This window comes from Nitrospira sp. KM1 (assembly GCF_011405515.1).
Lineage (GTDB): Bacteria > Nitrospirota > Nitrospiria > Nitrospirales > Nitrospiraceae > Nitrospira_C.
In genome coordinates, this window is sequence record NZ_AP022671.1 from 2535143 (window position 1) to 2592163 (window position 57021).

The window sequence follows — 57021 nt, forward strand, 5'->3', positions numbered from 1 at the left end:
AGGATTTTCAAGATGACCGGGATACCATTCTTTATTGTGCCTGCCCGGGCGATGCGGCAAGCCTGTATGCGGCCTGGAAGCTCCGCGGTCAGGGGGTGACGCGCGTGTGGCCCTTGGCGGGCGGTCTGGGGGCCTGGCAAGCACTGCACAATCAACCGATGGCCGCGCACGGAATGCGAGATATTCATACGGTTGCGGCCTGACGGACGATCAGCCGGTACGACATAGCCAAAGGAGCCGATCACATGGAATTGCGATTACCTACACCGGAGCAAGCGTACTGGGGTTTGCGAGCCATGAAGACCGTGGCCCTTGCCGATGGCGTGCTGGATGAATCCGAGGCGCATATGCTGACTTCCATACAACGAATTCTGGGGACAGATCACCCGATCGATCAGCTCCCGTGTATCGATCCCGGGAAACTCGCACGCGAGCTTCAAGACCGCCAAATCCGGCAGCAGCTTGTCCAGGGCCTGATTATTGTGTCTTTGATCGATGGCAAAGCCGACGAACAGGAAACGGCATTGGTCGAACAATTCGCCCAGGCGTTAGAAGTGAAGGCCATAGAGGTTGAGGATCTCCGACACCTGCTGAAGGGGGAGATTCTCGCGCTCCGTCTTGACCTGGCGCGGAGGTTTTGGCTTCGGGACAAAATCAAGGAGATATGGAACGAGGAAGGAATTCGCGGTCTCTACAAATTTGTTCGAGGGATGATCGGGCAATACGAAGACCCGACGCTCGCAACACGGTATCAGGCCTTGGAACACTATCCCGAGGGATCCTTAGGGCGGACGTATTGGGAGTATTGCCGGCGCAACGGTTTTGCCCTTCCCGGAGAAAAGGGCGGAGCGGCGGAGCCGATTCTATTCCACGACTGCGCTCATATCCTGTCCGGATACGGAACTGATCCAGCGGGGGAAGTTCAGGTGGCATGTTTCAGCGCGGGATTTCAACGCCGCGATCCTTGGCTCTTCGTCTTCTTCGTCCTCCTGCAGTTTCACGTCGGGATCAGGATGACACCCATCACGCAGGCTCGCACGGGATTCTTTGATCCGCAAAAGGCGTTGATCGCGATCCGGCGCGGAGCAGCAATGAACGTGGACTTGAATTCGGGATGGGATTATTGGCCTGTGATGCGCGAGCAAGTCGAGGAATTGCGCCGACGGTACAATATTCCGTCGTTGGAAAGTTTCACACCCGCGAGCCACCATGTGTCCGCATCCTAATATTTCAAGAGGTTGTGGTGGAGGGGCGGCGATCCCCGGGTCTTTAGCGAAATCTATAAACACAGACCGTCCAGACGGTTGACAACAGACCGTCCGGACGGTTAGTCTTTGGCACGATGAAACGCGTCGATACAAAACTTCAGCAGCTTCTGCTCAACGCCGCCGAGGCCGTGGTCGCCCGTCAAGGCATTGCAAACCTGACACTCGACGCCGTGGCCGCCGAGGCCGGCATGAGCAAAGGGGGGCTCCTGCATCACTTTCCATCGAAAGATCGGTTGGTCGTCGCGCTCGTCACGCGTTGCGCGGAGGGTTGGCGGTCCTGCTATACGGAAGCGTACGCACGAACATCGGAAGGGCCTGGGCGCATGGCGCGCGCATTGTTGAGTCATTGTCTTTCGGATGCCAAGTGCTGGACTGAGGAATTGCGCCGCAGTTCCTCCGCCGTGTTCGCGGCATTGGCCCAGAATCCCGCCCTGATCGAACCGATGCGCGCCGTGTACGCGGATCTTCACCGCCGTCTAGCAGACGACGGGTTGCCGCCCGGTGTATCGGAGGCGGTCGCCGCGGCCATCGACGGTTTATGGTTAGACTGGGTGCTGGGATTCGTTCCGCTGGAACAAACCCGCGTCGTCCGTGTGCGCAAAGCCTTGGAGGATATGCTCGCACGAGCGAAGCCTGTTCACCGCTTGCCAAAACTCGTTCCTGCCCCCGCAAAACGTGTAGGAGGGCGTCGCGCATGACGGCACATCATTGGATGAAATCGTTGCTGCTTCTCCTGACGGTCGTGGTGCTCGGTATCGGCTTGGCGGCATGGAAATATACGTCTATCCAGGAAAATGCCGCGGCCTCGGCAAATCAGCCGGAACCGATGGAATCGGTCACCGCGGCTCCGGCTCGCGCGCTCGAACATCGGATGAGCGCGACCTCGATCGGGACGGTGCTCGCATTGCGTTCCATCAGTTTGCGTAACGAACTTCCGGGGACCGTGAAGGAAGTCACGTTGACGCCCGGACAGATCGTTGAAAAGGGAACGGTGCTGGTGGCGCTCGATGTGTCGGTCGAAGAGGCCGATCTGAAGGCGCAGCAGGCGCAAGCTGCTCTCGCGCAGGCCGTGCTCAAACGACGACAACATCTGCGACAGGATCTCGCGACGGCGCAGGAAGAAGTGGATCGGGCGCGTGCCGATCTCGACGTGGCCTTGGCCCAGATTGCGCGCACGAAGGCGATCATCGCCCGAAAAACGATCAGAGCACCCTTTCGCGCGAGGATCGGGTTGGCCGATGTGCATCCGGGGCAATATCTGAATGAAGGGAGTCAGCTCACGACGTTGCAGGGCGTTGACGACGCCGTACACATCGACTTCATGGTGGCGCAGCAGGTGGCGGCGGGACTGCGTGTGGGTGACAGCGTGGAGGTATTCTCCGCCGAGCAATCGGCGCCGGTAACCGCAAAGCTCGTTGCGATCGACGCACGGGTCGATCCGGCGACCCGCAATGCCATGATTCGCGCCAGAATTGAAGGTGCCAGTGGGACACCATCACCCGGATCGTCCGTCCGCGTCAGAGTCCCGGTCGGTCCGTCGAGGAAAGGTGTCGCCATTCCGGCTAGTGCGCTGCGAAAGGGGCCGGGAGGCGATCAGGTCTTCGTGATTACTCCGGACAAGGACGGCAATCCCCGGGCGTACGGACGGCAGGTGGAGACCGGCACCATGCTCGGTGAAGAAGTCGTCATTCTCGATGGTTTGCCGGCCGGCCAACTCGTCGCGACCTCCGGATCGTTCAAGCTCCGCGATGCCGTGCGCGTCATCATCGCCGATGCGGATGCGAAGAACGGACAGGACCACGGACCGGACGGACAATAACTGCGGATGCACCTGTAGACAAGCGAAGAAGAGACGAGAACATGCGTAGGTTCACCGACATCTTTATCAAGCATCCTGTCCTGGCGGTGGTCGTCAACCTCGTCATCGTGCTCGTGGGCTGGCGGGCGCTGACCGTCCTCCCTCTGCAGCAATATCCGAAAATCGAAAGTTCCTCGATCATTATCACCACGGTCTATTACGGAGCCGCGGCCGAGACGGTGCGCGGTTTTCTCACAACCCCGATCGAGCGGGTGGTGTCTGCGATCAGCGGGGTGGATTATCTGGAATCGACAAGCCGCGCCGGCGTCAGCACGGTCACCGTCCACCTGAAATTGAACCACAACAGCACGGCGGCACTCGCCGAAGTCACCGCGCGCCTGCAGCAGGTCCGCTCGGAACTGCCGCCGGAAGCGGAGCCCCCCGTCGTCGAAGTTCAACGGGCCGACCGGCCGTATGCATCGTTCTATCTCAGTTTCACGTCGTCGGAACGGAGCGTCCCGGCGGTGACCGATTGGCTTGTCCGAACTCTGCAGCCGCAACTGGCCACGCTTGCCGGCGTGCAACGGGTCACCATCGAAGGCGGGCGGCAGATTGCCATGCGCATCTGGATCGATCCCGACCGCCTCGCCATGTTCAATCTTTCGCCGGGAGACGTGCAGGCGGCCTTGCGGCGCAACAATTACCTGGCCGCCGTCGGACGCACGAAGGGCAATCAGGTCCAGGTGAATCTGCTGGCGAACACCGACCTGCGTTCCACCGAGGAATTCGAACATCTGATCGTCGCTGATCGCGGAGGCGCGATCGTTCGGTTGAGCGATGTGGCGCGAGTCGAGTTGGGGGCCGAAGAGGCCGAGATGGTCGCCAAGTACGGCAAGACCGAGGGTGTCTATCTGGGGGTATGGCCGTTGGTCGGTTCGAACGAGATCGAGGTCGCGCACCGCCTGCGTGATGAAATGGAGCGCATCAGACCGACCCTGCCCAAAGACATCGACATGCGGTTGGTCTGGGACGGAACGATGTTCATGGAAAACGCGTTGAAGGAGATTACCAAAACACTCGGTGAGACGATTTTAATCGTCGCCGTCGTCGTCTTCCTCTTCATGGGTTCGGTGCGCACGGCGCTCGTCCCATTGGTGGCCATGCCCATTTCGCTGGTTGGCGCGGCCATCTTCATGTACACGTTCGGCTTCAGTTTGAATCTTCTGACCATTCTGGCCATCGTCCTGTCGGTTGGGCTGGTGGTCGACGACGCGATCGTCGTCGTCGAAAACGTCGAGCGCCATGTCCGACTGGGCAAATCCAGAATCGAGGCCGCATTGGTCGGCGCCCGCGAACTGGTCGGCCCAATTATCGCCATGACGATCACGCTGGCTGCGGTCTACGCGCCGATCGGCTTTCAGGGCGGATTGACGGGTTCGCTCTTCTTGGAATTTGCGATCACACTGGCCGCCGCCGTGGTGCTTTCCGGCATCGTGGCGGTGACGCTGTCTCCTGTGATGAGTTCGCGTTTCGTCCATGCTCAGGGAGAGGAAGGCCGCTTTACCAAATTCGTCAATGGTGCGTTCGAGCTGGTGCGTCGGCTGTACGCCCGGATGCTCGATGCGGCGCTTGAAATGCGCTGGGCGATCGTCGCAGCCTCGTTGCTGGTCATGGTGGCGGCTTGGCCGCTCTACATGTTTTCCAAGCAGGAACTCGCGCCAGTCGAGGATCAGAGCCACATCAGTCTGTTTCTCGAAGCCTCGCCGGATTCGACCTTGGAGGCGAGCAACCGGGACACGATGAAGGTCGTGGATGCGGTCACGGCATTTCCGGAAGCGCGATTCATGTGGTCGTTGACGACGGCTTGGGGCGGGTTTGGCGGCATGGTGGCCAAGGACTGGCACGAGCGGACCCGTTCGACGGAGGAACTGTTCGGACAGGTCTTCGGCGCGGTGTCGCAGGTCCCGGGGCTGCGGGTCTTTCCCCGACTCGATCCCCCGCTGCCGACGCCCGGTCAATACGATGTCGAACTGGTGCTGCAGAGCGATGCCCCGGTAGGACAGATGATGGAAACGGCCGGGGCGGTTCTCGGAGCCGGTTGGCAAAGCGGCAAATTCTTGTATGTCGATACCGATCTGAAAATCGACTTGCCGGAAGCCCGAGTGGTTCTGGATCGGGAGCGGCTCGCGGATCTTGGATTCGATCTGGCCGGTGTCGGGCGTGAACTCGGCACGCTGCTCGGCGGTGCGTACGTCAATCGGTTCAATTTCTTCGATCGCAGCTATAAAGTGATTCCGCAGATCGGTGATCGAGACCGGGCAACGGTCGGACCGCTGCTCGATCTCAAAATCAAGACGCCGGGCGGGCAACTCGTTCCCGTATCGACCTTTACGCACATAGAGTCGAGTACGGCGCCGCGCACCTTGAACCGGTTTCAGCAGCGCAACGCCGTGAGAATTTTCGGCGGAGTCAAGCCGGGCGTGACGAAGGACGAAGGGTTGCGGGTGCTCGAACAGGCAGTCGGTTCGACGGGGGGCTCGCGCGTGGTGCTCGATTATGCCGGCGAATCACGGCAGATCCGTCATGAAGGATCCGCTCTCACGGTCACACTCGGCTTCGCCATCGTCCTGATTTATCTGGTCCTGGCTGCGCAATTTCAGAGTTTTCGCGATCCGCTGATCGTCCTGCTCGGCTCAGTACCGCTGGCGATCTCGGGAGCGTTGGTCTTCAGTTTTCTCGATCTCACCACCATCAACATTTATTCACAGGTCGGGTTGATCACTCTTGTGGGATTAATCGCTAAAAACGGCATTCTCATCGTAGAGTTTGCCAACACGCTCCAGGCCCGTGGCCTGCCCAAGATCGATGCGTTGCGTGAAGCGTCGGTGACCCGGCTACGACCTGTACTGATGACCTCCGCGGCCACCGTCTTTGGCCATCTTCCTTTGGTGCTCGCCACCGGGCCCGGAGCGGCGGCGCGCAATAGCATCGGAGCCGTACTCGTCACCGGCATGACGGTGGGAACGCTGTTTACGCTGTTCGTCGTACCGGTGTTCTACTCGCTGATCGCCGCACAGCATCAACCGGACCGCCCGAATGTCGCCACGGGCGACGTTCGGCCGAGATCAACCGGCCATCCGGTTCCCACACCCTCCTTTGTAGAAACGTAACGCGGTCGCTGCCGACGTCTCGGCTCGTGCCGAGATATCGGCAGTCCCGATTCGTCACATTAAGCATGGCTTAGATATAAGTCTTGATTCATGATAATTTTCAATATTTTAGGAGAAGGCTCTTTATTCATGGCAAGGAACGGGCTTTGCCATGGCCAGGTATTAGATAAGGAGCTGACGATGCTAAAAATAAGTGAACGACAGGAGAAGGACGAAGGTCCCATTTCTCTGATTCTTGAAGGGCGCCTCGCCGGTCCATGGGTGGGAGAAGCCGACCTCTATTGGGGCCGTATCGCTGCTGCCCAGCGAAGTCACGCAGCGGTCGATTTGAGCGGTTTGACTTTCGTCGATGCGGACGGCAAGGCGCTCCTCACTCGAATGTGGCAAGACGGAGCCCGGTTATCCGCGACCGGATGTTTAATGAGATGTCTTGTCGAGGAAATTACCGGAAAAGGTCAGAAACGGTCAGACCTAACCAAGCAGTGTTCGGATTAACTTCTCGGAGGTGATCATGGAATCGATCACAGCAATCACCCTGACAATTGCTTTACAGGTGTCGATCATTTTCATTGCGGGTCTTTCATGGTGCTATGCGGCGTTCAAAGTGGCCCGTGCAGCACACAATAGGAAACTGCGACGGGACCTCGAATGATGAACACACGCGTGAAGATGATAGGTCCCGGCGTTCAGCCGCGCATGCTGATGCTCGCGGTGGCCGTGGTTCTTGGACTGAGCGGTTGCAGGCAGGAGGCCGGCTCTGCCCCCCCGCAGCAGCTGCCTCAGGTTGAGGTGGTCACCGTGACGACACAGACGGTGCCCGATGAGCCGGAATTTATCGGCCAGGCGGAAGCCTCGCGCCCCGTGGAGATCCGATCGCAGGTCACAGGCATTTTGAAGGCCGTGCTCTATCCCGAGGGGCGCGATGTGAAAAAGGGAGACCGGCTGTATCAAATCGATCCGGTTCCATTTCAAGCGGCCGCGGCCGGCGCCAAGGCCAAGATCGCGCAAGCCGAGGCAAAGGTCGTTCAGGCAAAGCAGGATCTTGCGCGAGTCAAGCCCCTCTTGGCCGATCAGGCCGTGAGTCAGAAAGATGTCGACGATGCCATTGCCGCGGATCTCTCAGCCAAGGCTGCGGTTCAAGGTGCCAAGGCCGATCTGATCAAAGCTCAATTCGATTTGGACAATACGCTGATCATCGCGCCGATCGCCGGGTTGATCGAGCGAAGCCGCTACTACGAAGGCCGTCTGGTCTCGGCTCAGACCGATTTGCTGACCACCATTCATCGTGTCGATCCGATGTACGTTGTCGTGAGCGTTCCGGAGACGTTCCTTTTGAAACGTCAGCGCGATATCGAGCAAAAGAAGATCGAACATCCCGGCGTCTATCAACTGCGGGGCGTCCTGAAGCTGATGGACGGGACTCTTTATCCGCAGGAAGGTGTGCTGGATTTGATGGAACCAGGCTTGCGGACGGAGACCGGATCGCGCCAGGTGCGCATGACATTCGCCAATCCGAAACGAGCGTTGCTGCCCGGTCAGTTCGTCAACGTGAAATTCAAGGGAGATGCAAAGCCCAACGCGGTCCTCATCCCGCAGCGCTCGGTCCAACAAGGTCCCCAGGGGCCGTTCGTCTATGTGGTCGGTCCGGAGGACAAGATCGAAATCCGAAATGTCCAGGCTTCGGCCTGGCAGGGTGACCAGTGGCTCATCGATTCGGGGTTACAAACAGGCGAACGCGTGGTCGTCAACGGGTTGATGAAGATTGGACCTGGCGCTCTCGTCAATGCCGTGCCTCTTGGAGCGGTGCCATCGACTGAAACGGCCCCTCCCACCGAACCGAAACAGGGATGAGCCGTGACTTCACACGTCTTCATTGATCGGCCGATTCTGGCCTCCGTCGTATCCATCATCATCGTCGTCATGGGACTGCTTGCCGTGCAGTTTTTGCCGATTGCGCAGTTTCCTGAAATCACCCCACCGGTGGTGCAGATCGATGCGGACTATCCCGGCGCCAGCGCGGAGGTCGTCGCAGAATCTGTCGCGCGGGCGATCGAGGTCCAGTTGCCGGGGATCGACAACCTCGTCTACTTTGACAGCACGAGCAGCAACGACGGCCATGTGACCATCAAGTTGACGTTCGAAATCGGGACCGATCCGGACATCGCGCAAGTCCAAACCCAGAATAGAGAAAAATTGGCGGAGCCCCAGCTGCCTCCAGAGGTGATCCGGCAGGGCGTCAGTGTCAAGAAGATGTCTCCTGATCTGGTGGCCGTGATCGCGCTCAAGTCCACCGATCCGAATCACGACGCGGTCTTCCTGTCCAACTACGCCATCTTGCGTTTGGTCGACAACGTGCGTCGCGTCAAGGGAGTCGGAGATGCGATGGTGTTTGGACAGCAGAACTACAGCATGCGCATCATCCTGAATCCGCTGCACATGGCCAAACTGGGACTGACGCCGACGGATATCGCTGCCACCATCCGCGAGCAAAACAGGGACTATCCGGCCGGCACCATCGGACGCGAGCCAGCTCCAAAGGGTACCGAGATGACCATTCCGGTGATCACGAAGGGCCGGCTGACCGAGGTCCAGGACTTTGAAGAGCTGATCGTCCGCGCGATGCCGGACGGCTCGCTCGTGCGTTTGAAAGACGTGGCACGCATCGAGCTCGGCGCACAATCGTATGCGCTCGAGGGGCGATGGAACAGTAGCCCGACGACCTTCATTGTCACGTTTCTCGCCCCCGGGGCGAACGCCCTGGATACCGTGCGGCGCACGCGTGCGGAGATGGACTCGATGGCGAAGAGCTTCCCTCCCGGCGTCTCCTACGATATTCCTTACGACACCACGCGGTTCATCGAGGTCTCGATCAAGGAGGTCGTCAAAACGCTTCTGGAGGCCATGGTGCTGGTCGTACTGGTGGTCTATGTGTTTTTGCAGAGCTGGCGGGCCACGATTATTCCCACCGTGGCAGTCCCTGTGTCGCTGATCGGCACGTTTCTTGGTCTTTATGTCCTGGGCTTCTCGATCAACACCATTACCCTTTTTGGCATGGTCCTCGCCATCGGGATCGTCGTCGACGATGCCATTGTGGTTGTCGAAAACGTCGAACGTCATATGCGGGAAGACCGTGTGTCCCCCAAAGAAGCGGCAAAACGGGCGATGAGTGAGGTGACCGCCCCGGTCATTGCCATCGTGCTGGTGCTGGTGTCCGTGTTCGTTCCGGTGGGATTCGTAGGCGGCATCACCGGTCAGCTTTACAAGCAATTTGCCGCTACGATCGCAATTTCAGTGACATTTTCAGGGTTCGTCGCCTTGACGCTCAGCCCGGCCCTATGCGCCATGGTCCTCGTGCCGCAGCATGGCGAACGGGGAAGATTTTGGGTCTGGTTCGACCGAGTATTCGGCAAAACGCAACATGGCTACACGAGCATTGTCGGAAGCCTGGTGCGAAGGCCTTTCCGTGTAATGCTGGTATTCGGCGTATTGCTCCTGTTCACGTTTGGAATGTTTAACACCCTGCCGCGCAGCTTTTTGCCCGAAGAGGACCAGGGATATTTCATCGTCGTGGCTCAATTGCCGGATGGTGCGTCCAAGCAGAGGACGGATGCGGTGTTGGATCGGATCGAGCGGTTTCTGCAGGCTAATCCTGCCGTGCATTCGACCGACGCCATGTCGGGGCAAAACTTTGTATTCGGAACGAGGGGACCGAATTCGGCCACCATGTTCGTGCCGCTGCATTTGTGGGATGAGCGGAAGGAGCCGCAATTTCATGTGAAGTCGCTGATCGGCCAGGCGTTCGGGGAATTCGCCAAGATCCCGGAAGCGCTGCTCTTGGCCTTCAATGCGCCGTCGCTCCGCGGAGTTGGAACGGTCGGCGGTTTCTCGGCACAGCTCCAAGACCCCGGAGGCGGAGATTTCAAAAAGTTTGCGGTGGTCGCTCAACAATTCATCGAGCGGGCGAAGAAGGAACCGGCCATCGGTCAGGTCGGAACCAATTTCCGCGTTTCGGCTCCACGGCTCTATGCCCATGTGAACCGGGAACGTGCCAAGTCTCTTGGTGTGCCGATCTCGGATATCTTCGATACGTTGCAGGCCTACTTCGGCACATACTACATCAACGACTTTCTCAAATTCGGCCGCATCTATCATGTACAGACCGAAGCCGACGCGGAGTTCCGTTCGACGCCGCAGGATATCGCGAAGATCTACGTGCGGGCCCAGAATACACAAGGTATGCACATGATTCCGCTCAATACGGTCGTGACAACGGAATATCAGAGCGGACCGGATCCCGTGAATCACTTCAACGGCTATAACACCGCGCTGGTGCTCGGGTCTGCCGCTCCCGGCTACAGCTCCGGCCAGGCTCTTGAGGCCCTCGACCACGTCGCGAAAGAAGTGTTGGAACCCCAAGGGTATGCGATCGATTGGAGCAATATCTCCTTTCAGGAACGTCGCGTCGGCGGGCAATCAAATGTCGTGTTCATCATCGGCCTCTTGATGGTGTTTCTGGTCCTGGCCGCCCAATTTGAGAGCTGGGTGGTCCCCTTCGCCGTGATTTTGGCCGTACCGTTCGCCATTTTCGGCGCCCTCGCCGCCGTCTGGGTCAGAGGGTTTACCAACGACATCTACTTTCAGATCGGGCTGGTCACGTTGATCGGTCTGTCAGCCAAGAACGCCATCCTGATCGTCGAATTCGCCAACACCCGCTACGAAGCCGGACGTCCGCTGCTCGATGCCGCCATCGAAGCGGCGCGCCTCCGGTTCCGGCCCATCATCATGACGTCCATGGCCTTCATCTTCGGGATGTTCCCGTTGGTCGTGGCTACGGGAGCAGGCGCCGCCAGCCGGCAGTCGATCGGAACGGGCGTACTGGGCGGCATGTTGGCGGCCACGTTCCTTGCCATCTTTTTCGTGCCGCTATTCTATGTTGTCGCCCGCCGATTGACTGCCCGGAAGCCGGTGAGGGCAGTGAATGAGCAGGTATTGCCGATGCTTCCGGAAGGAAAGGGCTAACATGAGAGCTTCAATTATCGCGTGTGTATCGGTGCTCCTGGTGTCCTGTGCGGTGGGCCCGGACTATGAGCGCCCCAAAGGCGATACCACCACTACGGATCATTTCCGCATGGCCGAAGGACCGGAGGCGGCTTCTCTCGCCAATCTACCCTGGTGGCAGCTTTTGAAGGACGAGCAGCTTCAGACGCTGGTCCGCACGGCTATTGAAGAAAACAAAGACCTGCGGCGTGCGGTCGCGACCGTTGAGGAATATCAAGCCCGTGCGTTCATCGCCCGGTCTGATTGGCTTCCTCAGATGAATGTGTCTGCCAGTGCGCCCTCGTTCGGACGCAAAACCGTCTTCTTGTTTCCCGGTTTCGCCAGTCCATTCAACTACTATATTCAGGGCAGTCTGAACTGGGAACTCGACCTCTGGGGTCGAATCAGACGGTCGAACGAGGCGTCGCGGGCAGATCTGCTTTCCAGAGAGGAAAATCGGCGCGCAGTCATCTTGCAGCTTGTGAGCGGGGTGGCCGAGAGTTACTTCAATCTGTTGCAATTCGACACGCAGCTCGAGATCGCCAAGCGCACGCTCCAGTCCTGGGAAGAGTCGGTCCGGATTGCCCAGGCCCGTCTGCGCCAAGGCATGACCTCCAAACTGGATGCTGATCAATTCGAGTCGGAGCGGGCCAATGCCGCAGCTAGAATAGCTGAATTGGAACGTCAGATGGTCCAGACCGAAAATCAGTTGAGCATTCTCTTGGGACGCAGGCCCCATGCCGTGCCCCGCGGGAAATCGCTCGCCGAACAGGTCATGCCGCCGGAAGTTCCGCCCGGCCTTCCGTCTGAATTGTTGCAGCGGCGACCGGACATCTTACAGTCGGAACAGCTCTTGGCCGCCGCAACGGCCCGCATCGGCGCGACGAAGGCGGAACGGTTTCCGAAGATTTCTCTCACCGGCTTACTGGGCGTCGCGGATCCGGGCCTGAAAAATCTCTTTACCGATCCCTCATCATTTGCAGTCGCAGGAGCCGGGCTCACCGCACCGCTGTTCAACGCTCAGATCCTGGGTTTTCAACAGGACGCCGCGGAAGCACAAACGAAGGAGGCCATCGCCCAATACGAGCAATCGGTCCTCATCGCGTTCAGGGAAGTCGAGGATGCATTAATTGCCGTGCGAACATCCCGTGTCCAAAATGAAGCGCAACAGCAGCAAGTCAATGCGCTCCAGTCTGCGCTCCGGCTGGCGGAATTGCGATATAAAGGCGGGCTGGCCAACTACCTCGATGTGTTGGTGGCGAGACGAAATCTGTTTGAAGCCGAGTTGGCCATGACGAGTTCTCGGCGTCTGCAACTGGTGTCGGTTGTTCAGCTGTACAAGGCGCTGGGCGGCGGGTGGTCCCCGGAGGTGGCTGCGACTAAGGAGAGGAAAGATCCTGGGGAGAAGAAGGAAGGGTAATTCCTTGAATGGAAAAACCGGCAGACACGCACCACCCCATCCATGATTTGCTGCGGCGACGTTGGAGCCCGCGCGCCTTTGCGGACCGACCGCTGGAACCAGACAAGCTCAAGAGCCTGTTCGAAGCCGCACGCTGGGCCCCTTCCTCAAACAACGAGCAGCCATGGCGGTTTATTGTGACCGATCGCAAAGAGAATCGGGACGATTTCGACCGGCTGTTCGCCTGTCTCAGCGAAGGAAACAAAAAATGGGTTCATCTGGCCCCTGTGCTGATGCTTTCCGTAGCCAGTTTGAATTTCGAGGACGATGGCAAGCCGAATCGGCATGCGATGCACGACACCGGTCTGGCGGTTGAAAATCTCGTGTTGCAGGCAACGGCGCTTGGGCTTCAAGCTCATCAGATGGCCGGCTTCGATGTCGAACGGGCGCGAACAGATTGCGGGATCCCTCCTGGGTTCGAACCGGTCGCGATGATCGCGGTGGGTTACCCCGGTGATCCGGCTGTGCTGCCCGAGTATTTGCAGGAGCGGGAACGCAAGCCTCGCGAGCGAAGACCGATCGGAGAGTCCGTGGTCTCCGGCCAATGGGGCCGGCGTTTCGATTGATCCTTTCACCGTGATCATCCATCTTCCTGCCGTCCAGCATCTCGCCGCTGTCGATCCGATCATGGGGCGATTGATCGGTGAGGTCGGCCCGTGCACGCTCATGCCCAAGTCCAGGCGGTCGCCCTTCGAATCTCTGGTCCGGGCGATCGCGTATCAACAATTACATGCCAAGGCAGCGGAAAGTATTCTCCGACGGTTCATCGCGCTTTTCCCAACCCGCCGGTTTCCACACCCTGCCGACCTGCTGGCCGTGAAGACCCGATCGGTCAGGCTGTCGGGATTTTCTCGGCCAAAGATAAAGGCGCTGCGGGACTTGGCCGCCAAGACCTTGGACGGGACTGTTCCGACCAGTCGGATCATCAAGGCGTTGGAAGATGAGGTGATCGTCGAACGGTTGACCGGTGTGCATGGGATCGGGCGATGGACGGTTGAAATGCTCTTGATCTTTCAACTCGGCCGTCCTGATGTTCTTCCGGCCGACGATTTCGGCATCCGCAACGGATTTCGGATCGTGTTCAACCGACGCACCATGCCGACACCAAAGGACGTATTGCGGTATGGTGTACGATGGAAGCCGTATCGTACCGTCGCCTCATGGTATCTGTGGCGGGCAGCGGAACGTGGAAGCCTTAGGATCGTGCAGTCACGTTGAACGTGCAAGGATCTTCGATGGCGAACGCGAATAAGAGGTTGGATTCCAACGTGCAGGGCAATTTCTATGTGGATGCGACCTGCATTGATTGTGACACCTGCCGGCAACTGGCACCCGATAGTTTCGAAGAGGTGGGCGACTATTCCGCCGTCACGCGCCAGCCGCAGGGTGAAGAGCAGACTCACCGGGCATATCAGGCGCTACTGGCCTGCCCTGTTGGTTCCATCGGGACCGAACAAAGCGAGAAAGGACTGTTGCATAGGGCCATGGACAGCTTTCCCCTGCCGATCGAGGCGGGGGTTTCCTACTGCGGGTTCAATTCGGAAAAGTCTTTCGGCGCGAACAGTTTTTTCGTAGAACATCCCGACGGCAACTGGTTGATCGACTCCCCGCGCTACCTCAAGCATTTGGTCGAATCCTTCGAACAACGAGGCGGGATTGCCAACGTCTTTCTGACGCATCGAGACGATGTCGCGGATGCCGAGAGATATGCCAGACATTTCGGTGCGCGGCGCATCATCCATCGTGCGGATTCGTCGGCTGTCCCGGATGCCGAATGGGTCATCGATGCCGCCGATCCGGTCATGCTGGCGACGGGATTCGAGCTGATACCGGTCCCCGGACATACGCCGGGCAGTTGCGCGCTGCTGTATGACGAGCGGTTTTTGTTCACCGGCGATCACCTCTGGTGGGAGCCTTCTTCTCGGCGCCTCGGAGCGCCACACAATCTGGTCTGGAATCGCCACGAACTGTATGAATCTATCGAGAAGCTCTTGGACCATCGATTCGAATGGGTGTTGGCCGGGCATGGCGACCGGGTTCGGCTGATTCCAGAAGACATGAAGGCAAAACTTCGGGAACTCCTCCAAAGTCGGAGGCCCGGTCCAAGAGCATGAACCGGTATCTGTTCGAAGACCATGCAGGAGGCAGGGTTCATGGTTGAACAAACCAGGGCTGTCGTCCATTTGGCGACGGGAATGTCACCGACCGCAAACGTGATGGCAGAATCCTCCGTTGTGTTACGTGCGAAGTATACGGGCGCGCCGGGCGAAAACATTGACGGATACGTCGGTATCGCTCGGAACCGGCTGCGCTGGATGGTCTACGACTCGACCGTCTCGGTCCTCGCATGAGTGCAATGAGAAAAGGAGATCCATGCCATCATTGAGCGGCAAAGTGGCCATTGTCACGGGCGCCTCGAGCGGCATCGGGCGCGCCATTGCGGAACGATTCGCCGAGGACGGAGCCATTGTCGTGATCAACTACTCACGGCATGCAGAACAGGCCCAGCAAGTGGTCACCGGCATACAGGCCAAAGGCGGGAAGGCTGTGGCCGTGCAAGCCGACATGAGTATGGTCACGGAAGCGAGGCGCCTTGTGCGGGATACGGCGGCTCAATTCGGCCGCCTCGATATTCTTGTCAACAATGCTGGAAAGTTCACTCCAAAATCGTTGGAGGAGACCACGGAGGCCGACTTCGATCAGGTCGTAGCGCTTCATGCCAAAGGTCCATACTTTGCCATCCAGGAAGCGGCGAGCGTCCTACGGGAGGGAGGGCGCATCGTAAATATTTCCACGGCATTGACCCATTTTGCCTTTCCGGGTGCGACGGCGTACCTTGGAAGTAAAAGTGCTCTCGAGCAGTACGCCAAGGGGATGGCGATTGAACTGGCGCCCCGCGGAATCACGGTCAACACGATCTTGCCCGGATTCACCGACACCGGAGCGCTTACGGATGAGGTTCGTGAGCGTGGAATTCGCATGTCTCCATTCAAACGGGTGGGTCAGCCCAAGGATATCGCTGATGTCGTCGCGTTTGTGGTGAGCGAAGAAGCCAGATGGCTGACGGGGCAGAATCTGCATGCGGGGGGTGGGATCACAAGGTAGGAGGGCTCGATGCATCAGACAAAGATCGTCGCGATAGTCGGAGCGACCGGAGCTCAGGGCGGCGGGCTAGTCCGCGCCATCGTCAATAGTCTGGATAAGGAATTTAAGGCCCGTGCGTTGACGAGGAATGAGGATTCCGACAAGGCACAAGCGTTGAAGACCCTCGGCGTCGACGTCGTGGCGGCTGATTTGGATGACATGCGGAGCCTCACACGCGCATTCACGGATACGTATGCGGCTTTTTGCCTCACGAACTACTGGGAACACTTTTCTCCTGAAAAGGAAATAACTCAGGCGCGACATATGGCTGAGGCTGCCCGGCAGGCTGGAGTCCAGCACGTGATCTGGTCCACGTTGGAGGACACGCGCCGATGGATGCCGTTGTCGGATGAGCGCATGCCGACGCTCATGGGAAAATACAAGGTTCCTCATTTTGACGCCAAGGGGGAAGCGGATCGAGAATTCCAAGCGCTGAATGTGCCCACCACATTTCTGCTCACGTCATTTTATTGGGACAATATGATTTATTTCGGGATGGCTCCCAAGAAAGGACCGGACGGTACGCTGTTGTTTACGCTGCCGATGGGTGATAAGAAGCTCCCCGGGATCGCTGCCGAAGATATCGGAGGATGCGTGCTTGGCGTGCTGCAAAAGGGGCGTGAGATGATCGGGAAGACGGTGGGAATCGCCGGCGAGCATTTGACCGGTACGGAAATGGCCGCCACGATGAGCAAGGTATTTGGCCAGCCTGTTCGCTATAACGAAGTCTCTCCCGAGACGTATCGCGGATTCGGATTCCCCGGCGCCGACGATGTGGGGAATATGTTTCAGTTCAAAAGGGACTTCAATGCCGACTTCCGAAAACCAAGAGATCCTGCCATCGCCCGGGCGTTGAATCCTGCTCTGCAAGACTTTGAAACATGGCTTCAGAAGAACAAACAACGCATCCCTCTTGAATGACGAAACAAGGAGAGCACATCGAACGACGCCATATTTCCACCGGCGGCCATTGGGAAGGCAGAATCGGCTATTTGCGAGCGCCGCGGGCCGTTCTTTCGTTCGTATCCGCTGATTCCACCGCCATGTCGCCATCCGGGACGTGGGCGAGATCCCTTTGCTCAGCCGTGGAGGCGTTGAAGACAATTGAATCGGTCTTCCAGCAGGCGAGAGCTTCTCTCGTTGACGCAGTCAGAACGCGTATTTCTCTGGCCTATCTGGATCAATGGCGGAGGTCTGCCGCGCCCATGGCGAGGTGTTCGGCGACATCCGGCCGGCCACGACGATGGTGGAAGTCTCGCGCCTGATCGATCCGGACATGTTGGTAGAAATTGAAGCGGATGCCGTCAGTCCGGTGTGAGCCAATGGACAAGTTCAATAGCCTGCTCACCTGGATCGATCAGAATATTCTGTCTCTCGGTCGAGAACTTCGACTCTCATACCTGCCTCCCCTCATGGTGTATGCCGCCTATGGAATCTCGGGGCTCACCGGCATCGTCGGGACGTTCTTCGTCAAAGATTACCTGGGTCTGTCCGCGTCATTCTTGGCGGCTTTGGGATTCTGGGCCGGGATTCCCTGGGCCCTCAAGGTCCCAATCGGACATACCGTCGACTTGATGTGGCGCTGGAAGAGCTCGCTTGTCGGTGTCGGCGCGCTGCTTCTTGCCATGAGCCTTGCCATTATGGCCGCTCTGATCGGCCATCGGGAGCCGATGACCGCAATCATGCCGGCGGAGGTCTGGTTCGTGCTGAGTTCGTTGCTCGCGCCCATCGGCTACGTCATTCAGGATGCCGTGGCGGATGCGATGACAGTCGAAGCCGTACCCCGGTTTGACGAAAATGGCGAACCGTTTAGAGAATCAGACCGTAAGCTCATGCATACCACGATGCAGACGCTCGGGCGGGTCGCCATTATCGGCGGGGGGGTTCTGGTAGCGTTGATCAATGTCTATGTCTTCAGCGACGCCGAGGGGCTGTCCCAGGCGGCGATGATCCGGTTGTACGAACGAGTCTATCTGACGGCGCTGGTCGTTCCCTTCGTTTCGGTCCTCGGCGTAGTGATGGCCTGGCTGCTGCGTCATCGCCAGCGGGCGAAACTGATCGGCAGAGGGTTCACCGATAGGCAAGCCCGTCAGATGACCGATATACATGATGAATTCATTGAACCGGCGAAACCCAATTGGTGGATCTTACTGGGGAGCCTGGCATTCGTCGTGTGTACGTTGACGGTCGGCCTTGGAGGATTTCAATACAGCGAGGAAATCGTATTTGGAGGCTCGATGGCGATCGTTCTCTTCCTGATGGCGCGCTTAGTGCGCGAACTGGACCCCGACAAACGGTTGACGCTGGTCGGGACCGCCGTCGTGGTGTTCATGTTTCGAGCCATACCAGGTTCCGGCCCGGGCACAACCTGGTGGATGATCGATGAACTCAAGTTCGACCAACAATTTCTCTCCGTGCTGTCCTTGATTGGAAGCGCGCTGACGCTGGCGGGGTTGTTCCTGTTTCGACGGTTCATGGCCGAGCGGTCCATCGCCCATGTCGTCGGCTTTCTCACCATTGTGGGCACGCTGCTCAGCCTTCCGGTGGTCAGCATGTTTTATGGTCTGCATGAATGGACCGCGAAGATGACCGGCGGAGTCGTCGATGCCCGGTTCATCGCGTTGATCGATACAGCGTTGGAATCGCCGCTCGGACAGATCTCTATGATTCCGATGCTGACGTGGATTGCGAATTCCGCACCGGTCCAACTGAAGGCGACATTCTTTGCCGTGATGGCGTCCTTTACGAACCTGGCCCTCTCATTGAGTCAGCTCGGGACCAAATACCTCAACGATCTGTTCGTCGTTACCCGCGAGGTCCGTGATCCGGTTTCAGGAGTCGTTCAGACGACGGCCGACTATACTCAACTGGGGCCGCTGCTCATCATACAGCTCGTCATAGGCCTGACCCTGCCGCTCCTCGCAATCGCCTTCGCAAAGGTCACCCGCTTCAAGAGCGCTTGAGAGGAATCGGTGAGAACGTGAATGCCCTGCAATTCCTCGTCGACCACGGTGCCTCGGTCCTCTTCTGGGTCGTGTTTATCGAACAGGTGGGACTGCCTCTTCCTGCGCTCCCGTTGCTCATTGCGGCCGGCGCATTGGTCGGTGCCGCGCTGAGCGTCGACGTCCGCTTCCCCATTTCGTTGGAACTGGATCCTGAAACGATTCCCGGAGCCCTCAACATGCTCATGGAGGAAATCGAGCATCCCTCCAAGGTTGACCGAAATCTTCTACTGGACTATAAAAGAGGCCCTACCCTCCTTCTCATCCGTGAGGTCCAGTGGACTTATTTTCACATGTTTCTTCCCTCCGAGAACTGAACATCCTTCCTCCTCCTGATTTCGATGGTGACTCGAAATCCTCTCTCGAGGCCGACCCACAACATGAAACGTCATCACCGTCTGTTGTTTGTTACCCCGCAACCTCTGCCGCCGCAAACGAAACGCTTGTGAAGCTTGTTTCAGGGATTTTCAATGAGAGCTTCGGCTTTCGACCGGATGGCAAACCCTATAGAATGGGCCCGAAATCGGTCACAGATCGTTTGCTGGAAACGGAATATCTTCTTGTAGCAGGAGATGAACATTCCGGAATTGGCTACCTCTTTGGCAAAGAGATTCCTTCCTCCCAGGGAAGGATTGCTTGGATCGAATCAATGGCGGTTCTTCCCTTGTATCGTCGAAATGGGGTAGCAACAGCGCTTGTAAGATACTTCTATAGATTGACAAAAATGGCTCCCCGATTTGGGTTCGCCACACCAAATCCTATTGCGGCTCTGATTGCGACCAGGGAAATTCCGGGCAAGATGTATCTCGGATCGTGCTACCCCCCTTATACCCTCAAGCTCCTCTTGAAGGAGATCCGGCAAAACTGTTTTGACCTACGGGGATGTCATATCGATGAAGACCACTTCAGAATTAGAACAGGCTTTAGCCCTCTATCCCGCTCGGACCAACGGGAATGGAGTCCGAGAGAAGATTTCCCAGAACCAGCTTGGTGGGGAGAAATTCAGCACCTGCCTAATGAATTTGAAGCCCTTCTTGTGATCGAGAGGTAACATTATCGTTAACGTAGTATCCCTTCCAACTTCCCAGTCGTGACATTTGAAAGATCTCTCCTCCTATCGATTCAAATCGTATCTCGGTTCTGAAGCATCAGCGATAGATCATCTCGTGAAAGGAGTGTCGTCGGTATTTAGTCACAGCTTCGGGGAGAATCCAAAAACAGGGAGACCGTATCGGCTCGGTCCAAAGACGACACGTGAGCGCCTGTCTAGCACCAACTATCTGTTCGTGGGTCAGAGCTTGGAAGAGATGATCGCTTACCTTTATGCACGAGTCATAAACTCGGCATATGGGGCAGTCGGATGGATAGATTCTTTAGCGGTGCTTCCGTCTCACCGGAGAAAAGGAATTGCCACACAACTTGCTGGCGAATTCGTCGCTAAAGTAGCGACATGCCGATGGGTAGGTTGTGCCACACCAAACCCAATTGCTGCGCTCGTCATCACCAGGTCAGTTCAAGGAACAACGTATATTGGAGAATGTCGTCCCCCACAAGAGGTTACATCAATGGTCGAAGAAATTCGCCCGAAATGCCCAGACCTGCGAGGAACAGACTTCAATCCCGCTCGCCTGTTGGTGAAAACCCGATTCACTCCAGTTATGAGCGAAGACTCAACAGAATGGAAGCCTCCACAACCTGGAGAGCCTCCGCCGTGGTGGGCATCATTAGAAAATCTTCCGGATGATTATGAAGCATTGCTCATCATTGATCGTAGAAGCTAGAAAAAGTGAAATTATATCTCAGAGAAGAGCAATCCTTTCTCGGTCGGAGGTGGCATTGAGGCTCAGCCTGGACTGAAATTTTCAATGTAGCATCAAGCCAAGTGCAGTCGATTGGCCGGAGCACCTTCCTGATCACGCGCATATGGAGAAGGAATATAAATAAATGGAGAGACCAAAAATCCCGACAGACCTCGAAATACTTCGGGAAATCTACGATCGACACTATCAAACATACGTAAGCTTCTCGAAGGAATCCCCCAGCCGAAGCGCAAAGATTATGGTACCGATTGATATAGTGGAAATTGCAAAACACTTTAAGGTCGACGTCGACATAATTTTTGGAAGACTCTATTATCACCTTGAGGAGAAGTTCGGATTTACACGGTCTGATGGATCAAAAGTACATTTCTTTGCATTGAAAGCGGGGTCGGATATTGAATGCGTGAACTTCCCTCTAATGGCTTCGGTCCTGGCCGGATTGCACGAAGAACGTAAGAAACATCTTTGGGCAATTTTGATAGCCGTTGGATCCCTGATCATAGCCATCGTGTCTCTAATTGTGTCGGCACTGTCAAAATAGCCGAGCGTGGACCGCTACATTCCGGGAGTGCCAGGAGGGATTCTCACGGTTCTATCTCCTTCTTCTGTTTCTTTGTGCCTCTCTCTAGCATACTTTTTCCCGGTGCAGTATCATGAGCATCAGGAAATATGGCCAAGTCGGAGATCCTTGAAGTATGAAAAGCTCTCTGGAACCACAAGTATGATCAAAATGACTGTCCAGCAAGGCACAAGCCGAAGATCTTTGGGGATGTTCAAAAAGGTCTTCGGGCAAGGCCGCAACGAGCGAAGGGGCGAGGCGTACTGTTAGTATGTACGTTGAGCCTCGGAGCGAAGTGAGAACGCAGCCAGAAGCCTTTTTCAACATCCGACAGAAAGGGGGCGACCGGTTTCGACGGGGATACAGATACCGCCGTGGCATGTCGAGCTCTCGGGGACTCGTAAAACTCCGGGAAAATGCAACTGCCAATCAAGAACTGGCACTCGCAGCTTAATTAAGCTGGGACGTCGTTCCATCTGAGGCCCGCGGGGGTGGAATGGCGCGATGCAGCGGGCTGGTCCCACGCCGGTGCTCAGCGGCCGAGGACGAGACAATACTGGGCTAGCGACCATTCTAAGCCGGCCGATGGGCGTGGATAGTCGCGAAACTTAAACTGTCGGCTACACATGTAGAAACGGTGTGTTGACGATCTTCGGACGCGAGTTCAACTCTCGCCGCCTCCACCAAACCGAGCTTGCTCGACCCGGAGCCAGTATGATGGCTCTGGGCGACGGGATAAAACTCCTCCAGTTGTTCATTCCGTGGCACTTGGGGAGCTAGGCGAAGCCTCTCTTCCTTGGCGCTGCCGGATAAACCCTTCGGGATTCAGTGAACGTCCCGGTTGCCGTGAAGCGGTAGCCGGGTTTTCCCCTCCTCCAGAATTGGCTCACAGGTGATATAGCCGTCGAGTAGTTTGCGCAACATCTGTCGCCCCATGGGCACATGCCGACCGAATAAGCCGGTTAGATCCTTCAAACGTTCCTAGACCGCCTTCGTGAGCCGTTTCTCATCCAATGAGACTGTCTGTGTGAGAGATGCTAATCGGGTAAGCTCGGCGGTCAGTGCCTTTTCCCCCGGCTTCTTCCTTCTCGATTGCCGATATCACGGCACTAGTGCCTCGACCAGTCGCGATGGGCTCCACTAAATGATGGACACGGGTTTTCATGAGAGACAACTCATGCTCGATCGATGATATCCTAGGCGCGTTTGCGGTTGTATGGCAGGGCGTCATGAAACAGAATGCATTCACGAGTATCTCAGTAATCCATTCGTGGCTCATGCCTATAGCGGGACTCGCTGCGTTTATTTTGTGCGTTCCGTTCGTTATCGGATATGCGAACGGGCACTGGCGAATGTGGGGAGCCGTCTCCGGGGTCTCGGCTACCTGTCTTCCAGGCTGGAGCCTTACCAGGGTGTACGCGCAAGATGGAATGCTGATTCCTGTGGCGGATCTGCAACGATATCTTACCGAAAGTTGTCCGGACGATAAACCGAGATACGCGCCTACGCCGGACCAATTTATCAAGAACGAACTGTTTCATGTTGTTCGAAGACACGTGGACGCCGGATACTTTATTGGGTTTCGTGCTGCGGAGCATCACGTCATGGACGTTATGGTTCCTGCATGGAATTGGACTTTTATGACCTACCCTTGGATGCGATCGACCGTTGTGCCAGTTCTGGTGTTCGTTACCATTGGTTGTCTCGCATGCCTCGGCTATCTGTTCGCCAGAGTGCTCTAGCAGGATGCTGAAAAAGTCCGTCCAGCGGCGTTCTCACGGGACACTGCCGCCTCACCATCTCGGCGGCGTTCACAGGCGTGCCGTGCCTTATTCGGCACGGCGTGAACCTCAGAGGCTCAACGTACGGCCCGGGCAAACGACTGTTCCCACAGTCAGGGGGCGGGCGGGTGAGAAAGAATACGCCTCGCCTCAAGACAATGGGGCGTTCACCGACTCGCGCCCGTCCGCAAACGTGGCGCTCATTATTCTTCGCGCCGCGGACCTCGCTGCGGCCTTGTTCGCGGAATGGCGCGTCTTGGCGCGCCGGGGGTTGGGTGGGGTGAGAAATCTGGCCTTTTTGAGCATCCTGCATGCGTACGCCTGTTATCCCAGACGTCTCGGCCAGTGCAATTCCGGCGTACCCACGGGGTTTTTCCGCAGCCTCCTAGATCTTATCTGTGCCAGAAAACCAACAGCCCCTACCAGAGTCTGTCAGTGATCCATGTCGATCGTGACGTGCTCGGTCTCGCTAGACATGGCAGGCAGGCGCTTGTCTCTAAAGCTTAGATTTGAATGCGCCACATTATCATAACCGGATCGTAGGAATGCTCCGTACAACCGCCGAAATCCCTAATCCTTGTGTCAACGTGGGATATCATCTGCTCTAGATTTGTGCTCGCTCTTTGGTTACCCTAAAAAGGTGATTCAGGCTGCCTGATTGCCAATGGCTTCTTCGCCGTGACATGACACGTCTCATGCAGATGAAAGCATTAGGGCTGATTGTGATCCTAGCCGTTGGGTCAGGGGGAGCTGCGTCGGCTCAGCCGAACGAACCGGTTTTGCCGAAATCGGAATCCCCCCAGAACGGCACCCCGTCGGGTTCGATCGCTACTCCACCCTCTTCGCCGATACCAGTACCGGTTCAGCCGAAACCCCGCGTTCCGGAAGTGGAGGGTAAGCCTCCGGCCAAGCCGATGACACCCTCGGAATCGCCCGCAAAGGAAGTCCCCGCAGTCAAGTCGGATGCCCCCCCCGTGCAGCCCAAGCCCCGCACAGACAACGATACAAAAGGGCCAGCAAAGTCTCCTCCTCCCGGAAACGGATCCGTTGCGGCCAAAGCAGCCAGTCCGCCTCTACCCCCCTCTGAAATCACGGGGAAGGACGGGGCTCCCATGGTTCTGGTACCTGCGGGAGAATTTACCATGGGCAGCGACAAGGGTGATGACGACGAGCAGCCGGTGCATCGCGTCTTTCTAGACAGTTTCTATATAGACAAATTCGAAGTCACCAACGGACGTTTTGCGAAATTTGTCGAAGCGATTCAGAGCGAACCCCCATGGGGCTTCGCCGATAAAGAGACGCCGGTGACGCATCCTGATCAACCGGTTCGATGGGTCAACTGGATGGACGCGATGGGTTACTGTCTATGGGTCGGCAAACGCTTACCTACGGAAGCGGAATGGGAGAAGGCGGCCCGTGGGACCGATGGCCGGGTGTATCCCTGGGGGAATGACGTCCCAACACCCGCACACGCCGTATTTGGACTGAAGGAAGGCGCCGATACAGTGTCCTCGATCGGGAATCACGATAAAGGGAAAAGCCCTTATGGTGTCCATGACATGGCGGGAAACCTCTATGAATGGACGATCGATTGGTACGATGAGCAATTCTACACCAAGAATCCAGCCATTAACCCTCGTGGACCGGTGGAGGGCACTGCAAAAGTACAACGTGGCGGATCTTACACGAATAGTGGATATCGTCTCCGGTCTTCGTTCCGAACGAAGGGGGATCCTACCGAGCACGATCCAAACGTTGGCTTTCGCTGCGCGCAAGACAGCCCGACTTCACCGTGACACGCTGGCACATTCGCTTCGTTTCCCCGCTCGATCATCCAGCTCAAAGATGTTTGAGCCACGCATCGGCTCTCGATAGGAGCACATTCCGGATCAGCGAAGCGCGAACGCAAACCTGTGGAACCCGGCGAGCCTGCACAGTATAGTGTTGTTCGGGCACCGGCCGTCCCACAGAGGTACGACACGGTTGCGGAGGTCTCAGCGTGAAACGGCACCGAATCGACTCCGGCAGTTCATGGTCTCTTGCCGACCATGACCCCGACAATACGGGAGATTTTGGAACTGATGAAGACGGCAAAGCCGCCGCAAAAGCCAAGACGGAAAAGCTGGTCTCCCAAATGGATCGCCTTCAAGTGCGGCTGTTTTCCAACCGGACCCGTGCCTTGTTGATCGTGTTACAGGGAATGGACACGAGCGGCAAGGACAGCACGATCCGCCACGTCATGTCCGGCGTGAATCCGCAGGGATGCCGTGTCGCGGCCTTCAAGGCTCCGACGACCGATGAGCGTGCACACGATTTCCTCTGGCGCATTCATCGAGAGGTTCCCGCGAAAGGGTACATCGGAATTTTCAATCGTTCACACTACGAAGACGTGCTGATCACCCGTGTCAACGGATGGATTTCCTCCAAAACCGCGCGGCGCCGTTTCGACCAGATCAACGAATTCGAAGAACTGCTCACGGATAACGGAACCACGATCCTCAAGTTCTTTCTCTACATCTCCAAGGAAGAACAGAAAAAGCGGTTGGAGGATCGCATTCGCGATCCGGAAAAGCGCTGGAAGTGGGATTCCGGGGATCTTGAACAGCGGAAGCGCTGGCCCGACTATATGAAGGCGTTTGAAGAGGCCATCTCGGCCACGAGCACCAGGCTCGCCCCTTGGTATGTGGTGCCGGCAAATCGAAAGTGGTATCGCAACCTTGTGGTGGCGGATCGCACGGTAGATGCGTTGGAGAAGATGAACTTGACGATGGCTCCCGGCCCGCAGGGAGTGGATTTCAAGAAACTGAAGGTGGTGTAAATGCAACACGCACCACAGCGGTGAACCTGTGTTGAGAGGAACAATCATGCGGCAAGCCTATCGATGGGTGTTAGGTTGTACGATCGTGTTGGCATGGTCTGCGGGGGTGTCCGCCGGCGACTTCGAAGGCATTCTGCACATGAAGACCGCGAGGCCGACCGCCGCCGCTGAAAGCAGCACGACCACCTATTACATCAAGGGCGATATGGCTCGGTTCCAGTCGGAGCGTCATGATGGAGAAGGTCGAGTGGTGATTGTGGACGGTCAGAAGCATTCGATGATCATGCTGACTCCGGAGAAAAAGGTTGCGGTAGAGATCAGCCTTGAAAAACTGGGATCTGCGGCCGAGCACATGAAGGACACCCTCGACAATCTGGTTGTCGAGCGCACAGGCAAGACCGAGACGATTGCGGGCTATACTTGCAGTATCTGGCGAATCAGCGACAAAGAATCGAAGAGACTGGAGCACGAAGTCTGTGTAGCCAAGGGGTTCGGAAAGTCCTCTTCGTTTTTTCTTGACCCCAAGCGACTGCAGCAGTCATCCCAGCCTGCGTGGGTCAAACAATTAGTGAATGAAGGAGGATTCGCCCTTCGGTCACGGATGTTCGACCATGATGGAAAGGAAATATCGCGCATGGAGGTGACGGCCATTGAGAAGAAATCCCTCGACCCCAGTCTCTTTACGGTTCCGAGTGATTATACGCGTCAGGACATGAGCGAAATGGCCAATAGGATGAAGGCGATGCAGGAGCAGATGCGTCAGGCTCGAGAGCAGAACGAACGAGGCGCCCGCGAAGGGGGAGCGGACGCACAAAAGGACATGCGGGAGATGATGAAGCAATTCGGAGAGATGATGAAAAAGAAGCAGCCACAAAGCAGTCAGTAACGTCATTCATGCCTAGCAGGACAAAGAGGATGAGCGCGGGAGTATGGTTGACGGCTATCTGGATTTGTGTTCTCGTCTTTCCGGGAATTCCGACGGGCGGACAGGCCGGCGGATTTGAAGGTGTCATTACGGTCAATGAAACCTCGGAGGGCGCCGTCACGACTCAACGGTTTTATTTCAAAGGCGAGAAGCTGCGGCTCGATGATGGCGAGAATGGGTTTACAGTGTGGGATGCCCGACATCAGGGAGGATTCTACGCCGATCCTGAAGACAAGTCGTATACCGTCATGTCATCGAGCGAGCGGAACCTTCCGGACGTGAAGAGCGCATTCGAGCAGCTCACCGTCACCAAAACGGGGAAAAGCGAGAAGATCGGTGGCCACGCCTGTGAGGTCTATCTCGCAACGGACACATCGGATGGCAGTACGAGCGAATTTTGCCTTGCCAAAGGACTGAGCAATGCCGCCTTGTATGCCATGATTGGCGGCGGACCGGGGGGAGCTGGATTCCCAGCCTGGGTTCACGAATTAACGAAAGACGGTGGTTTTCCTTTGCGCACGGTGGATCGCGACAAACATGGTAAAGAGGAATCCCGCTCCGAAGCCACTCAGATCGAATCCAAACGTCTTGACGAGAGCGTATTTGCCCCGCCAGTGGGTTTCAAACGAATCGAAGCGCGCTAAGGACCGCTTCGCCCGTACTTTCGGTTTATCTGGACCAGCATGTAGGATGATCGAAGCACAACGTTCGAACCTCTTTTCGGTTCCTTCACACCACTTGCTGCAGGAGCGTGATGGCTAGAGTTGCCTCAAAAAATCCCTCGAGCCGTAAACCGAAAAAACGGCGAAAACCCGCGGGGGCTTCGGTGGGGCTGACTGCCGGAGAGCTGCAATCGGCGGTTCCGCCTGATGGGGTGCCCCAGTTGCGCGGATTCATCGAGGCGGACGGGGGAGCCGTCCTGGCTGCATACCGTGAGCCTTACGGCGGCCGCTGGCTGATCTTGGCATCCTTGCCTATCGACTTGGTTGAGCCGACCCCTTATCAACGGAATCTGTCAGATACCCATGTCCGAAGGTTGGAAGGAGTAATCGGAAAGATCGGCAGGTTCCTGGACCCGATCATTGCGGTGCGACTCCCGAAAGCGGGCCAAACGGCAAAGTACTGGACTCCGAACGGGAATCACCGGCTGTCGGCCATGCGAACACTGGGGTCTTCGAGTATCGTGGCGCTCATCGTGCCGGAACCCTCCGCCGCCTATCAGATTCTCGCGTTGAACACGGAAAAGGCCCACAATCTCCGCGAAAAGGCGATCGAGGTGGTCCGCATGTATAAGGAACTTGCGCAGCTTGGCGAGGCCACCGAGGCGGCCTACGCGCTGGAATTTGAGGAGCCCACCCTCATTACCCTTGGTCTGTGTTACGAAGAACGTCCCCGATTCAGCGGCGGGGCCTACCATCCCTTGCTCAAACGAGTGGAAACGTTCCTTGAGCAGCCTATGCGGACCGCCATTGAAGTAAGGAGAAAACGTGCGCTCACCCTACTCAACCTCGATGATCTTGTGATCAAACAGGTCGAGGCGCTCAAATCCAAGGGGCTAACGAGTCCCTATTTGAAAAGTTTTGTTGTGGCTCGGGTGAATCCGATCCGTTTTCGCCCCAAAGATGCCCCCGCCCTCTCTTTTGATGATGTCATGGAACGTATGATCAGTGCAGTTGGGAAGTTTAATCCCGACAAGATCAAGATGGACGACCTCGCCAAATCGGGAGGTGCGCCGGACGAGGCAGAGTAAGCCTTTTCCCACCTTGTTTCTCCGAGCAGCCGCCCCTTAGAATGATTGTTCTTTCCTGAAGGAGGCTCTCAATGGCTCTAGCTGATCAGACATGTATTCCCTGTCGAGGCGGAATACCGCCTCTCCCTCAAGAACGGATCCAAGCACTACTTAAGGAGGTAGACAGAGGGTGGGCGCTCAACGCCAAGGGGCACCTCGAACGGGCCTACACCTTCAAGGATTTTGCCCAGGCACTTGCCTTTGCCAACGCCGTCGGTTCTATCGCCGAGGCCGAGGGGCATCACCCGGATCTGTACCTCGCCTGGGGCACCTGCAAAGTAGAAATCTGGACTCATAAGATCAACGGGATCACGGAAAGCGACTTTTATCTGGCCGCGAAAGCCGACCGGGCCTTCGAGCCGTTTCAGGCGAAGGGCGGCTGACACACCAACCAAGTGTTCAGGCGTGAGGGACCGATGAGTGACGAAGCCCGTGTGGCCCTCGTCAACATGCCGTTTAGTTACTCCAAGTATCCTTCTATTCAACTCGGTGCTCTCTCTGCCCTCCTTAAATCTCAAGGCATTCCGGTCGATTGTCATCACTTGAATGTGCGCTTCGCGCACACGATTGGCGTGCCGTTGTATGAAATGATCTGCGAGAAGCGGGCGCTGTTCGGTGAATGGCTCTTTTCCTATCTTTTGTTCCGCGAGAATCCGAAACGGGCTGAGTATCCGCGAGTCTTCAAGCCTGTCTTCGAGCAAATAGCCCAAGCCAGCGGACATGCCGTCGGCTATTTCGAAGACATGGCGACTCGCCTCGTGCCTCAATTTCTGACCGGTATGCTGACCTCAATTGATTGGAGCCGATACCAGCTGGTCGGTTTCACCTCCACCTTTGATCAGAATGTGGCCAGCCTGACCATGGCGAAGCTGATCAAAGATCTCTATCCCGATGTGATCACCGTGTTCGGAGGCGCCAACTACGACGGGGAGATGGGGTTGGAATATTTCAGGGCGTTTTCCTTCATCGACCACGTCGTGGTCGGCGAAGGGGAGGAGACGTTCCCGGCGCTGGTCCGACAAATTCTGGACGGGAAGACGGGCGGCTATCCTCACGGAGTCGCATATCGGGAAGACGGCCGGATCCGCTTCACTCCGAACACGTCTCTGTTTACGAATTTCACGAAGACCGGTCCCCCCGATTATGACGACTACTATCACCTTCTGACCGAGTTGGGAGATGCGGCCCAGGGTCTCGACCGTATCTTATTATATGAAGGTTCGCGAGGATGCTGGTGGGGGGAGAAGCATCACTGCACATTTTGTGGCCTCAACGCGCAAAGCATGAAGTTCAGGGCCAAAACGTGTGAACAGGCGGCGCAGGAAATGACCTACCTCTCCCATCGGTACGACACCGCCCGGTTTCGACTCGTCGATAACATCATTGACATGAGGTACATCGACAATCTGTTCGGGAAGTTTGCCAGCGATCATTGCGATCTGGACGTCTTCATCGAAACCAAGAGCAATCTTCACAAGAGTCAGATCAAAACCCTGGCGGCAGGCGGGGTCAAATGTATGCAGCCAGGGCTGGAAAGTTTGAGCCCGAACCAACTGAAGGCGATGGATAAGGGCGCCACGCCGATGCAGAACATCATCTGTTTGAAGTGGAGCTTTTATTACCGCGTGACGGTGTCCTGGAATATACTGCTGGGGTTTCCTGGTGAAACCAATGAGGACTATCGGCGACAAATCGAATTGATTCCTTCCTTGTTGCATTTGCAGCCACCTGAATCGACCGGGAAGTTTTGGCTGGAACGATTCAGTCCGTATTTTTCACGACCCCATGAATATGGTGTTCGCATCACCGGCGCCGGCCTGGCCTATCAATACGTGTATGACGTGCGTCAGGTGGATGTGAAGAAAATCGCCTATGATTTTGAATATGACCTCGAGAATTGGTCGGTCGACCCGCACGTCTATCAGGAATTAGTCTCGGTGATTGAAGGGTGGCAGCGACTGCACAGCTCGAACGATCGACCCTTCCTGTACTACTCGAAGGCGATCAATTATGTGACCGTCTATGACGGCAGAAATCCGAAAGCCCCGGTCCGGCGGCGCTACGATGGATTGGCGGCCCGAGTGATCGAAGTGTGCAACGAGACCGCAAAAAGCCCGGATCAGATTCGTACGGCCCTCTCAGATCAAGGGACAGGCGATCCGGTGCATGAGCTGTCTCTCGTCTTGAACGATCTGGTCAACAGCCGGGTACTCTACGAAGAGCGCGAGAAGTACTTTACCTTAGCTGTTCCTGAATACCCGTATCTGTGACACGCGTACGATGTGGTGTTCTGGCGTGGGCAGGTCGGGGCTGAAGCAGCCGCTGTATTACATCGAGAGCTTTTCAGCGACGTTGCGCATTTGCACGCCATGCACGAGAGAAGCTCCCCCACGGATGGCGCAGGCGACGTGAACGGCTTCCGTCATCTCTTCGACGTTTGACCCCTTTTCCAAGGAAGCCTGCGCATACGCGTCAATACAGTACGGACATTGCACCGCGTGGGCCACAGCCAAGGCAATCAGTGCTTTCTCCCGTTCGGTCAAGGCGCCTTCGGCAAATACGGCTGAATAATAGCCCATGAATTTTTCCCACAACGCCGGATTGCCTTTGCCCATGTCCCCAAACTTACCCAGATCATGCGGATGGTAATAGGTGTCCATCAACAGCTCCCTCCGTCAATAAGTCGTTCTGGATCTGCCCATTTGAACGGTGAAGCGGACGAGGAGTCACGCATTGCTCGAAGGATCAGGCTCCGCCCGCGATAGCACCTGGGCAAAGCGATTTCCCACGATGCCGGAGATCTTGCCCATCAAGTTCGTGATCTCCTGCCATTCATGCGGAAGCAAATCCTGCTTCAACTGAGGATGAATCGCCCATTGAGCGTCTACCTGGGTGCCCTGGCGACTGACCAGCACGCGAAGCAGCTCGACATCCCATGTGGTCGATTCAGCTCCGGCTGGTTGGGACGGATTGCCATTGGACTGCCCGGACGGAGGGGTGGATGTTGCCATGCTCGATACTCCTTGTGAGTGGAATCTTTCGTAAGCATATCGTATCCGGATTCGTCCTGTACATCCTCAGAATGAGTCCGGTACCGAACGGCCAATCAGTCTTGAAAAAGACTGTCCTTGATGACCCTCAACATGGCGGAGTGGATCAATCCATTACTGGCAACCAGTTCAGGCTGGTGGATCGAATGGGGGTTTCCGTGCAAGTCGGTGATCATTCCCCCGGCTTCACGAAGGATCAGGGTACCACCTGCCATATCCCACGGGCTGAGTTGAATTTCCCAGAAACCGTCGAACCGCCCCATTGCCACGTAGGATAGATCAAGGGCTGCGCTACCGGTTCGGCGCAGACCTTGGGCCCTGAGCGCGAAGCGTGAGAAATGATCCAGATTGTTGCGAGGGGTCTCGCGGATATTGTAAGCAAATCCTGTGACCAAGAGGGCGCGATCAAGCACGTGAGTATCTGAAACCCAAACGGGGCGTCCGTTGAGACGGGCGCCACCGCCCGCGGTCGCCGTAAACAACTCGTCTCGCGTTGGATCAAAGACGACCCCCACCTGTCCCTGCTCATCATATTCAATTCCAATCGAGACGGCATACATCGGAAAGTGATGGGCGAAGTTGGTCGTGCCGTCGAGTGGATCGATGATCCATCGATATCGTGAATCGGTCCGGGTAGCCGAACCGCGTTCTTCAGCAAGGATCCCGTGACTGGGAAAATGCGCATGGATGCAGTCGATGATACATTGTTCCGCGGCATGATCCGCGTCGGTCACCAAGTTGATCGGATTCTTATGCTCGATGCGAAATCCGGTCTCGGCGTAGTCCTGGAGCAGGGCGCCGGCCTTGCGTGCGGCTGCGACAGCCACAGACATCAATTGATCGGATGGAACGATCGGATCTGATTCCATGCGCATGGCGACGAAGTGTCATCCTACCATGTTGAGACATGTTGAGAAGGGTCATGCCGTCCGGTCGTGCATCGTGATCGATGAACCGATCATGTCTTCGCAGGTGACAAATCCTGTGCCCTCTATTGACATGCTTGGCCAGCAAGACTATAAAGCAACAAAATCGTATTGGGAGTCCATCGTTGGAAGAAGTCGCCGACACCATCGTCGGTCTGGTCCAGCGGATCAATGCCGATCAGTCCCGGCCGCTCCGGACTCAAGTTCTCTCACGTCAACTATCCGAAGCGGCTCACTCAATTGCCTTCCGTGAAGATGTTGAGGCAGTTCTCAAATCATCTGAGATCACTTCTGACAGATTTCCAACATCGATGCGAAGAGATGATACCGCTTACTCAATAATGAAAGTTGTGCGGTTCCAGGATGGACGCACTCTGAGGGGCGCTTGGTTGCAAGGTAATGTGTGGCTGTCGATCGAGTGAAATTCAACAATCGCGAAGGGAGGTGAGAGTCTTGGCGACGAAGAAAGCAGCAAAGAAGAAAAAGAAGTAACCCCGCCTCGATTCTAGCGTCGGGGGCGAGGCCACTCGTTCCCGACGTTATACTTCCTCTGATATGAATAACCGACAGACCGTTCGGGCGAAGCCTGTGGACTCGCCGTAGGCGATGGAAGCGCGTTTCCTTATGAGGCGGGCTGAAGCGTTGCGAGTGGAACCGGACGGGATCCAACTAAGACCGTGTGTTTGAGTTCCGACTGGGGAATCGAATGCTCAGCATTGAGCAGGACCCAACAATCAGGGTGCGTCAGGATCTGTTTCACCAGTTTGGTATGTAAGGCATGGCCGGACCGATCGGCAATGAGATGGCCGATAAAGGGAGCACCAAGGAGAGAAAAATCACCGATCAAATCCAAGACCTTATGCCGAACGAATTCATCGGAGAAGCGGAGCCCGGTTTCGTTCAACATACCGTCCTTTGAGAGGACGATCGTATTATCTAAATTTCCACCCCGGCCGAGTCCACGCGCCCAGAGCGCCTCCACTTCGTGCAAAAATCCGAATGTGCGGGCGGAAGCAATTTCAGACTCGAAGGCATCGGCAGAGTGTTCATATTCATAGGTTTGTGTGTCGATGAATGGGTGATTATACTGGATCGAATACGTGATTTTCGGCATCGATGAAGGTTCAATACGAATTGAACGGACGCCATCCACAATTTCTAATGGCTGCGTAATCTTGATGTATGGTTGGCGCTTCGGTTGAGACACCAGGCCGGCTGCTTTGATCAAACGGACGAAGTGAGCCGAACTGCCGTCCATGACCGGAGCTTCTCCTGCGTCGATCTCCACGAAAACGTTATCGACATTCAAGCCTGCGAGGGCGGCCAAAACGTGTTCGATGGTTTTGACTTGAAATCCATTTCCGCTGATGGCGGTACATAATTCCGTGGGAACGAGGTGTTCGACGGATGCAGCCAGAGATGCTCCAGCATGCCCATTGCGGTTCACAAATACGACTCCCGTATCTACAGGAGCAGGGCGTAGCACCATTGTGACGGGGTGACCTGAATGAAGGCCAGTCCCTGTACAACTTATTGAATTGGCTAAAGTCTGCTGAAGTCTCACAGTGCATCCTCCGTAAAAATCACCCACTGGCTACAGCAACTCATGTGCCAACATTTTTGTCATAGTATTGGGATTTATAAAGCATTAATAATATTCATGTTTATGAACATTTATCTGAAATATAGCATTGTTGTAAAAACATTACACATGTGACTTTTAAATGGATTTTGAAGAACTGATAATCGATCGCAAGCGAATATTAGAACTTCAAGGAATGGAATACTTCTCAATTTATACCAGAGGTTCCAGATGGTGGCTTGCCGTTCCTACTACTATTATCCTGCGCCGTCCACGGCAGGGTTCTCCTCTGTCCTAGAAAATTGGCCTGTGTAATACTGCGTATTAGGAAAGGTCTTTCAAAACAATGATCGAGCACGCACAGTTTCCAGGCGAGCAAACCGAGGCGGGTGAATTCAAGCGACAAGACGACGTATTTCGTAACTGGGTAACAGACGGAGGAGAGTCTGGCTATCCACCTGAGTCAAATCGCTACCATCTTTATGTCTCGTGGGCCTGCCCTTGGGCTCATCGCACCATTATTGCCAGGAAATTAAAGAAGCTTGAAGGCATAGTCGGAATGACTGTGGTGGACCCGCTGCGCAACGATCGGGGATGGGCATTCCGCGAAGGACCTGGTCATTCAGCCGACACCATTAACGGATTCCGCTATCTGCGTGAGGCCTACCAGGCCACCGCTGATGATTACCGAGGGCGCGTGACCGTGCCAGTCCTATGGGATAGATCGACCAAACGAATCGTCAGCAATTCCGATGACGATATCATGCGAATGTTCAACAGCGCATTCAATCGATTGACGGACAGTCTCATCGATCTCTATCCGCCCCCACTTCAACGAGACATCGATGCGATGAACGAGTTTATCTACGAGAATGTGAACGACGGTGTCTATCGGGCAGGATTTGCGACGGCGCAAGGGATCTATGAAAAAGCGGTGCGCCGACTATTTGATGCATTGGATCAACTTGAGGCAAGGCTTTCAAGCCGGCGTTATCTTTTCGGAGCTAAGGCTGTCGAGACCGACTGGCGTCTGTTCGTGACCCTTGTCCGGTTCGACGCGGTGTATCACGGGCATTTCAAGTGCAACATTCGAAGAATCATCGACTATCCGAACCTGTTCGGATATCTCAAAGACCTCTATCAAATTGACGGTATCGCCGATACGGTGAACTTCGATCATATCAAACGTCACTATTACATCACCCACGATGACATCAATCCGACGAGGATCGTACCAGTCGGTCCTGACCAGAACCTCCGCGCGCCGCACGGACGCCACAAGCTGGTGTGAAGCAGCTGGTTACAGGGGCCTCATCCGGCTTCCATAGCGTTCATCCGCTTGGCGATTTCGCGCAGGTGGATGGACCTACAAGCGCAGCTCTCAGCCCTCTCTAGGTTGAGTTTGATTCGGCAAGTGGACCGGCGCCTGTCCGCAGTCCGTTGCGGTCCCGCTTACCGTAGAACGAAATGCGCGCGTCGGTTTTTCTGCCAACAGGTATCTTCGTGTTCTTTGCAGAAGGGCCTGATTTCTCCATAGCTGATGATTTTCATCCGTGAAGCAGGAACGCCGAGTTCTTCAAGATATTGTTTGGTCGAACGGGCACGCTTCTCACCGAGCACCAGGTTGTAAGCCAGGGTCCCACGTTCATCGCAATGCCCTTCAATCAATAACGTGTTCCCTTTAGAACGCATGAGCCGGGATGCGTTCGCTTCCAGAATCTCCTGAGCATCTTTTCTGATCGTGAACCGGTCATAATCAAAATAGATATCATCGATATCCGTCTCCTCGGATTCCGCGGAGGCAGGACCCTGGCGCGACGACCCCCCAGCCGCGGAAGAGGAAGAAGGGGCCAATGGAGCCCGCGCGGTTTCCATGGAGGTGCGTGGTTCCTCCGGAATGGTCGCCATGCGGTCAGGCTGGATTGTTTCGACCGGCGCCTCGGGCGCGGGACGTTTGGCGCCGGCAGCTTCGTCCCCCGCAGAAGAAAGGGCTCGCTTCCCGCACCCCGCAAGCAAGCCGAGTGCGCTCAGACATAACACGATTGCTGTAAGTTTTGGGCCGATCGAATCGCGCTTCATGCGTCACCTCGCAAGTGATGAGTTGGCATACAAATGTTCCGCTTTGTGTCAGCCTCCGCCGCACCGGCCATTCTGATTGGATGGTATTCCGGCCCGAGCCTATTCGGCATCTGATCCACTTGGGATCGATCACTCATGCCGACAGACATTGATCTCGGGAGTGATATCGGATTCGTGGTTCGCCGGTCGCTGCGGGTGCGAAGACCTTATGCGGTACGATAGGACGACACAGGGATATCTGTCAATGTTCCAGTTCAGGTTCCAAATCGCAGGGTGGTTGTCCCATTGCGCCAGACACCAGATGGCCGCAGCCCTCTGTTACAGATCGTTGGCCGCTTCTCTGGGCGCGTTCGGCTTTCGATCGTCTTCCTCGGCGGCCTCGGGGGTTCGGTCCATCCGGTGAACGAGAAAACGCAGAACCTCTTCTACCTCGCTCTGATGTTTCACATAAAACTTCGCATGTGACTCCGCGGCGCGCCCGACCCGGACTCCCATGATGATGCCGGTTTTCAGGGAGAACACGCTTTCATCGGTCTCATCATCACCCACGAAAAACAATCCGTCCCGTTTGAGCTGCTTGGTCAGTGCCAGGGTGGCCGAGCCCTTCGTCGCGTGCCCGGGAGGGAGGAGATTGACCGACCACTTGCCGGTAATGATGCGCGGAGCCGGCGTCAGTTGCTGAACGAGTCCCAGAATGGCGAGTTGCACTTTTGCAGGTTCTGCCGCATCCCGGAAGTGCAAGGTCAACGAGTAGCGCTTGTCCTCCACGTCGATTGACAAGGTCCGGAACGCTTCCGCAAGCTGCGTCGTCATGTGCCCTTTCCATTCAGCGCAGATACGTTCAGCAGTTCGTGCAAGCTGCGCGTCCGCAGCGGGACCTTCGATTCCATGATTACCGATCAAGTACGGAACGGTACCGGCAACTCGTGGCGTCAGATCCGCGACCGACCGGCCCGATACGATGGCGCACGGCGCTCGCTTGGCGAGTTCCTTCAGCCATTCGCTGACCGACCGAGGAATCTTCACGCCGTGACGGTTTGGTGAAAGAGGCGCCAGAGTGCCATCGAAATCGAAGGCATACAGGACCCGTTGTGACGCCACCGATCGCAACGCGCGACGGCCTTCAGCCGACAAGAGATAGATCATGCTTGTCCTCCAGTGGTCGTTCTGGCATCGCGAATGTTGGTCTGCCGTTCAATGCGGGCGCGCTGCCGCATCCGGGCGGCATCCATCAGCATCCGGCCCGCCCATCGATACACGTTGAACTCCTGGACGATGCCCCGCATGCTGGCCATCCGGGCGCGCTGCTCGCTCGCCGGCATAGTGAGAGCCAGATGCAGCGCAGCGGCGCACTGGTCGATATTGTACGGGTTCACCATCAGGGCGTCGGGAAGTTCGGTCGCCGCTCCGGTGAATTGGCTGAGTATCAGGACACCCTGTTCGTCATCCCGCGCTGCCACGAATTCTTTCGCGACGAGATTCATTCCATCATGGAGGCTGCTGACAATGCAAAAATCGGCTCCCCTGTAGTACGTCGTGACCTCCTCAGGATCGTGGTGCTCGATTCGTAAGAGAATGGGACGATTGCCGACTTTTCCAAACCGTCGATTGATTCGATCGGCCGCGGCCAGTACTTGCCGCGTGAGCTGTTGGTATTCATCGATTTTGGAACGGCTGGGCGCCGCGATCTGAAGGAAGGAGAAGGCGCCGATCCATTCGGGTTGCAATTCGAGCAACCGTTCGACGGCCAGAAACCGCTCCAATATGCCCTTCGTATAGTCCAGACGTTCCACCCCGACGCCGACTCGATGCGAGTGCGGGAGTCCATTGATCGCCCGGATATGTGTGCGGCAATCTTGAACGGCCGGTTGTTGAGACAGCCACCGGGTTGGCCACTCGATCGAAATCGGATAGTGCTTCACGGCAGTTTGTTTGCCTCCATGGGTGATCGTGGAACTATCCCAGTCGATGCGTGTTTCCAATGAACGGTCCACGGTATTGATGAAATTACTGCAATGGAACCGTGTGTGAAATCCAAGGATGCTGCTTCCCAACAGACCTTCGAGAATTTCACGATACCATGGACAGATGGCATACCGTTCAGGGTTTGGCCAGGGAATGTGCCAAAACGTGATGATGGTGGCATTCGGAAGATGGTCACGCACCAGTTTGGGAACCAACGCCAGGTGGTAATCCTGCACCAGTACGACCGGGTTATCGGTCTTCGCTTCTTCGACCACAGCCATGGCGAAGCGCTCGTTCATCGCGTTGTACTGCTCCCAATCCAATGACCTGAATACTGGACGAACATGTGCAAGATGGCACAGCGGCCACAGTCCCTCGTTGGAGAACCCGTAATAGTATCCCTCTTCCTCTTTTTGTGACATCCAAATTCGTCTTATGTCATACGAGGGCTGTGCGGGCGGCACCCGCACGTGATGACGCTCATCGACGACCTCTCGATCGGCAGTCCCACTGCCGTGGGCGATCCAAACGCCGGAACAGGCCCGCATGATGGGCTCTAATGCGGTAACGACCCCGCTCGCCGGCACCTGAACTTCGATATGTTGATCCCGCCGGTTGTGGATATAGGGCTGGCGATTCGAGACGATCAGCACTTCATCTCCCGCCAGATGGTCATGAAGGATGCTTCTCAGCGTCGCAGGGGTCCAGCTCATTTGACTCTCATCACGCATACGCTTGTCGGCTTCAAGGTCCTGGATCAGGCTCCTGAGATCCTGCGCGACCGGATGCAGTTCCGGTCCGTGCCGGTGATCTTTGATCAAGGCCGCCAATCCTTCTCCACTCAGCATTGCCCGGACGCCCTCAACCCATCCGCGCCAGCTGAGGTGAGCGATGAGCACGGTCACCAATGAAATCACTCCTCCGATGACGGCAAACAAGTAGAACAGGTACCACCTGGTATCGTTGCTTCGCCGGTGCACCCAGCTCATGTCATGCACCAGCATGAGGCGGCCGAGATCGCGCCCATAGCCTTGGATGCCGACGGAGGATACATGCACTGCTCCGCGCTCCAATTGGAGCACGGCGGTCTGATCCGCTCGAATAGCGTCGGCTCCGTCGCAGGGAATGGAATCAGGATACGTTTGGGTTCGGTAGGTCAGCTGGTTCGCCTGGTCACAGAAGCCGATGGCGAAAAGCCGCTCATCCTGAATGATCCGGTGAAAGTACGAGAGCAGTTTGGTCTTATTGTCCGTTGCCAGAAGTTCCGCAAGAGGACCCTCGGCAGTGCGGGCAATTAAGGTCGAGCGAATCTCGAGATCCCGCACAAACCATTTCAAGGTCAGCGAGTCGACCAGGGGGATGACACCATAGGCCAAGATAGCCAGGACCAGGGCCAGCGGCAGGATAAATCTCAAGGAGAGCGACATCCCGCTACCTCACATGCCCTTGGAGCGAGGATCGTTTCTCGGATTCGCGGTGAAGGTGATGCTCCACGTACAGTTCACAATTCTTCAATGCCTGGCCTTTGCACCTGGCTATCCCCTTGGGTCACCCGTGTACGTTACCGAATCTAAGGAGATTCTGCCATAACAGATCGTCACATCCCGCATGCGTATCTCAGGTGACCATGTGCATTTCGCCGGCCTTGGAGTGAAATCGTCCTGCGACCGCTGAGACGCACGGCATCGCGCGGCGCCCTTGATCGTGACATGAAACGCACGGAGGAACGACGGTGCGGATCCAACTACGAAATGCAGACCCTGGATAGCCGGAGACAGGGACATGGCACGGAGTCATGCCGGACGGCTGCACAGGAACAGCAATACGCGGTCGAGCCGCAGACGATGCTCACGGACGCGGGTCCAGCTCGATGAGACCTTTTCGAATTGCTAAAATGGCGGCCTGGGTCCGGTCGTAGACTTGGAGCTTGTGAAAAATATTTCGCACGTGGTTCTTGACCGTTTTTTCACTGAGGTCAAGGCTGTTCGCAATTTCTTTATTGGTCTTTCCATCTGCCACGAGCCGCAACACGGTGATCTCCCGCTCGGTGAGGTCATGTTCGACCCAGGCAGGCTTTTTCCCCTTCTTTTGTGCCATGAGTGAAAACTCAGCCAAAATCTTACTGGCGACCGAAGGATGAATGAGGGATTCTCCCCGGTAGATGGCCCGGATGGCGGCGACGATTTGCGAGGATTCTGAATCCTTCAGAAGATAGCCGGTTGCTCCGGCGCGGACCAGGTCGAAAATGTATTGTTGTTCCTCGTACATGGTCAATGCGACGATGCCGATGTGCGGGAATTCACGCTTGATCTGCCGGGTCGCTTCGACTCCGCCCATTCTGGGCATGCTGACATCCATCAGAATGACGTCTGGAAGCAGCGTCCGCGTCTTCTCGACCGATTCCATTCCGTCCTGGGCTTCGCCGACGACATGAATGTCGTCTTTGGTTTTCAAGATAGCGGCGAGTCCCTCCCGCACCACGCGGTGATCATCGGCAATCAGGACCTTAATCTTTTCCATTGTCCGGCCTCTCCTTTTTCCCTAGCGGCACGTCCACGATAATCGTCGTGCCACGCCCCTTCTTTGATTGGATCGTCGCCTCGCCTCCGACCAGTTTGGCTCGTTCCACGATGCCTCGAAGTCCGAAATGATCCCATTTCTCGGGATCGTGTAGCACTTGATCCATGTTAAAACCGATCCCGTTGTCGGCAATCGTCACGGTGAGCCGGTCAAAGTCGATGTCGAGCCGAACGGACACGCGATCGGCCTTGGCATGCTGAACCACATTGCTCAATGCTTCCTGGACGATGCGAAAGAGAAAAATCTTGGTACGCGGAAAGAGAATCTGTTCATCCCCGGAGACGTGAAATTCCGTTTTGATGCGATATTGTGTTTGATAAGACTTCAGATAATTCGTCAATCCGGGAATGAGCTCCATCTTATCGTATTGCAGCGGCCGCAGATTGAAGATGACCTGTCTGGCTTCCTGGATTGCCAGTTTCAGCTGTTCCTTGCTTTCGCGAAGGGTGGCAAGGCTCGCCTTGGGATTCTTACGGATGAGTTGTTGAGACAACTCCAATTTGAAGTTGACCCCGGCCAGACTTTGAACCAATCCGTCATGGATTTCGCATGCGATGCGCGTCCGCTCCTCTGTGACGGCCGTACCGGTTTCCTTCACGTACAGCCGGTACAACGACTGGTATTTATTAAGCGTCTTTTCAATTTCGGTCGTCGCGCGGATGCGGGCTTCAATAAGTTCCCACATGAATTTGGCGCTGGCCCCTCCGATGATCGTGACACCCATGCGGTGGAAATCCCGGAGAAACTGACCCACCTCGACATTGCCGGAGACGTCGATGATCAGATCGACCTCCTCCATCTCCAATAAGCGGCGGAAGTCCCGTGTGACGGGGATTTTCAATTGCTTGGCCAATATCAGCCCGCGCGCCTGAGGATCGTTATCGGCAATGCCGACGATTTTCACCAATGGATCCGTCGCAAAGATTTCCATGAGCGCCGTTCCTCCACGGCCGGCGCCGATGATGGCGACGTGCGTGGAACTGGACGCTCCCTTTTTTCGCGCGGTCCGTGATGACGTTGTTGAACCGGTCGGCATGGTCATATCCTGTAGGGATGCAGACGGCGGACTATCATGGTACGACGTGCGGCGGGAGACAAGAAAACGCGAGGGGTTCTCCGCCAGAAGGTTAGCCCGTCACCGTTCGCGGCGCTGCTGGGCCAGGGTTCTCAATTCGTCCATGAACTGATCGATGTCCTTGAACTCGCGGTAGACGGAAGCGAACCGAACGTACGCAACCTGATCCAGCTGATGTAGTTCCTTCATCAGTTCTTCCCCGACGATACGGCTCTCAATCTCGGTCTCTCCCATTTCCTGGATCCGCTTCTCGATGCGATCAGTCACGGCCTCGATCGTGGCGGTGCTGATCGGCCGTTTCTCGCATGCCTTCTTCAGGCCGGACAGGATCTTGGACCGGTCAAACCCCTCGCGACGTCCGTCCTTCTTCACCACGACCGGGAGGATTTCGTCGACCCGTTCATAGGTCGTAAAACGACGTTTGCATCCGAGGCACTCCCGACGCCGGCGAATCAATTCGCCTTCCTTCGCCATGCGCGAATCGACCACCTTGTCTTCCACCTCGTCACAAAACGGACATTTCACCGGCGGCGATCCTGTCGGTTCGGTGCGCGTTCAGTAGGCGTGAAAAATCGGAAAGCGGTTACACAAGGCTTTGGCTTGCACGCGGACTTCCTCCAGAACTGCTGAATCCTGGCGGTGTTGCAGGACCCGATCGACGAGCGCGACGATCTCGCTCATTTCCGATTCTTTCATGCCTCGGGTCGATACGATCGGCGTCCCCAACCTGATGCCGCTCGCGATGGCAGGAGGCTTCTCATCGTAGGGCACGGCATTTTTATTGACGATGATGCCGGCGGCATCCAGAGCAGCGTCCGCTTCCTTACCCGTGATGTTCTTGTTCGTCAGGTTGACGAGCATCAAATGTGTATCGGTGCCGCCTGAGACGATCTTATAACCCCGGTCGAGAAGCCCTTTGGCCAATGTCTTGGCATTGGCCGTCACCTGCTGCTGATAACGCTTGAATCCTGGTGAGAGTGCTTCCTTAAACGCAACCGCCTTAGCGGCGATCACGTGCATCAGTGGGCCTCCCTGCATGCCGGGAAACACGAATTTGTCCACAGCTTTGGCGTGATCCGCCTTGCACATCACGACTCCCCCGCGGGGACCCCGGAGCGTTTTGTGCGTGGTTGTGGTGACAAAGTCTGCGTAGGGGACCGGACTTGGATGGAGGCCCGCTGCGATCAGACCTGCAATGTGGGCGATGTCCACCATCAGATAAGCGTTCACGGACTGTGCAATCGCCTGAAACTTTGGAAAGTCCAGTGTACGAGCGTAGGCACTGGCTCCAACCACGATCATGCGGGGCCGGCATTCTTCGGCCAGCTTCCGGACCGCCTCGTAGTCGATCGTTTCGGTCTGCCGGTCAACTCCATAGGAGAAAGCCCGGAAAATCGATCCGGAAAAGTTCACTTTGCTGCCGTGTGTGAGGTGGCCGCCCTGGGCCAGATCCATACCGAGAATCGTGTCTCCTGGCTTGAGAACCGAAAGGTACGCCGCCATATTTGCCTGGGAACCGGAGTGGGCTTGTACGTTGACATGCTCGGCTCCGAACAGTTGTTTGCATCGTTCGATGGCGAGTTGCTCGACCGTATCGACGTGCTGACACCCGCCGTAGTAGCGCTTGCCTGGATAGCCCTCTGCGTATTTGTTCGTCATCAGGGAGCCTTGGGCGGCCAGTACCGCAGGACTGGCAAAGTTCTCCGATGCGATCAACAACAACTTATCCCGCTGCCGGACCTCTTCGGCCTCGATGGCGGCATACACATCGGGATCAGTGGCCTTGAGCGCGTCGAGTGAACCGACGGCGTCTTGCATGGACATGGATTCCTCGTTATGGCTAGGCAGTGGCCGTTTCGGGCTCTTGCTTTTTGACCACCCGGACGGTCACCGCGGCGGTCACATCGCGTGGGAGTTTCACGGGAACGGTAAAGCTGCCGAGTTCCTTGATGGGGTGCGGCAATTGAATCTTGCGGCGGTCGACCTCATACCCCTGTGCGGAAAGCCCTTCCGCGATATCTTTGACGGTGACGGAGCCGAACATCTTGTCGTCTTTACCGACTTGAGCCTCAACCGTCAACGTCACAGTGGAAATTTTCTTCGCATGCGCCTCGATCTCCAATTTCTCTTTCTTGGCCCGCTCGGTGGCAACCCGCTTGGCATGCTCGAAAGACTTGATATTCCGATCATTGGCAAGCACGGCCTTCTTCCGCGGAAGGAGAAAATTTCTCGCAAAACCGTCCTTGACGTCGATCAAGTCACCCAAGTGACCGACACCGTCCATCGTTTCTTGTAAGATGACTTTCATACCCCTAACTCCTTCTGTTGGAAAGTAAAAGAGGATACGTGGGGGTTTGGCAAAAGTCAATTCCGGTTCTTACCTGATCCCACTATCGGATGACCGGCCATCTGATCGATTGGCGCTGGACTAGGGTCGGACCAGGCCCGTATGATGCCCGCCGATTAGTCGTCCAGGAACATGATGATGAACGCGCGGGATCTCATCGACGTGTGGGTTGGGCAGCTGACCACCGAACAACAATGTCTGGCCGGTACCACCACTGACCAGCCGATTGCACCCGTCGGAGGCCGCCTGGTGCAGACGGTCGGAACCTTGTACCTGTATGAGATACGACTTCCCGAAGGCTCCGCACTGACGGTCGATACACCGCTTTCGATCGTCCCGTCCGATGAGACCGAACCAGCCGAGGGAATCGCGCTCAGTTGCCGGGAAAGCACCGCGCTCGTTCAAACGTTCGAATCTTTAGGCCCAACGTTCGACGGGGCGACGATCATTCCAGACCGTGCGGGCCTGCTCCAGACCTACGCCTCCAGACTAAAGGATATGCTGACGCAGGCGGATGCATACAGACTTGGACCAGCCGACCGGCTCGCTCCAATGCTTGAGGCCGGGTCAGCGACCGATACAAGTAGTGGCTCCTCTTCATCGATTCTTGCAACGTATTGGGCCAACGATCCTCTCCAGCGTCGGCAAACCATTGCCACGATGATCGTCGAATTGATCCGCGCCAATAAGCGCGTGCTCTTGATCTCTCACGATCATCACGGAGCCGACGAACTGGCTGGTACGGTGGCCCGAGCAATGAAAGCCGGCGGCTTGACCTATCGGACCTGGATGAGCCGCTACGAGATGAGCTTGGCACAACAGGCATCTGGCCTGTCCATTCAAGAATTGGGGTTTGAAGCGCAGATGCATCAATTTTACTCCAAGTCGCGGGCCGACAAAGCTGCGCTGCGGCGCAAGTATGAACGGTTTCGCGAGTTGACCCCTCTCCTCGCCCATAAGGCGCAGAAACAAAAAGATCTCGACGAAGTGCGTCTGTTGGAATGGCGACTGCTCACCCAGCTTGGCGAGCTTCAAGCCAAGACGAAGGAGGCTGAAACAATACTGACGGAGTACGAATCACTGCCGTTGCTGCGGCGACTCAGTATGCAGGCGGTTGGAAAAAACGTGGACTCATTGCATCAGTACATCGAGATCTACCGGAATCAGATGAGAGGGCTCACGAAAGAATTGGATATAGCCAAAGCTCGAATTTCAGCGTTGGTTCCTGAAGCCGCGGTGCCGAAGGACCTTCGGCCGGAATTCGAGGAACTGAAGGAAGATATTGTCCATTTAGGCGGGACAAAGAAAATCCGCGAACTCCTGGCCGCCGAAGAGAATACCAATCGGCAGGCCTTCATTCAAAACAGACGCCTCGTCATTACTACGGCCGCGCGAGTTCTGGGAGATTCTCTGTTCAGCCGGGTGAGGTTCGACGTGCTGATTGCTGACAATGCGCCATGGATATCTGCTCCCGGACTGCTTGGTGCAGCCGGGCTTGTGCGTGAGCGAATAGTACTCACCGGCGATCGACGTGACATCAATGTGGCCGGACAATGGGCGGCCACATAAGCACGGTGGTTGAATTGGATCTGGCATGATCATGCGCGGTAACTTGACGCAGGAGCTCACAATTCCGGATAATCCCTTCTGTTGAATCCTGGACCGGCTCACTGCACTCCATTTCAACACAGCATCATGCCGAAGTGGCGGAACTGGCAGACGCACTAGATTCAGGGTCTAGCGCCCGCAAGGGTGTCCGGGTTCAAATCCCGGCTTCGGCACCACCCATCAATCCTCGCTCCTATCAATACGATTCACCGTTTCATCGCTTCCTGCCATCGCGCCGTTTAAGACGGGCTCTTGCGTCGTTTCATGGCGGATTGTCATGTAACTGTCATGTGAGCGTTCCGAATCGGGGTCCAAGACCCTCACGGCCGAGGTCAGGTGTTTGGGGGATAGGTGAGCATAACGCAGGGTCATGGTCGGGGAAGTATGGCCTAACAGGTTACTGACCGTGGCCAATGGGACCCCCCTCATAATCAGCCAGGACGCAAAGGTATGGCGAAGATCGTGGAAGTGGAAGTCCGTCAGTCCTGCCGCTTCACAGGCCCGATCAAACGGGTGTCGCACATCCTCCCATCGGTGCCCCGCAGGATCGTGAAAGACCCATGGCACATCCGCTCGGGTGCGAAGCCCGCTAAAGACTCCCCATAAGGTCTCATTCAACGGAAGCGCTCGCGCCTTACCGTTCTTCGTTTGCTTGAGACGGATAAAGCCATGAGTCATATCAACACAGTCCCAGGTAAGTCCCAGCAACTCCCCTTTCCTCATCCCGGTATGAATGGCTGTCAGGACAATAGGCTTGAGCCAGCCTTCACAGGATTGGAGCAACCGTTCTGCTTCACTTTCCCCAGAGAGATACCGAAGCCGGCCGTCTGGCTCTTGATATTTCTTAATGGCGGTTAGTTCTTCCCGTGACATCTTCCGAAGGAGCTTCCACTCAACCGCCTTGCTCAAGGCATGCTTGAGAGTCGCCATTTCTCGATTGATGGTGGCCGGACCAACCTGTTCACTGAGTCGCTGCGCTCGGTATTGGTCGAGAACTTCCACCGTGAGGGAATGAATCGGAGGATTCCCCCACACGCGCTTGAAGTGGGCAAAGTGATATTTCTTCGTCGCCACTCCACGTTGGTGTTCGACAAAAGCGAGATACCGTGTCGCGAGCTCTTCTAGTCCTAGCGGCTTAATGGCTGGAGCAGGGAGAATGCCCTCCATGACTTCCCTCCGCCGCTCCGTGAGGCGGCCTCCCGCTTCCTTTTGATTGGAGGTCCTGCAGGATTCAAAACGCTGCTTCCCAAGCGCGTCAAAGTAGGTCATCCACCAGACGCGCCCCCGCTTATAGAGTCCCCGTGTTGAACGGGCCATAGGTCACTCACCTTTCTGGGGAGCGTGGTCCCCGATTAACTGGTTGAGTGTAATGCGTAACGCGCGACACAATTTCAGAACGGTGGACAGCTGCGGGTCGAGCTTGCCGGATTCCATTCTGACGATCGACACGTAATGCACCTTGGAGAGCTCCCCCAAGGCTCTGACGCTCAATCCCCGCTTCTGTCGCCATTCCTTCAGTCGAGTCTGCATAGGTGTATGGTAGCTATACGGCTACCATATGTCAAGGGGTGGGCGTGTCAGCTGGCATGGTCGTCTTCAGGTCCATCCTCTCCATTACTCGGCGGGTTAATAATAGTTGGAGGCTGAGACGGGCCATCCAGCTGGGGGGCCCGGTCGATGAGGACGCGAATGCTCTTGTCCGTCTCAATCTGGACCTTGGGCCGACCGTAGGCGTAGTAATGGAGGAGCACCTCCAGTTGCGGAGATTTCCCGCTGGCTAAGCGCTTGTGCAAACTAGCCTGGTACGCGGGGTCCTGGATGAATCCCAGGGCAATATTCTTAATATCGAGCGTGGCCCGGTTCTGCACGCCAGGTTTTCGGCCTCCGGTTTTCTGCTTTCCCTTCTGGAATGTCATCGTTCTACTCGCTCTCTTTCTTGGAAGTTGAGCGTGGCTGCCTTTCTTGTCCGGTCGGCTTCACCGCCTCCTCCAGCGCCTCGTAGATCGCATGGTGTCGCACCGCGTAGGCCGCATAGGCCTCGGGGTACTTGGTCTTCATCCACGCCACTCGATTCTGTGAGGTCGCCTCGAAGGCTGGGCAGTCATAACAATCGAGGCTGGAGGAGTCGTGCACGCTGTAGAAGTGCTCCGGGACCTCCATCTTCGTTTCGAGGTAGGCGAGCACCTGTGGCGCGGTCCACTCAGCCAGGGGACACAGGACGGTCATGCCATCCTGGACCTGCTCGGCTTGCGTGTTGCTGTTCACCTCCTCATCCTTCCTGGCCCCGTAGACCAGGTGAGTCACGCCCAGGGACTTCGCTTTCCCCCACACGGGCAGATTGACGTTCTCGATATGACAGCGCACCCAGGACTGGATTCTGAGCGCCTTCCGGCCAGAGAACAGTTCGGCCTCTCTCGTCCAGTCCACCGGCACGATATCGGCCGGAATCCCCCACTCCTCGTTCTGCCGATGACGATCGGTTTTGACAACATGCATGACGGGCAAGAGCGAGGCGGCGTAGTTCACCATATGGATCGTCTCAGGGAGTAGGTACCCGGTGTCCACGAAGATCCCGCAGTCCAACTGGTCGCGCAGGAGATGCAGGCAGGCCATCGAGTCTTTGCCCCCACTGAACGCGAGAGCCATCATTGAGCGCTTCCTTCCCCATCCAGTCCATGATGACGAACGGACCAGGCGGCGATGATCCGCCCCTCAGCGTTGACCCGTCCCACTGCTTGAATGATCGAAGCCGGCAGAGATTCACCATTGGTGAGATCCACGACCCAACCATTGCCTTCCCACCGACACTCTTGGATGGTGCCAGCGGCTCGTTCCTCGAAGCCGCCCCTTAGCTTCCCGGTCCGGTCGCGGTACGCGACGAGCCAGCCGGGACGGAGCGGAGCAACAATCTCCGGAGCGGAAATTTCCGGCGATTCTTCCAAGTCAGGACCCGACAGACCCGACACACTGGACACAATGTCGGGAATGTCGGGTAGTGAGTCCTGATGTTCGGCCAAAAATTGAGTGAGCCAGTTACCCACGGCGTACCACCTTAGGGCTGATGGTGTATTCCGTTTTCCCCCGCTGCCCAAATGCTGGAGGAGTGACCGTTCCCCTGATCCATCCAAGGCTGACCAATTCTTCACAGGCGTTCTCGATGACATCCCGGTCATCAAGCAGGCTCCACTCCTTTCGATAAATATCTCGGACCGTGAAAGGGCTTCCTAGGCAGCCTTGCTCGATCTTCCCTGCTAATCGGCGGGCAGCCTGGGCAGTCACATTCGTGACCAGACCATAAATGCGCCTCGCATGACTCTCCAGGTAGTCACACCATGCTGCCGCTTGCATGGCATCGGCCTCACTGATCTGGCTCGATGGCCGACCATCCGCAATGCCAATCAGATGAAAGATGAGCGCCATGGCCGGCATTAAGGAACGGTACTTTCCTAAATGCTCAAGCAGCACCGGTTCGTCTGTGTCTTGACGAAGCTTTGTTTCCAGCTCCTCAAGCCATCGATAGAAGACGGTTTGAGCCGCCGGATCGAATCGATAGTAGGGAATGCGCTGGGATTCTTCAGCGAACGCCCCATGCTGCCGGAAGTCCATGGTGGCGAGGCGCTCGATGACCCGGTAGGCTTGCTGCTTTGCTCCGGTGTTCACGGGGGTATCGGTAAGGACCCAGTGCTTCATCTCATCGGGGTAAACGAGAAGTTGAAGCCGCTGCACCAGCCCATCATTGTTCCGGCCGCGCATCGCCGCATGCAGATACCCAATCAGTTTGGTCGGCTGAATCCCACCAAAGAGCGACAAGCAAAGGTTCTCGACATACAAAGTCCCCCGTCCAATACGATCGCTGGTATAGGGACGCACGCCATTCCACGCTTCGAGATAGAACGCTCGGTCTGATTCATGGCCGTCCTTATCCCAGGTGGAAAAAAGCCCGATCAGCTCATCTCGGAACAGCATGACCCCTCGCGGATTGTCGGCTTGCAATTCGGCCATCTTCTCAATGGTGGCATCATGGGTTTTGTATCGCCTCCAGACGGGAGGCTTCGGTTCTTCGAGCTGCGCGTAGTCATATTTCAGACTGTCCATTGAACAGACCGCAGTGCCCTTAGCGGATGTCTTGCCTTTGGCCACCTGCCGCATCTCACCCTGAAGCGCTTCTCGTTTAGCCTTGTGCGCTTCGAACTCTGCAAGATGATCCTTAATGGCCACGTCATAGGTTTGTTTGGCCGCACTCTCGAGGGACTCCATCGGCCGCAACGCTTCGCCAAGCGCCGGCGTCTTCAACATGCTGGGGCGCCCTACAACTGCACCCCAGAGATTCGGCACCACTGCCCAATCGTCATGCTGCTTCGGCCGAACGGCGCAACCCGCCCCTATGATTGATCCGGCCATAACCAGCATGCCGGTCGCCACAAAATCAGGCGGGCATTGCATCCGTCCGGCAACATCGGAAATCCAGTCACGGAAGGCGTGGGGGATCATGGCCAGGGAAAGCGGCTCAACGGGTAAGAGGTCAGCTTTCACCGGCAATAATTCCGGCCAATCTTCTAGATGACTACCCGACACACCCGACGTTCTGTCTGGTGAAGCCTTCTCAGTTGCGCTCTCCATCGCATAACTCTCCTTTAACGCGTCCAGAATCTCTGCTTCTACGGCTCCTAGACCGTCCCGCACGTGCACATCGTTCCAATCCATGGCGACATCGGGAGGAATGACCCAGCGCGTGCCGATGGCATGTGCGGCCTCGGCCGCCTTTTCCTGCCCAACACCGCTCTCATCGTGATCGCCACAGACAAGAATAGTGGCCGTAGGATGGTCCCGACGGAGACAGTGTGCCACTGTCAGAAGGTTTCCAGCATTAAAGGCGACGATGACAGGAAGTCCCGTGGCTTCATGGAGGCTGGCTCCGGTTGCAAAACCCTCACAGAGCAAGATGGGGTGGCCGAGTCCCGATTCCCCTAGCGTGAACGTTCCACCTTTCACTTCCCCGCCGGGCAGGAACTTCTTGGTGCCGTCGATCGCAATAAATTGCAGAGAACTGAGGACCTGATTGACGGTAATCGGAATTACGAGGCAGTTGTTTGCATCTACCCGTAGGGCATGCGGTCGGGCCTGCTTCGCTTGGAGGTACGGATGCTCAGAGCCTGATGGCTGACACTGATCCCATATCGCTCTGGCTCGGATCGCCGCCTCAGCATGTCGGCGCTGTTCTTCGTGTTCTCGCTGGTGCTTGACGGTCTCCAGGCGGCGTCGATATTGCTGCCGCTCTGCATCCGTCATCTGTGCATCTGATTTGCTTGACCATTTGTATTTGACACCCGTCCGCCAGCACCCAAAGGCTCCCGCAGGCACTCCATCCTCAAAAAATGTGTACCAGCCGGCATCGTCCTCAGGCTCCCCGTTGCTGGCGAAGCGACGGATCTTCCCATCAGCGTGAATGACAGACGGTGGGGTCAACCCTTTTTGTTGGATCGCCGTTCTAAAAGCCTCAGCCAGCAACATGACGGGCCTCCTCCTCTCGCTGAATCACCATATCGAGGCGAAGCGACAGGACGGGATCAAATCTCGATGTCATGAGGGCTTCGAGAAGCGCTCGGCTAAGAATCGGTTTGATATGTTCGAAGCCGGTAGGCGGTAAAGGAGTCTGTTTACCGATCGACACTGTTTCTGGTATGGTCAGCATCCCATTGCCTTTCAGTTTTAACCGCCGGTGGAGTTCGTGGCTCCTTCCGGCGGTTTTTTATTCCCATTACTCTTCAGCCGATCGAAGTAGCGCCGCTTTTGCTGCCTCGATATCGATCCGTACCCCGCGCCCTCTGGCGCCAACTGCATATGACGGGATCCGACAGCTCTTCGCCAATCTGTACAAACTCGAAGGAGCCATTCCTAATACAGACGCGGCCTGGCGGACCGTGACAAGCGGCTCAATACGGTGCGAGTTGCTCATATGACCTCCTTTTGTGTGACACGCTCCACTGTGTTGCGCTCCTGCCTCGCTTATACATGCATGCGAATGTGAACTTAAGATGATGGAGCACGGCAGCGTCACAAACAATGCATGGATATTGACGAAACGGTGTTTATGAGACGAGTGGAGACGGAGGATCGCAGGCGGGTATTTAAAAGGCTTTCTTGGATCCCTTCAATATTTCAAATAGATCCGCCCATAACTGTAGCTGCAAGATGTCTGAGACTGATATTTCTTGAAGACTGGCATTGAGGTGATTCCCTTCGATCATCGTCAGCAGTTGACCGTTCTTCTTGTCCCATCGTGTATAAATCTTCTTTAGAGTTTCTGCAGTTGGTGGCTTCATGTAATACGATGACGGATTCCAGTCTCCTTTCAACTGCGCGCTGACGGTCTTGAAAGCTTCAGCGCGAGATTTTCCTGATTTGAGTAAGTGCCGCACTTGTAGGCATAGGTCATCGTGAAGATGGGCTTGCAGATTCTGTTGAACCGCTACGGCTTTCTTTTTTCCTTTTCCCCTTCCTTCGTACCCGAGGGAAACCCCAATATCGACAACCCCTTTGACTGCATCAATTGATGCTTGACGTAATAACTCAATTGCCCATTGCGGTGCTGGAATGCCCAACTGTCCAGCTAAGATGGTGGCTTGCCATGCGTCTGGTGTTGTCTTTTGTCCCTTTGTGTCAAGGCAGATTAGGGTCGTGAGAATTTCGGTTCGCTCATTTCCTTTTTCGTTCTTCCGCGTAGCTTTCTGAAGCTCTTCGTTTAGCTTCATGTCGAATGATTTATCTAGGGAAGATTTTCGGCGCGATCCGTCAGGCATGTCCCCTCCTGCAGGGTCCTGGTGAGGAAGGACGGCAGAGCGCCCAGGTAGCGCCCCCGGCCAAGGGATCAACTTGACCGTTTGCCGTCCAGATTCAGCTATTCCACAGTCATTTTGCCGATGAAACGGATATAGGTACCGCCGTCATTGGTTTCACTGCGAGCATGTGCACGTGCGATGAAAGCGATGAGATCGTTGAGATGTCCGTGCAGATCTTCAGGGAGAGATGATTTGAGCTTCTCAAACTCCGCAATCAGGATGGGCAGCTGCAGGTGGTTGAATACCGTATGCCCGTACCAATCGATGAAACGGATGCAGCACCCTTCCTGTTCAGGGAAGCGATACACGAGGCTGCCATCGAAACCAGTCTCTCCGTTGAACCGCTCAATGACCTCTCCAGATTCAGTCTGAGACTCCACGCTCATATGCTGCATCGTATACTTCCTCCTTGGCCCATCGTCATGGCTCCATCAGGCGGCAGGTCCAACCCTCGTCATTCTGGCTGGATCTCAATGTCTTGCAACTCAACGCCTTCAAAGCGCATCGGAATAATACACTCCTGTTTGGCGTATTCAGTGGCGAGCGTCTTCTTCCGGTTGGAGCAGTTGGCAATTCTGGTAAACGCACGCGGGACGGGTATCAGCATGCTGTCGTTGACATACGACACGATCGTCCATCGAGCCTGCACCCGCCATAGCCCAAAATTGGATTTGTACGAATGGATCTTGATGATACCCTTGCTGGCCAAATTGACGGTGCACAATTCGCAGGCCATGAAGATCGAGACCACGCAGAATCCATGGAGCAGCCGCTCCAATAGTGCCTCTCACATTTCGCGCAGGCTCGCGGTTCATTCACAACCCGCCTTCTTGATTACATACAAGCACGTAATTGACATTGTCAGGTGGACTGTTATCCTGTCTGCCCCCGTATACTGTCGCGATGAAACGGAAAGGCGATATCCCTCGAATTGGTCCTGGCGCCGAAGCGCTGTTCGCACGGCTCAAAGAGGACAAGCCCGAGACGGCCAAGTCAGATCTCAAAGCTCAACAGCTCGTCGCGAAGTTCCGATCGGCTGCGACTCCGCTGGAAAAGTATGTGGCTGACGGCGGGCTGCTTTCGGACCATCTCGTCAAGTCGCTTGTGGACCATATGCCTGCCGTTCGCAGGTTAATGAATGTCTGGGCTCGGAGGAACGGGCTGCAGTAAACACCCTGTCCAAAGGGCGATTACAGACTTACCCCCCCCCCCTACTTTTGCGTCATACGCCAATTGTTGCGGCAACCACGCATATAGTCGATACTGATTCTCCGCGTGGAGGTGCGCCATGGGAATAAACATTCTGTTTATCGATGGAGACACCGATGACCACAAATACTTCGTTGATCGTCTGAAGCGAATCTTTCCTGACGACCAGATTCTTGAAGCCTCCTCCGGGAACATCGGACGTGAGCTATTGCATCGCGAGCGCATCGATTGTCTGGTGCTCGAACTCGATCTGCCCGATATGTCGGGATTCCAAATTCTAGTCGATGCGGTACCCGTTGCGAGTGCTCCCAGGCTGCCAGTCATTGTACTTACCCGGCTCCCTAACAGGGACATTTGGGAACTCGCTAAAAGAAATGGGGCCTATGCCTGCTTATGGAAGCCCTGCACTACAGGTGATGTACTCGTCAGTACCATTGAACGGGGCCTTGCACAAATCGCCCCGCAAGGGAAAGAACCCAATTCACTACCACTGCCGCATATCGGGCAACGGCGCCTGACATCAGCGGAGATTGCAACATTTCACCAGGACGGGTTTCTCAGCGTTTCCCATCTGACCACTCCGAATGATATCGCCCACCTTCGGAGACTTATCGATCCGTTATTTAGATCTTCCTGTCGTACGTTTGGCGTTATTGATCATGTACTGAAATTGGCTCCGGCTATTCGTCACAGCGCGGCGTTTCAGACGTGTCAGCGTATCGCGCAGCAGCTGGCCGGAATCACTACCCGTGTTTCATTCGATCAGGCTCTGTATAAGCGTCCTCATGAGCTACATGGGACACGCTGGCATCAGGATCAAGCCTTTCGCAACCGGCATTTCCCCATGAACACATTGCACTTTTGGATTCCCCTCCAACCGGTCACCACACACAACGGCTGTCTGCACTTCATTCCAGGCAGTCATCAGCAAGGCTTGCTGCCTCACTATCAAATAGACGAAAATGATCCCTACGCTATCACACCGCAGAAGGTCGATACCTCTCACGCCGTTCCCTGTCCCCTGTCTGTGGGCTCCGCGACCATTCACACTCCGCTGACGCTGCACGCTGCACTGCCGAACAACACTGAGGAGATCCGGCGCGCTTGGGCTTTGGTCTTCAGGCCCTTTGGCCGAATTGGCGCATTGAACCCCTTCCCCGCTGTCAGGCAACTATTTACACACTAACTCTAGGCTTCATCTGGCAAAATAAGGGTATAGTCTCTGTACCCTTACTAGAGAGGTGCGCTTCTTGTGATAACCATTCTTGTCATCGACGGACACGACGAAGACCGTTCGTATGTTGTGGAGCGCCTCAAGATTGCATTCCCCGACTATCGGATCGTCGAAGCCGATACGGGGGATGCGGGATGTGACATCTTGCGGCGAGAGGGCGCCCATTGCATCGTGCTTGAGCTCGATCTGCCTGACCGCTCCGGGTTCCAAATACTGATCGATGTGGTTCCGCTGGTGAACTCCCCTGAAGTGCCGGTGATTGTGTTGACTCGCGTCCCCAATCGGGACGTGTGGGAGCTGGCGAGAACGAATGGGGCCCATGCCTGCCTCTTAAAGTCCAAGACTTCCGGGGACGAGCTTGCTCGGGTGGTCCAGACGGGGCTGGCCCGGATTCCTCCGGCGAAGGGTGAGGAGCCGAAACGATTCCCGCATGCCTGCTCCGAATAGCTGGTCAATCACGTCAGGCCAGGTAGTCAATGACCCCGCCGCTAAGGCACCGATCAGCGAGCTAGGTAGGTCCATCCCTCGGCGTAACCTTCCGCAACAAATATTCCAACCGATCCAGCCCAATAGCCCCTTGCCCGATCTTCGACATCAGCCGGAACCCTCCATGCCCGTTAGCTGGTCTGCGGAATTGTTTCATATTCATCTCTCGAAACTCGCCTGTCGTGGCCCACGCCACTTCGCGTCTTCTCGTATCGTGATCTCGGCCAGCCTCCGCATCACCGACTCGCGGGTGACGCGCCTCCGGTACCGAGGGCCAACCTGTTCGAGTTGCCCACGTTGGATCGCCCGATAGATCACGCTCCGTGCCATCCCGAGCATCACCATGGCTTCCTTCACCGTAGGGTCAACGAGAGCGAACCGATTCGGCGGCTCCATCGATCCTCCGTTACCCAGGCCACTCGTCTTGAGACACAGGCTCCGGGTGGACATACGTCGGCTGAACCACCACGGCCTCCGCTGGTATGGGCTCAGGCTCCACGTGAACGGGCTCCGGGCGTACGGTCTTGGCATGAGGCGCAGGCCGCCGAGGTGGCTTCGGTGGCTGTGATCGTGCCCCAGAGCCATCATGCCTATCTGGTGGTGTCAGATCTGGGTATAACCGCATGATCGATTCCGCCTGTTCATCGACGGCGGTTCGCAGAGAACTGACATCCAGACGGGCATAAATATGGACCTGCGAGAGATTGGCATGTCCCAACGCATTGGCAATCAACGTCGAAGACTTCCCGTTCATCGCCATGAATGAGGCGAAGGTCCTGCGGATATCGTGAATCCGGCAGTCTGGCAGGTGTGCCCGCTTCCGAATACGCGCCCATTGGTTCTGTGTGTAGATCTCCCCCCACCGACCGAGCTGATCCGGCCGCTCGAACACATAGGTGCTCAGCCGTGGCAACCAAGTGAGGAGCTTCACCAACTGAGCCGGGAGCGGCGTGGTCTGCGGACGCTTGGCTTTCGTCGTGCCCGCCGGCTTGTGCCAGAGTCCGTTCACGAGATCAAGATCAGCCCACTTCATCCGCTGCGCTTCCCCTTTTCGGCAGCCGGTGAGAAGCAACGTTATGAAGAAGGTCTTGATGTCGTCCGGCTCCATGTTCAACACCGTCATGAGCCGTTGCAGTTCCTCTCCAGGTTGAATAAAGCGTGTTCGCGGGAAGGGTCGGGGCCGCTTAATGCCTCGGGTCGGGTTCGCCTTGTCCCAGATCTCCCATTCCGCGGCCTTGAAGAAGAGAGCCTTGAGATTCTTGATGCACATGTACGCGACGACCGGGGAGGTCTTGGCGATTTCATCGGACCAATGAATAATCCAACGCCGGGTGATGCTCTCGGGCTTCAGGTCCAACAGAGGTGTGAAGTGCTTCCCGATGCGCGCCTTGATCACCGTCGTGGTCGAATCGGCCAATGTGGAGAGGTGATAGCGGTAGTAGAGCTCAATCCATTCCCGGATGCGCCACGT

58 protein-coding genes, 1 tRNA gene, 1 other RNA gene and 1 pseudogene (2 of these 61 only partly in view) are annotated in these 57021 nt (G+C 56.3%); 37 read left to right on the top strand and 24 right to left on the bottom strand.

The annotated features are described in order from the left end of the window. The 31 genes and pseudogenes from W02_RS11725 to W02_RS11875 all read left to right on the top strand — a co-directional run. On the top strand, window positions 1–203 hold the 3' end of the coding sequence (locus W02_RS11725) for a VTT domain-containing protein (protein ID WP_173047893.1). The gene continues 754 nt to the left of window position 1, outside the view; only the last 203 of its 957 coding nucleotides appear in the window; its start codon lies off the left edge, out of view; it ends in the stop codon at window positions 201–203. A gap of 42 nt (window positions 204–245) precedes the next feature. Then, window positions 246–1226: a TerB family tellurite resistance protein gene (locus W02_RS11730; RefSeq protein ID WP_173047895.1), complete on the top strand. Its 981-nt coding sequence runs from the start codon at window positions 246–248 to the stop codon at window positions 1224–1226. 116 nt (window positions 1227–1342) lie between these two features. Next, window positions 1343–1966 carry a TetR/AcrR family transcriptional regulator gene (locus W02_RS11735; protein WP_173047897.1) on the top strand — a complete coding sequence of 208 codons (624 nt, stop codon included), beginning with the start codon at window positions 1343–1345 and terminating at the stop codon, window positions 1964–1966. Further along, window positions 1963–3087, top strand: a complete 1125-nt coding sequence (locus W02_RS11740; protein WP_173047899.1) for an efflux RND transporter periplasmic adaptor subunit — start codon at window positions 1963–1965, stop codon at window positions 3085–3087. The genes W02_RS11735 and W02_RS11740 overlap by 4 nt, the downstream gene beginning before the upstream one ends. 41 nt (window positions 3088–3128) lie before the next feature. Further along, on the top strand, window positions 3129–6236 hold the full coding sequence (locus W02_RS11745; protein WP_173047901.1) for an efflux RND transporter permease subunit: 3108 nt from the start codon (window positions 3129–3131) through the stop codon (window positions 6234–6236). A gap of 180 nt (window positions 6237–6416) precedes the next feature. Beyond that, window positions 6417–6731 (top strand): hypothetical protein, encoded by a 315-nt coding sequence (locus tag W02_RS11750; protein WP_173047903.1) that lies wholly within the window; start codon window positions 6417–6419, stop codon window positions 6729–6731. Window positions 6732–6747: 16 nt separating this feature from the next. Next, a complete protein-coding gene (locus W02_RS11755) occupies window positions 6748–6888 on the top strand; it encodes a hypothetical protein (RefSeq protein WP_173047905.1) in 141 nt (46 codons plus the stop codon). Between the two features lie 17 nt (window positions 6889–6905). Then, a complete protein-coding gene (locus W02_RS11760; protein ID WP_173051463.1) occupies window positions 6906–8087 on the top strand; it encodes an efflux RND transporter periplasmic adaptor subunit in 1182 nt (393 codons plus the stop codon). Window positions 8088–8090: 3 nt separating this feature from the next. Beyond that, window positions 8091–11255, top strand: coding sequence for a multidrug efflux RND transporter permease subunit (locus tag W02_RS11765; RefSeq protein WP_173047907.1), 3165 nt, complete (start codon window positions 8091–8093; stop codon window positions 11253–11255). Between the two features lies 1 nt (window position 11256). Beyond that, window positions 11257–12693 carry an efflux transporter outer membrane subunit gene (locus W02_RS11770; RefSeq protein WP_173047909.1) on the top strand — a complete coding sequence of 479 codons (1437 nt, stop codon included), beginning with the start codon at window positions 11257–11259 and terminating at the stop codon, window positions 12691–12693. 8 nt (window positions 12694–12701) lie between these two features. Further along, window positions 12702–13298, top strand: coding sequence for a nitroreductase family protein (locus W02_RS11775; RefSeq protein WP_173047911.1), 597 nt, complete (start codon window positions 12702–12704; stop codon window positions 13296–13298). A gap of 61 nt (window positions 13299–13359) precedes the next feature. Beyond that, entirely contained in the window at window positions 13360–13950 is a 591-nt protein-coding gene (locus W02_RS11780) for a DNA-3-methyladenine glycosylase 2 family protein (RefSeq protein ID WP_173051464.1), read from the top strand. Window positions 13951–13967: 17 nt separating this feature from the next. Then, window positions 13968–14846: an MBL fold metallo-hydrolase gene (locus W02_RS11785; RefSeq protein WP_173047913.1), complete on the top strand. Its 879-nt coding sequence runs from the start codon at window positions 13968–13970 to the stop codon at window positions 14844–14846. Between the two features lie 39 nt (window positions 14847–14885). Continuing rightward, window positions 14886–15083, top strand: coding sequence for a hypothetical protein (locus W02_RS11790; protein ID WP_173047915.1), 198 nt, complete (start codon window positions 14886–14888; stop codon window positions 15081–15083). A gap of 22 nt (window positions 15084–15105) precedes the next feature. Continuing rightward, complete coding sequence (locus tag W02_RS11795; RefSeq protein ID WP_173047917.1) at window positions 15106–15837, top strand: glucose 1-dehydrogenase; 732 nt, start codon at window positions 15106–15108, stop codon at window positions 15835–15837. Window positions 15838–15846: 9 nt separating this feature from the next. Then, window positions 15847–16797, top strand: coding sequence for an NmrA/HSCARG family protein (locus tag W02_RS11800; RefSeq protein ID WP_173047919.1), 951 nt, complete (start codon window positions 15847–15849; stop codon window positions 16795–16797). Further along, window positions 16794–17194 (top strand): annotated as a pseudogene (locus W02_RS22155) (Rid family hydrolase). Before W02_RS11800 ends, W02_RS22155 begins: the two are co-directional and overlap by 4 nt. A 4-nt stretch (window positions 17195–17198) precedes the next feature. Then, window positions 17199–18839, top strand: a complete 1641-nt coding sequence (locus W02_RS11810) for a hypothetical protein (protein WP_173047921.1) — start codon at window positions 17199–17201, stop codon at window positions 18837–18839. A 17-nt stretch (window positions 18840–18856) separates the two neighbouring features. Next, the gene (locus tag W02_RS11815) at window positions 18857–19195 is read left to right on the top strand and encodes a hypothetical protein (RefSeq protein ID WP_173047923.1); all 339 of its coding nucleotides are present in this window, start codon (window positions 18857–18859) and stop codon (window positions 19193–19195) included. A 128-nt stretch (window positions 19196–19323) separates the two neighbouring features. Further along, complete coding sequence (locus W02_RS11820; RefSeq protein ID WP_173047924.1) at window positions 19324–19929, top strand: GNAT family N-acetyltransferase; 606 nt, start codon at window positions 19324–19326, stop codon at window positions 19927–19929. 124 nt (window positions 19930–20053) lie between these two features. Beyond that, window positions 20054–20659, top strand: coding sequence for a GNAT family N-acetyltransferase (locus W02_RS22160; RefSeq protein ID WP_370467982.1), 606 nt, complete (start codon window positions 20054–20056; stop codon window positions 20657–20659). Between the two features lie 935 nt (window positions 20660–21594). Further along, window positions 21595–21943: a transfer-messenger RNA gene (gene ssrA / locus W02_RS11830) on the top strand. Window positions 21944–22486: 543 nt separating this feature from the next. Next, window positions 22487–22999, top strand: coding sequence for a hypothetical protein (locus W02_RS11835; protein WP_173047928.1), 513 nt, complete (start codon window positions 22487–22489; stop codon window positions 22997–22999). Window positions 23000–23081: 82 nt separating this feature from the next. Further along, window positions 23082–23477, top strand: coding sequence for a hypothetical protein (locus W02_RS11840; RefSeq protein ID WP_173047930.1), 396 nt, complete (start codon window positions 23082–23084; stop codon window positions 23475–23477). Window positions 23478–23733: 256 nt separating this feature from the next. Beyond that, complete coding sequence (locus W02_RS11845; RefSeq protein ID WP_173047938.1) at window positions 23734–24834, top strand: SUMF1/EgtB/PvdO family nonheme iron enzyme; 1101 nt, start codon at window positions 23734–23736, stop codon at window positions 24832–24834. 203 nt (window positions 24835–25037) lie between these two features. After that, the gene (locus tag W02_RS11850; protein WP_173047940.1) at window positions 25038–25856 is read left to right on the top strand and encodes a polyphosphate kinase 2 family protein; all 819 of its coding nucleotides are present in this window, start codon (window positions 25038–25040) and stop codon (window positions 25854–25856) included. Between the two features lie 46 nt (window positions 25857–25902). Then, window positions 25903–26742 carry a DUF4412 domain-containing protein gene (locus W02_RS11855; protein WP_173047942.1) on the top strand — a complete coding sequence of 280 codons (840 nt, stop codon included), beginning with the start codon at window positions 25903–25905 and terminating at the stop codon, window positions 26740–26742. A 29-nt stretch (window positions 26743–26771) separates the two neighbouring features. Further along, on the top strand, window positions 26772–27425 hold the full coding sequence (locus W02_RS11860) for a DUF4412 domain-containing protein (RefSeq protein ID WP_173047944.1): 654 nt from the start codon (window positions 26772–26774) through the stop codon (window positions 27423–27425). A gap of 110 nt (window positions 27426–27535) precedes the next feature. Continuing rightward, window positions 27536–28531, top strand: coding sequence for a chromosome partitioning protein ParB (locus W02_RS11865; RefSeq protein WP_173047946.1), 996 nt, complete (start codon window positions 27536–27538; stop codon window positions 28529–28531). 71 nt (window positions 28532–28602) lie between these two features. Then, entirely contained in the window at window positions 28603–28953 is a 351-nt protein-coding gene (locus W02_RS11870; protein WP_173047948.1) for a 4a-hydroxytetrahydrobiopterin dehydratase, read from the top strand. Between the two features lie 33 nt (window positions 28954–28986). Continuing rightward, window positions 28987–30840 (top strand): RiPP maturation radical SAM C-methyltransferase, encoded by a 1854-nt coding sequence (locus W02_RS11875; RefSeq protein WP_173047950.1) that lies wholly within the window; start codon window positions 28987–28989, stop codon window positions 30838–30840. 57 nt (window positions 30841–30897) lie between these two features. Here W02_RS11875 and W02_RS11880 read toward each other — a convergent pair whose 3' ends face one another. The 4 genes from W02_RS11880 to lpxC form a co-directional block, all read right to left on the bottom strand. Further along, window positions 30898–31230, bottom strand: coding sequence for an arsenosugar biosynthesis-associated peroxidase-like protein (locus W02_RS11880; protein WP_173047952.1), 333 nt, complete (start codon window positions 31228–31230; stop codon window positions 30898–30900). Between the two features lie 66 nt (window positions 31231–31296). Next, window positions 31297–31581, bottom strand: coding sequence for a hypothetical protein (locus tag W02_RS11885; protein ID WP_173047954.1), 285 nt, complete (start codon window positions 31579–31581; stop codon window positions 31297–31299). A gap of 95 nt (window positions 31582–31676) precedes the next feature. Continuing rightward, window positions 31677–32495, bottom strand: coding sequence for an inositol monophosphatase family protein (locus tag W02_RS11890; protein ID WP_197742003.1), 819 nt, complete (start codon window positions 32493–32495; stop codon window positions 31677–31679). A gap of 673 nt (window positions 32496–33168) precedes the next feature. After that, a complete protein-coding gene (gene lpxC, locus W02_RS11895; protein WP_370467928.1) occupies window positions 33169–34137 on the bottom strand; it encodes a UDP-3-O-acyl-N-acetylglucosamine deacetylase in 969 nt (322 codons plus the stop codon). Between the two features lie 337 nt (window positions 34138–34474). Between lpxC and W02_RS11900 the strand changes: the two genes are divergently transcribed. Further along, window positions 34475–35419, top strand: a complete 945-nt coding sequence (locus W02_RS11900; protein WP_173047956.1) for a glutathione S-transferase family protein — start codon at window positions 34475–34477, stop codon at window positions 35417–35419. A gap of 161 nt (window positions 35420–35580) precedes the next feature. On the opposite strand, the gene W02_RS11905 is transcribed toward W02_RS11900, so the two are convergent. The 8 genes from W02_RS11905 to rplI all read right to left on the bottom strand — a co-directional run bounded on the left by W02_RS11905 (window position 35581) and on the right by rplI (window position 44135). Beyond that, complete coding sequence (locus tag W02_RS11905) at window positions 35581–36207, bottom strand: OmpA family protein (protein WP_173047957.1); 627 nt, start codon at window positions 36205–36207, stop codon at window positions 35581–35583. Window positions 36208–36525: 318 nt separating this feature from the next. Beyond that, on the bottom strand, window positions 36526–37353 hold the full coding sequence (otsB, locus tag W02_RS11910; RefSeq protein WP_173047958.1) for a trehalose-phosphatase: 828 nt from the start codon (window positions 37351–37353) through the stop codon (window positions 36526–36528). Beyond that, entirely contained in the window at window positions 37350–39599 is a 2250-nt protein-coding gene (locus W02_RS11915; RefSeq protein WP_173047959.1) for a trehalose-6-phosphate synthase, read from the bottom strand. The genes otsB and W02_RS11915 overlap by 4 nt, the downstream gene beginning before the upstream one ends. Before the next feature lie 421 nt (window positions 39600–40020). Continuing rightward, complete coding sequence (locus W02_RS11920; protein WP_173047960.1) at window positions 40021–40692, bottom strand: response regulator transcription factor; 672 nt, start codon at window positions 40690–40692, stop codon at window positions 40021–40023. After that, on the bottom strand, window positions 40679–41788 hold the full coding sequence (locus W02_RS11925) for a sensor histidine kinase (protein WP_173047961.1): 1110 nt from the start codon (window positions 41786–41788) through the stop codon (window positions 40679–40681). The genes W02_RS11920 and W02_RS11925 overlap by 14 nt, the downstream gene beginning before the upstream one ends. A gap of 99 nt (window positions 41789–41887) precedes the next feature. Continuing rightward, window positions 41888–42352, bottom strand: a complete 465-nt coding sequence (nrdR, locus tag W02_RS11930) for a transcriptional regulator NrdR (protein ID WP_173047963.1) — start codon at window positions 42350–42352, stop codon at window positions 41888–41890. 30 nt (window positions 42353–42382) lie between these two features. After that, window positions 42383–43645: a serine hydroxymethyltransferase gene (glyA, locus tag W02_RS11935; protein ID WP_173051466.1), complete on the bottom strand. Its 1263-nt coding sequence runs from the start codon at window positions 43643–43645 to the stop codon at window positions 42383–42385. 22 nt (window positions 43646–43667) lie between these two features. Continuing rightward, on the bottom strand, window positions 43668–44135 hold the full coding sequence (gene rplI / locus W02_RS11940; protein WP_173047965.1) for a 50S ribosomal protein L9: 468 nt from the start codon (window positions 44133–44135) through the stop codon (window positions 43668–43670). A gap of 171 nt (window positions 44136–44306) precedes the next feature. Here rplI and W02_RS11945 point away from each other — a divergent pair, with 171 nt between their 5' ends. Both W02_RS11945 and W02_RS11950 read left to right on the top strand, forming a co-directional pair. After that, window positions 44307–45743, top strand: a complete 1437-nt coding sequence (locus W02_RS11945) for a hypothetical protein (protein WP_173047967.1) — start codon at window positions 44307–44309, stop codon at window positions 45741–45743. 128 nt (window positions 45744–45871) lie between these two features. Beyond that, window positions 45872–45958 (top strand) — tRNA-Leu (locus W02_RS11950). A gap of 4 nt (window positions 45959–45962) precedes the next feature. On the opposite strand, the gene W02_RS11955 is transcribed toward W02_RS11950, so the two are convergent. The 10 genes from W02_RS11955 to W02_RS12000 form a co-directional block, all read right to left on the bottom strand. Next, a complete protein-coding gene (locus tag W02_RS11955) occupies window positions 45963–47099 on the bottom strand; it encodes a site-specific integrase (protein ID WP_173047969.1) in 1137 nt (378 codons plus the stop codon). Window positions 47100–47102: 3 nt separating this feature from the next. Then, window positions 47103–47312 carry a helix-turn-helix domain-containing protein gene (locus tag W02_RS11960; RefSeq protein ID WP_173047971.1) on the bottom strand — a complete coding sequence of 70 codons (210 nt, stop codon included), beginning with the start codon at window positions 47310–47312 and terminating at the stop codon, window positions 47103–47105. Between the two features lie 47 nt (window positions 47313–47359). After that, window positions 47360–47698, bottom strand: coding sequence for a hypothetical protein (locus W02_RS11965; RefSeq protein ID WP_173047973.1), 339 nt, complete (start codon window positions 47696–47698; stop codon window positions 47360–47362). 4 nt (window positions 47699–47702) lie between these two features. Next, window positions 47703–48431: a phosphoadenosine phosphosulfate reductase family protein gene (locus W02_RS11970; protein ID WP_173047975.1), complete on the bottom strand. Its 729-nt coding sequence runs from the start codon at window positions 48429–48431 to the stop codon at window positions 47703–47705. Then, window positions 48428–48823: a hypothetical protein gene (locus W02_RS11975; RefSeq protein WP_173047977.1), complete on the bottom strand. Its 396-nt coding sequence runs from the start codon at window positions 48821–48823 to the stop codon at window positions 48428–48430. Before W02_RS11975 ends, W02_RS11970 begins: the two co-directional genes overlap by 4 nt. Further along, window positions 48816–51293: a DUF3987 domain-containing protein gene (locus W02_RS11980; RefSeq protein ID WP_173047979.1), complete on the bottom strand. Its 2478-nt coding sequence runs from the start codon at window positions 51291–51293 to the stop codon at window positions 48816–48818. Before W02_RS11980 ends, W02_RS11975 begins: the two co-directional genes overlap by 8 nt. 247 nt (window positions 51294–51540) lie before the next feature. Next, window positions 51541–51738, bottom strand: a complete 198-nt coding sequence (locus W02_RS11985; protein WP_173047981.1) for a helix-turn-helix domain-containing protein — start codon at window positions 51736–51738, stop codon at window positions 51541–51543. A 172-nt stretch (window positions 51739–51910) separates the two neighbouring features. Then, the gene (locus W02_RS11990) at window positions 51911–52582 is read right to left on the bottom strand and encodes a hypothetical protein (RefSeq protein ID WP_173047983.1); all 672 of its coding nucleotides are present in this window, start codon (window positions 52580–52582) and stop codon (window positions 51911–51913) included. Window positions 52583–52680: 98 nt separating this feature from the next. After that, window positions 52681–53016: a hypothetical protein gene (locus W02_RS11995; RefSeq protein ID WP_173047985.1), complete on the bottom strand. Its 336-nt coding sequence runs from the start codon at window positions 53014–53016 to the stop codon at window positions 52681–52683. A gap of 59 nt (window positions 53017–53075) precedes the next feature. Next, window positions 53076–53372: a hypothetical protein gene (locus W02_RS12000; protein WP_173047987.1), complete on the bottom strand. Its 297-nt coding sequence runs from the start codon at window positions 53370–53372 to the stop codon at window positions 53076–53078. A 152-nt stretch (window positions 53373–53524) separates the two neighbouring features. Between W02_RS12000 and W02_RS12005 the strand changes: the two genes are divergently transcribed. From W02_RS12005 to W02_RS12015, 3 genes are all read left to right on the top strand, one after another. Continuing rightward, entirely contained in the window at window positions 53525–53791 is a 267-nt protein-coding gene (locus tag W02_RS12005) for a hypothetical protein (RefSeq protein ID WP_173047989.1), read from the top strand. 118 nt (window positions 53792–53909) lie between these two features. Continuing rightward, a complete protein-coding gene (locus W02_RS12010) occupies window positions 53910–55016 on the top strand; it encodes a phytanoyl-CoA dioxygenase family protein (RefSeq protein WP_173047991.1) in 1107 nt (368 codons plus the stop codon). Window positions 55017–55082: 66 nt separating this feature from the next. Then, window positions 55083–55511: a response regulator gene (locus tag W02_RS12015; protein ID WP_173047993.1), complete on the top strand. Its 429-nt coding sequence runs from the start codon at window positions 55083–55085 to the stop codon at window positions 55509–55511. A 198-nt stretch (window positions 55512–55709) separates the two neighbouring features. Here the strand turns inward: W02_RS12015 and W02_RS12020 are convergent, their stop codons facing one another. Both W02_RS12020 and W02_RS12025 read right to left on the bottom strand, forming a co-directional pair. Beyond that, window positions 55710–55946: a helix-turn-helix domain-containing protein gene (locus W02_RS12020; protein ID WP_173047995.1), complete on the bottom strand. Its 237-nt coding sequence runs from the start codon at window positions 55944–55946 to the stop codon at window positions 55710–55712. A gap of 10 nt (window positions 55947–55956) precedes the next feature. Beyond that, window positions 55957–57021, bottom strand: the 3' portion of a protein-coding gene (locus tag W02_RS12025) for a site-specific integrase (RefSeq protein WP_173047997.1). Its footprint extends 141 nt past the window's final position; 1065 of the gene's 1206 nt are visible here — the last part of the coding sequence; the start codon falls outside the window, past its right edge; it ends in the stop codon at window positions 55957–55959.

Excerpts from the sequence above, each read along its gene's own strand:
- W02_RS11730 (WP_173047895.1), top strand. The coding sequence starts at position 246 with ATGGAATTGCGATTACCTACACCGGAGCAAGCGTACTGGGGTTTGCGA.
- W02_RS11735 (WP_173047897.1), top strand. The coding sequence starts at position 1,343 with ATGAAACGCGTCGATACAAAACTTCAGCAGCTTCTGCTCAACGCCGCC.
- W02_RS11740 (WP_173047899.1), top strand. The coding sequence starts at position 1,963 with ATGACGGCACATCATTGGATGAAATCGTTGCTGCTTCTCCTGACGGTC.
- W02_RS11745 (WP_173047901.1), top strand. The coding sequence starts at position 3,129 with ATGCGTAGGTTCACCGACATCTTTATCAAGCATCCTGTCCTGGCGGTG.
- W02_RS11750 (WP_173047903.1), top strand. The coding sequence starts at position 6,417 with ATGCTAAAAATAAGTGAACGACAGGAGAAGGACGAAGGTCCCATTTCT.
- W02_RS11755 (WP_173047905.1), top strand. The coding sequence starts at position 6,748 with ATGGAATCGATCACAGCAATCACCCTGACAATTGCTTTACAGGTGTCG.
- W02_RS11760 (WP_173051463.1), top strand. The coding sequence starts at position 6,906 with ATGATAGGTCCCGGCGTTCAGCCGCGCATGCTGATGCTCGCGGTGGCC.
- W02_RS11770 (WP_173047909.1), top strand. The coding sequence starts at position 11,257 with ATGAGAGCTTCAATTATCGCGTGTGTATCGGTGCTCCTGGTGTCCTGT.
- W02_RS11775 (WP_173047911.1), top strand. The coding sequence starts at position 12,702 with ATGGAAAAACCGGCAGACACGCACCACCCCATCCATGATTTGCTGCGG.
- W02_RS11780 (WP_173051464.1), top strand. The coding sequence starts at position 13,360 with ATGGGGCGATTGATCGGTGAGGTCGGCCCGTGCACGCTCATGCCCAAG.
- W02_RS11785 (WP_173047913.1), top strand. The coding sequence starts at position 13,968 with ATGGCGAACGCGAATAAGAGGTTGGATTCCAACGTGCAGGGCAATTTC.
- W02_RS11790 (WP_173047915.1), top strand. The coding sequence starts at position 14,886 with ATGGTTGAACAAACCAGGGCTGTCGTCCATTTGGCGACGGGAATGTCA.
- W02_RS11795 (WP_173047917.1), top strand. The coding sequence starts at position 15,106 with ATGCCATCATTGAGCGGCAAAGTGGCCATTGTCACGGGCGCCTCGAGC.
- W02_RS11800 (WP_173047919.1), top strand. The coding sequence starts at position 15,847 with ATGCATCAGACAAAGATCGTCGCGATAGTCGGAGCGACCGGAGCTCAG.
- W02_RS11810 (WP_173047921.1), top strand. The coding sequence starts at position 17,199 with ATGGACAAGTTCAATAGCCTGCTCACCTGGATCGATCAGAATATTCTG.
- W02_RS11835 (WP_173047928.1), top strand. The coding sequence starts at position 22,487 with ATGAAACAGAATGCATTCACGAGTATCTCAGTAATCCATTCGTGGCTC.
- W02_RS11845 (WP_173047938.1), top strand. The coding sequence starts at position 23,734 with ATGCAGATGAAAGCATTAGGGCTGATTGTGATCCTAGCCGTTGGGTCA.
- W02_RS11855 (WP_173047942.1), top strand. The coding sequence starts at position 25,903 with ATGCGGCAAGCCTATCGATGGGTGTTAGGTTGTACGATCGTGTTGGCA.
- W02_RS11860 (WP_173047944.1), top strand. The coding sequence starts at position 26,772 with ATGAGCGCGGGAGTATGGTTGACGGCTATCTGGATTTGTGTTCTCGTC.
- W02_RS11865 (WP_173047946.1), top strand. The coding sequence starts at position 27,536 with ATGGCTAGAGTTGCCTCAAAAAATCCCTCGAGCCGTAAACCGAAAAAA.
- W02_RS11870 (WP_173047948.1), top strand. The coding sequence starts at position 28,603 with ATGGCTCTAGCTGATCAGACATGTATTCCCTGTCGAGGCGGAATACCG.
- W02_RS11875 (WP_173047950.1), top strand. The coding sequence starts at position 28,987 with ATGAGTGACGAAGCCCGTGTGGCCCTCGTCAACATGCCGTTTAGTTAC.
- W02_RS11880 (WP_173047952.1), bottom strand. The coding sequence starts at position 31,230 with ATGGACACCTATTACCATCCGCATGATCTGGGTAAGTTTGGGGACATG.
- W02_RS11885 (WP_173047954.1), bottom strand. The coding sequence starts at position 31,581 with ATGGCAACATCCACCCCTCCGTCCGGGCAGTCCAATGGCAATCCGTCC.
- W02_RS11890 (WP_197742003.1), bottom strand. The coding sequence starts at position 32,495 with ATGCGCATGGAATCAGATCCGATCGTTCCATCCGATCAATTGATGTCT.
- W02_RS11900 (WP_173047956.1), top strand. The coding sequence starts at position 34,475 with ATGATCGAGCACGCACAGTTTCCAGGCGAGCAAACCGAGGCGGGTGAA.
- W02_RS11905 (WP_173047957.1), bottom strand. The coding sequence starts at position 36,207 with ATGAAGCGCGATTCGATCGGCCCAAAACTTACAGCAATCGTGTTATGT.
- otsB (WP_173047958.1), bottom strand. The coding sequence starts at position 37,353 with ATGATCTATCTCTTGTCGGCTGAAGGCCGTCGCGCGTTGCGATCGGTG.
- W02_RS11915 (WP_173047959.1), bottom strand. The coding sequence starts at position 39,599 with ATGTCGCTCTCCTTGAGATTTATCCTGCCGCTGGCCCTGGTCCTGGCT.
- W02_RS11920 (WP_173047960.1), bottom strand. The coding sequence starts at position 40,692 with ATGGAAAAGATTAAGGTCCTGATTGCCGATGATCACCGCGTGGTGCGG.
- W02_RS11925 (WP_173047961.1), bottom strand. The coding sequence starts at position 41,788 with ATGCCGACCGGTTCAACAACGTCATCACGGACCGCGCGAAAAAAGGGA.
- glyA (WP_173051466.1), bottom strand. The coding sequence starts at position 43,645 with ATGCAAGACGCCGTCGGTTCACTCGACGCGCTCAAGGCCACTGATCCC.
- rplI (WP_173047965.1), bottom strand. The coding sequence starts at position 44,135 with ATGAAAGTCATCTTACAAGAAACGATGGACGGTGTCGGTCACTTGGGT.
- W02_RS11945 (WP_173047967.1), top strand. The coding sequence starts at position 44,307 with ATGATGATGAACGCGCGGGATCTCATCGACGTGTGGGTTGGGCAGCTG.
- W02_RS11955 (WP_173047969.1), bottom strand. The coding sequence starts at position 47,099 with ATGGCCCGTTCAACACGGGGACTCTATAAGCGGGGGCGCGTCTGGTGG.
- W02_RS11960 (WP_173047971.1), bottom strand. The coding sequence starts at position 47,312 with ATGCAGACTCGACTGAAGGAATGGCGACAGAAGCGGGGATTGAGCGTC.
- W02_RS11965 (WP_173047973.1), bottom strand. The coding sequence starts at position 47,698 with ATGACATTCCAGAAGGGAAAGCAGAAAACCGGAGGCCGAAAACCTGGC.
- W02_RS11970 (WP_173047975.1), bottom strand. The coding sequence starts at position 48,431 with ATGATGGCTCTCGCGTTCAGTGGGGGCAAAGACTCGATGGCCTGCCTG.
- W02_RS11980 (WP_173047979.1), bottom strand. The coding sequence starts at position 51,293 with ATGTTGCTGGCTGAGGCTTTTAGAACGGCGATCCAACAAAAAGGGTTG.
- W02_RS11985 (WP_173047981.1), bottom strand. The coding sequence starts at position 51,738 with ATGAGCAACTCGCACCGTATTGAGCCGCTTGTCACGGTCCGCCAGGCC.
- W02_RS11990 (WP_173047983.1), bottom strand. The coding sequence starts at position 52,582 with ATGCCTGACGGATCGCGCCGAAAATCTTCCCTAGATAAATCATTCGAC.
- W02_RS11995 (WP_173047985.1), bottom strand. The coding sequence starts at position 53,016 with ATGCAGCATATGAGCGTGGAGTCTCAGACTGAATCTGGAGAGGTCATT.
- W02_RS12005 (WP_173047989.1), top strand. The coding sequence starts at position 53,525 with ATGAAACGGAAAGGCGATATCCCTCGAATTGGTCCTGGCGCCGAAGCG.
- W02_RS12010 (WP_173047991.1), top strand. The coding sequence starts at position 53,910 with ATGGGAATAAACATTCTGTTTATCGATGGAGACACCGATGACCACAAA.
- W02_RS12020 (WP_173047995.1), bottom strand. The coding sequence starts at position 55,946 with ATGGAGCCGCCGAATCGGTTCGCTCTCGTTGACCCTACGGTGAAGGAA.